52 protein-coding genes (2 of these 52 cut by a window edge) are annotated in these 57,149 nt (G+C 74.0%); 27 read left to right on the top strand and 25 right to left on the bottom strand.

The annotated features are described in order from the left end of the window. From CLT75_RS15810 to CLT75_RS15825, 4 genes are all read left to right on the top strand, one after another. A protein-coding gene (locus CLT75_RS15810) for a sensor histidine kinase (RefSeq protein WP_135241334.1) crosses the window boundary here: on the top strand, nt 1-1,070 show its 3' portion. The gene continues 625 nt to the left of window position 1, outside the view; 1,070 of the gene's 1,695 nt are visible here — the last part of the coding sequence; the start codon falls outside the window, past its left edge; its stop codon occupies nt 1,068-1,070. A gap of 7 nt (nt 1,071-1,077) precedes the next feature. Further along, entirely contained in the window at nt 1,078-1,746 is a 669-nt protein-coding gene (locus CLT75_RS15815) for a response regulator transcription factor (RefSeq protein WP_013287678.1), read from the top strand. Between the two features lie 195 nt (nt 1,747-1,941). After that, nucleotides 1,942-2,754, top strand: a complete 813-nt coding sequence (locus tag CLT75_RS15820; RefSeq protein ID WP_135244033.1) for an SAM-dependent methyltransferase — start codon at nt 1,942-1,944, stop codon at nt 2,752-2,754. A gap of 76 nt (nt 2,755-2,830) precedes the next feature. Beyond that, nucleotides 2,831-4,507: a putative bifunctional diguanylate cyclase/phosphodiesterase gene (locus CLT75_RS15825; protein WP_486485350.1), complete on the top strand. Its 1,677-nt coding sequence runs from the start codon at nt 2,831-2,833 to the stop codon at nt 4,505-4,507. Between the two features lie 71 nt (nt 4,508-4,578). Here the strand turns inward: CLT75_RS15825 and CLT75_RS15830 are convergent, their stop codons facing one another. The 4 genes from CLT75_RS15830 to CLT75_RS15845 all read right to left on the bottom strand — a co-directional run bounded on the left by CLT75_RS15830 (nt 4,579) and on the right by CLT75_RS15845 (nt 9,035). Further along, the gene (locus tag CLT75_RS15830; protein WP_135241336.1) at nt 4,579-5,703 is read right to left on the bottom strand and encodes a glycosyltransferase family 4 protein; all 1,125 of its coding nucleotides are present in this window, start codon (nt 5,701-5,703) and stop codon (nt 4,579-4,581) included. Then, a complete protein-coding gene (locus CLT75_RS15835) occupies nt 5,700-6,959 on the bottom strand; it encodes a M48 family metallopeptidase (RefSeq protein WP_135241337.1) in 1,260 nt (419 codons plus the stop codon). Before CLT75_RS15835 ends, CLT75_RS15830 begins: the two co-directional genes overlap by 4 nt. A gap of 232 nt (nt 6,960-7,191) precedes the next feature. Beyond that, nucleotides 7,192-7,413 carry a hypothetical protein gene (locus CLT75_RS15840; protein ID WP_135241338.1) on the bottom strand — a complete coding sequence of 74 codons (222 nt, stop codon included), beginning with the start codon at nt 7,411-7,413 and terminating at the stop codon, nt 7,192-7,194. A gap of 224 nt (nt 7,414-7,637) precedes the next feature. Next, entirely contained in the window at nt 7,638-9,035 is a 1,398-nt protein-coding gene (locus CLT75_RS15845) for an NYN domain-containing protein (RefSeq protein ID WP_135241339.1), read from the bottom strand. A gap of 127 nt (nt 9,036-9,162) precedes the next feature. Here CLT75_RS15845 and CLT75_RS15850 point away from each other — a divergent pair, with 127 nt between their 5' ends. The 5 genes from CLT75_RS15850 (at nt 9,163) to CLT75_RS15870 (ending at nt 14,613) form a co-directional block, all read left to right on the top strand. Continuing rightward, nucleotides 9,163-10,917 (top strand): DEDD exonuclease domain-containing protein, encoded by a 1,755-nt coding sequence (locus tag CLT75_RS15850; RefSeq protein ID WP_135241340.1) that lies wholly within the window; start codon nt 9,163-9,165, stop codon nt 10,915-10,917. Nucleotides 10,918-11,046: 129 nt separating this feature from the next. Continuing rightward, on the top strand, nt 11,047-12,834 hold the full coding sequence (locus CLT75_RS15855) for an HD domain-containing protein (protein WP_135244034.1): 1,788 nt from the start codon (nt 11,047-11,049) through the stop codon (nt 12,832-12,834). 39 nt (nt 12,835-12,873) lie between these two features. Then, a complete protein-coding gene (locus CLT75_RS15860; RefSeq protein ID WP_013287687.1) occupies nt 12,874-13,401 on the top strand; it encodes an NUDIX hydrolase in 528 nt (175 codons plus the stop codon). Beyond that, nucleotides 13,398-14,273 (top strand): NTP transferase domain-containing protein, encoded by an 876-nt coding sequence (locus CLT75_RS15865; RefSeq protein WP_135241341.1) that lies wholly within the window; start codon nt 13,398-13,400, stop codon nt 14,271-14,273. Before CLT75_RS15860 ends, CLT75_RS15865 begins: the two co-directional genes overlap by 4 nt. Nucleotides 14,274-14,325: 52 nt before the next feature. Continuing rightward, on the top strand, nt 14,326-14,613 hold the full coding sequence (locus tag CLT75_RS15870) for an Lrp/AsnC family transcriptional regulator (protein ID WP_088999172.1): 288 nt from the start codon (nt 14,326-14,328) through the stop codon (nt 14,611-14,613). Nucleotides 14,614-14,674: 61 nt separating this feature from the next. On the opposite strand, the gene CLT75_RS15875 is transcribed toward CLT75_RS15870, so the two are convergent. The 5 genes from CLT75_RS15875 to ctaE all read right to left on the bottom strand — a co-directional run bounded on the left by CLT75_RS15875 (nt 14,675) and on the right by ctaE (nt 19,843). After that, nucleotides 14,675-15,343, bottom strand: coding sequence for a DUF4142 domain-containing protein (locus tag CLT75_RS15875; RefSeq protein ID WP_013287690.1), 669 nt, complete (start codon nt 15,341-15,343; stop codon nt 14,675-14,677). 210 nt (nt 15,344-15,553) lie between these two features. Next, a complete protein-coding gene (qcrB, locus tag CLT75_RS15880; protein WP_135241342.1) occupies nt 15,554-17,185 on the bottom strand; it encodes a cytochrome bc1 complex cytochrome b subunit in 1,632 nt (543 codons plus the stop codon). Next, nucleotides 17,182-18,270, bottom strand: a complete 1,089-nt coding sequence (qcrA, locus tag CLT75_RS15885; RefSeq protein WP_135241343.1) for a cytochrome bc1 complex Rieske iron-sulfur subunit — start codon at nt 18,268-18,270, stop codon at nt 17,182-17,184. The genes qcrB and qcrA overlap by 4 nt, the downstream gene beginning before the upstream one ends. Nucleotides 18,271-18,337: 67 nt before the next feature. Next, nucleotides 18,338-19,171, bottom strand: a complete 834-nt coding sequence (gene qcrC, locus CLT75_RS15890; protein WP_091421029.1) for a cytochrome bc1 complex diheme cytochrome c subunit — start codon at nt 19,169-19,171, stop codon at nt 18,338-18,340. 72 nt (nt 19,172-19,243) lie between these two features. Continuing rightward, nucleotides 19,244-19,843, bottom strand: a complete 600-nt coding sequence (gene ctaE, locus CLT75_RS15895; RefSeq protein ID WP_120568759.1) for an aa3-type cytochrome oxidase subunit III — start codon at nt 19,841-19,843, stop codon at nt 19,244-19,246. A gap of 108 nt (nt 19,844-19,951) precedes the next feature. Here ctaE and CLT75_RS15900 point away from each other — a divergent pair, with 108 nt between their 5' ends. The 4 genes from CLT75_RS15900 to CLT75_RS15915 all read left to right on the top strand — a co-directional run bounded on the left by CLT75_RS15900 (nt 19,952) and on the right by CLT75_RS15915 (nt 22,894). After that, complete coding sequence (locus tag CLT75_RS15900; protein WP_135241344.1) at nt 19,952-20,905, top strand: cytochrome c oxidase assembly protein; 954 nt, start codon at nt 19,952-19,954, stop codon at nt 20,903-20,905. A 105-nt stretch (nt 20,906-21,010) separates the two neighbouring features. Continuing rightward, the gene (locus CLT75_RS15905; protein ID WP_135241345.1) at nt 21,011-21,409 is read left to right on the top strand and encodes a hypothetical protein; all 399 of its coding nucleotides are present in this window, start codon (nt 21,011-21,013) and stop codon (nt 21,407-21,409) included. Between the two features lie 81 nt (nt 21,410-21,490). Next, complete coding sequence (trpD, locus tag CLT75_RS15910) at nt 21,491-22,537, top strand: anthranilate phosphoribosyltransferase (protein WP_135241346.1); 1,047 nt, start codon at nt 21,491-21,493, stop codon at nt 22,535-22,537. Nucleotides 22,538-22,684: 147 nt separating this feature from the next. Further along, nucleotides 22,685-22,894 carry a hypothetical protein gene (locus CLT75_RS15915; RefSeq protein ID WP_135241347.1) on the top strand — a complete coding sequence of 70 codons (210 nt, stop codon included), beginning with the start codon at nt 22,685-22,687 and terminating at the stop codon, nt 22,892-22,894. A gap of 781 nt (nt 22,895-23,675) precedes the next feature. Here the strand turns inward: CLT75_RS15915 and CLT75_RS15920 are convergent. Further along, a complete protein-coding gene (locus tag CLT75_RS15920) occupies nt 23,676-24,104 on the bottom strand; it encodes a cytochrome c oxidase subunit 4 (protein WP_091421051.1) in 429 nt (142 codons plus the stop codon). A 10-nt stretch (nt 24,105-24,114) separates the two neighbouring features. Then, nucleotides 24,115-25,086, bottom strand: coding sequence for an aa3-type cytochrome oxidase subunit II (gene ctaC / locus CLT75_RS15925; protein WP_135241348.1), 972 nt, complete (start codon nt 25,084-25,086; stop codon nt 24,115-24,117). Nucleotides 25,087-25,257: 171 nt separating this feature from the next. On the opposite strand from ctaC, the gene CLT75_RS15930 reads away from it, so the two are divergent. Together CLT75_RS15930 and CLT75_RS15935 are read left to right on the top strand one after the other, a co-directional pair. After that, nucleotides 25,258-26,409: an aminotransferase class V-fold PLP-dependent enzyme gene (locus tag CLT75_RS15930; RefSeq protein ID WP_135241349.1), complete on the top strand. Its 1,152-nt coding sequence runs from the start codon at nt 25,258-25,260 to the stop codon at nt 26,407-26,409. Then, complete coding sequence (locus CLT75_RS15935; protein ID WP_135241350.1) at nt 26,406-26,639, top strand: sulfurtransferase TusA family protein; 234 nt, start codon at nt 26,406-26,408, stop codon at nt 26,637-26,639. The genes CLT75_RS15930 and CLT75_RS15935 overlap by 4 nt, the downstream gene beginning before the upstream one ends. Here CLT75_RS15935 and CLT75_RS15940 read toward each other — a convergent pair. From CLT75_RS15940 to CLT75_RS15955, 4 genes are all read right to left on the bottom strand, one after another. Continuing rightward, nucleotides 26,636-27,178, bottom strand: a complete 543-nt coding sequence (locus CLT75_RS15940) for a P-loop nucleotide/nucleoside kinase family protein (protein WP_135241351.1) — start codon at nt 27,176-27,178, stop codon at nt 26,636-26,638. The two genes, CLT75_RS15935 and CLT75_RS15940, sit on opposite strands and share 4 nt — an antisense overlap. Further along, nucleotides 27,175-28,149 carry a carbohydrate kinase family protein gene (locus tag CLT75_RS15945; protein ID WP_135241352.1) on the bottom strand — a complete coding sequence of 325 codons (975 nt, stop codon included), beginning with the start codon at nt 28,147-28,149 and terminating at the stop codon, nt 27,175-27,177. Before CLT75_RS15945 ends, CLT75_RS15940 begins: the two co-directional genes overlap by 4 nt. 179 nt (nt 28,150-28,328) lie before the next feature. Beyond that, on the bottom strand, nt 28,329-28,697 hold the full coding sequence (gene erpA, locus CLT75_RS15950) for an iron-sulfur cluster insertion protein ErpA (RefSeq protein WP_013287705.1): 369 nt from the start codon (nt 28,695-28,697) through the stop codon (nt 28,329-28,331). 140 nt (nt 28,698-28,837) lie between these two features. Further along, a complete protein-coding gene (locus CLT75_RS15955; protein ID WP_209310334.1) occupies nt 28,838-29,998 on the bottom strand; it encodes a glycerate kinase family protein in 1,161 nt (386 codons plus the stop codon). 43 nt (nt 29,999-30,041) lie between these two features. Here CLT75_RS15955 and nadA point away from each other — a divergent pair, with 43 nt between their 5' ends. The 3 genes from nadA (at nt 30,042) to CLT75_RS15970 (ending at nt 33,472) form a co-directional block, all read left to right on the top strand. Beyond that, the gene (gene nadA, locus CLT75_RS15960) at nt 30,042-31,217 is read left to right on the top strand and encodes a quinolinate synthase NadA (protein ID WP_209310335.1); all 1,176 of its coding nucleotides are present in this window, start codon (nt 30,042-30,044) and stop codon (nt 31,215-31,217) included. A 214-nt stretch (nt 31,218-31,431) separates the two neighbouring features. After that, entirely contained in the window at nt 31,432-32,787 is a 1,356-nt protein-coding gene (murA, locus tag CLT75_RS15965; RefSeq protein ID WP_135241354.1) for a UDP-N-acetylglucosamine 1-carboxyvinyltransferase, read from the top strand. 79 nt (nt 32,788-32,866) lie between these two features. After that, the gene (locus tag CLT75_RS15970; protein ID WP_135241355.1) at nt 32,867-33,472 is read left to right on the top strand and encodes a DUF3043 domain-containing protein; all 606 of its coding nucleotides are present in this window, start codon (nt 32,867-32,869) and stop codon (nt 33,470-33,472) included. 68 nt (nt 33,473-33,540) lie between these two features. On the opposite strand, the gene CLT75_RS15975 is transcribed toward CLT75_RS15970, so the two are convergent. Both CLT75_RS15975 and CLT75_RS15980 read right to left on the bottom strand, forming a co-directional pair. Further along, nucleotides 33,541-33,849 carry an AzlD domain-containing protein gene (locus tag CLT75_RS15975; RefSeq protein WP_135241356.1) on the bottom strand — a complete coding sequence of 103 codons (309 nt, stop codon included), beginning with the start codon at nt 33,847-33,849 and terminating at the stop codon, nt 33,541-33,543. After that, nucleotides 33,843-34,631, bottom strand: coding sequence for an AzlC family ABC transporter permease (locus CLT75_RS15980; RefSeq protein ID WP_135241357.1), 789 nt, complete (start codon nt 34,629-34,631; stop codon nt 33,843-33,845). Before CLT75_RS15980 ends, CLT75_RS15975 begins: the two co-directional genes overlap by 7 nt. Nucleotides 34,632-34,697: 66 nt before the next feature. On the opposite strand from CLT75_RS15980, the gene CLT75_RS15985 reads away from it, so the two are divergent. Next, on the top strand, nt 34,698-35,258 hold the full coding sequence (locus tag CLT75_RS15985) for a helix-turn-helix domain-containing protein (RefSeq protein WP_013287712.1): 561 nt from the start codon (nt 34,698-34,700) through the stop codon (nt 35,256-35,258). On the opposite strand, the gene CLT75_RS15990 is transcribed toward CLT75_RS15985, so the two are convergent. From CLT75_RS15990 to CLT75_RS16005, 4 genes are all read right to left on the bottom strand, one after another. Then, a complete protein-coding gene (locus CLT75_RS15990) occupies nt 35,242-36,219 on the bottom strand; it encodes an ABC transporter ATP-binding protein (RefSeq protein WP_091331090.1) in 978 nt (325 codons plus the stop codon). The two genes, CLT75_RS15985 and CLT75_RS15990, sit on opposite strands and share 17 nt — an antisense overlap. Further along, nucleotides 36,216-37,016 carry an ABC transporter permease gene (locus CLT75_RS15995; RefSeq protein WP_135244036.1) on the bottom strand — a complete coding sequence of 267 codons (801 nt, stop codon included), beginning with the start codon at nt 37,014-37,016 and terminating at the stop codon, nt 36,216-36,218. Before CLT75_RS15995 ends, CLT75_RS15990 begins: the two co-directional genes overlap by 4 nt. 55 nt (nt 37,017-37,071) lie before the next feature. Beyond that, nucleotides 37,072-37,923: an ABC-2 family transporter protein gene (locus CLT75_RS16000; protein ID WP_135241358.1), complete on the bottom strand. Its 852-nt coding sequence runs from the start codon at nt 37,921-37,923 to the stop codon at nt 37,072-37,074. 1,266 nt (nt 37,924-39,189) lie between these two features. After that, the gene (locus CLT75_RS16005; protein ID WP_135241359.1) at nt 39,190-39,693 is read right to left on the bottom strand and encodes a hypothetical protein; all 504 of its coding nucleotides are present in this window, start codon (nt 39,691-39,693) and stop codon (nt 39,190-39,192) included. Between the two features lie 2,511 nt (nt 39,694-42,204). Here CLT75_RS16005 and CLT75_RS16015 point away from each other — a divergent pair. After that, nucleotides 42,205-44,454 carry a WG repeat-containing protein gene (locus CLT75_RS16015; RefSeq protein ID WP_486485187.1) on the top strand — a complete coding sequence of 750 codons (2,250 nt, stop codon included), beginning with the start codon at nt 42,205-42,207 and terminating at the stop codon, nt 44,452-44,454. Between the two features lie 25 nt (nt 44,455-44,479). Beyond that, entirely contained in the window at nt 44,480-45,478 is a 999-nt protein-coding gene (locus CLT75_RS16020) for an aldo/keto reductase family protein (protein WP_135241361.1), read from the top strand. Nucleotides 45,479-45,530: 52 nt separating this feature from the next. Here CLT75_RS16020 and CLT75_RS16025 read toward each other — a convergent pair whose 3' ends face one another. Continuing rightward, nucleotides 45,531-46,325, bottom strand: a complete 795-nt coding sequence (locus CLT75_RS16025) for a site-2 protease family protein (RefSeq protein WP_135241362.1) — start codon at nt 46,323-46,325, stop codon at nt 45,531-45,533. Further along, complete coding sequence (locus CLT75_RS16030; protein WP_135241363.1) at nt 46,322-46,522, bottom strand: hypothetical protein; 201 nt, start codon at nt 46,520-46,522, stop codon at nt 46,322-46,324. The genes CLT75_RS16025 and CLT75_RS16030 overlap by 4 nt, the downstream gene beginning before the upstream one ends. 280 nt (nt 46,523-46,802) lie before the next feature. Here CLT75_RS16030 and CLT75_RS16035 point away from each other — a divergent pair, with 280 nt between their 5' ends. The 3 genes from CLT75_RS16035 (at nt 46,803) to CLT75_RS16045 (ending at nt 51,042) form a co-directional block, all read left to right on the top strand. Continuing rightward, nucleotides 46,803-48,926 carry a bifunctional adenosylcobinamide kinase/adenosylcobinamide-phosphate guanylyltransferase gene (locus CLT75_RS16035; RefSeq protein WP_135241364.1) on the top strand — a complete coding sequence of 708 codons (2,124 nt, stop codon included), beginning with the start codon at nt 46,803-46,805 and terminating at the stop codon, nt 48,924-48,926. After that, on the top strand, nt 48,916-49,689 hold the full coding sequence (gene cobS / locus CLT75_RS16040; protein ID WP_135241365.1) for an adenosylcobinamide-GDP ribazoletransferase: 774 nt from the start codon (nt 48,916-48,918) through the stop codon (nt 49,687-49,689). The genes CLT75_RS16035 and cobS overlap by 11 nt, the downstream gene beginning before the upstream one ends. 63 nt (nt 49,690-49,752) lie before the next feature. Then, the gene (locus CLT75_RS16045) at nt 49,753-51,042 is read left to right on the top strand and encodes a DUF2314 domain-containing protein (RefSeq protein ID WP_135241366.1); all 1,290 of its coding nucleotides are present in this window, start codon (nt 49,753-49,755) and stop codon (nt 51,040-51,042) included. 10 nt (nt 51,043-51,052) lie between these two features. Here CLT75_RS16045 and gcvT read toward each other — a convergent pair whose 3' ends face one another. Next, complete coding sequence (gene gcvT / locus CLT75_RS16050) at nt 51,053-52,177, bottom strand: glycine cleavage system aminomethyltransferase GcvT (protein WP_135241367.1); 1,125 nt, start codon at nt 52,175-52,177, stop codon at nt 51,053-51,055. Between the two features lie 166 nt (nt 52,178-52,343). Here gcvT and CLT75_RS16055 point away from each other — a divergent pair, with 166 nt between their 5' ends. After that, entirely contained in the window at nt 52,344-53,912 is a 1,569-nt protein-coding gene (locus CLT75_RS16055) for a leucyl aminopeptidase (RefSeq protein WP_135241368.1), read from the top strand. Between the two features lie 55 nt (nt 53,913-53,967). On the opposite strand, the gene CLT75_RS16060 is transcribed toward CLT75_RS16055, so the two are convergent. Next, nucleotides 53,968-54,297, bottom strand: coding sequence for a hypothetical protein (locus CLT75_RS16060; RefSeq protein WP_013287729.1), 330 nt, complete (start codon nt 54,295-54,297; stop codon nt 53,968-53,970). Between the two features lie 178 nt (nt 54,298-54,475). Between CLT75_RS16060 and lpdA the strand changes: the two genes are divergently transcribed. Beyond that, nucleotides 54,476-55,867, top strand: a complete 1,392-nt coding sequence (gene lpdA / locus CLT75_RS16065) for a dihydrolipoyl dehydrogenase (RefSeq protein WP_135241369.1) — start codon at nt 54,476-54,478, stop codon at nt 55,865-55,867. Nucleotides 55,868-55,933: 66 nt separating this feature from the next. Further along, a protein-coding gene (sucB, locus tag CLT75_RS16070; RefSeq protein WP_135241370.1) for a 2-oxoglutarate dehydrogenase, E2 component, dihydrolipoamide succinyltransferase crosses the window boundary here: on the top strand, nt 55,934-57,149 show its 5' portion. Its footprint extends 638 nt past the window's final position; the window shows 1,216 of its 1,854 coding nt (coding positions 1-1,216); the start codon lies at nt 55,934-55,936; its stop codon lies beyond the right edge, outside the window.

Consider the following 57,149-nt stretch of genomic DNA (forward strand, 5'->3'; position numbering starts at 1 on the left):
ACCCGGGCGGCATCTCCGAGCACCTGCTGGAGGAGCTGCGGGTGGTCGCCAAGACCGACCGCGGCGCGGTGCTGTCCGCCAGCGGCGGCGGCCGGCTCGTGGTGCTCGCGCAGATCGGCGCGGACCGGGTCGACTGGGAGACCACGCTCGACGCCGACTCGGCCATCGCCGACGCCTGGGCCAGCCAGCAGCCGACCGTCTCGGCCCGCTCGCAGGCCCGGTCCCGGCACTCCGGTGAGGTCTCCGCGCTGATCGTCCCCCTGGTGGCGGGCGTACGCACTGTCGGCCTGGTGGTGATCGAGGCGGATACCGCCGCCGCGTACCCGCCGCCCGTGGTGTCCCGGGTGACGGCGCTGACCGGCCCGGCGGCGCTGCGGCTGGAGGCGGCGCTGCTCTTCGACGAGGTGCGCTCGCTGGCGACGAACGAGGAGCGGCAGAGGCTGGCCCGGGAGATCCACGACGGGGTCGCCCAGGAGTTGGTCATGGTCGGGTACGGCATCGACAACGCGCTCGCCACCGTGCACGAGGACGCCGAGGAGACCGCCGAGTCGCTGCGCACGCTGCGCCAGGAGGTCACCCGGGTGATCACCGAGCTGCGGCTGAGCCTGTTCGAGCTGCGCAGCGAGGTGGACCGGCACGGTGGCCTGGCCGCCGCCATCGCCGAGTACGCCCGCACCGTCGGCGCGTCCGGCGGCCTGCGGGTGCACCTGTCGCTGGACGAGTCCACCGCCCGGCTCCCGGCCGCCACCGAGGCCGAGTTGCTGCGCATCGCGCAGGAGGCGGTGACGAACGCGCGCAAGCACGCCGGCGCGTCGAACCTGTGGGTCACGTGCGAGGTGGATCCCCCGTACACCCGAATCGAAGTGTCGGATGACGGTCACGGCATCGGTGACCAGCGCCCGGACGGGCACTATGGCCTTGCGATCATGGCCGAGAGGGCGGAACGTATCCGAGGCCGGTTGGAGATCAGGCCGCGGCAGCCGAGTGGGACGACTGTGGCGGTGGTGCTCGGTTCGTCGCCCCGGCGCGATAAGGTGCGCGGCAGCGCCGCAGCAGCAGAAGGGGAGTAACCCGAGGATGACCAGCAGTCCGACACCGGCCACCCGTACCAAGGTTCTCCTGGTCGACGACCACGACCTCATCCGCAAGGGGCTGCGTCACGCGTTCGAGCGCGACCGTCAGTTCGAGGTCGTGGGCGAGGCGGCCACCGCGGCGGAGGGCGTGCGCCAGGCCGGCGCGCTCCAGCCAGACGTGGTGATCATGGACCTCCGCCTGCCCGACGGCAGCGGCCTGGAGGCCACCCGCGCCCTGCGCAAGTCCAGCGCGTCCATGGGCATCGTCGTGCTCACCATGTACGCCGGTGACGACCAGCTCTTCGGCGCCCTGGAGGCGGGTGCGAGCGCGTTCGTGCCCAAGACCGCCCCGGCCGACGAGGTGGTGGCCGCCGCCCGGCACGCCGCCTCCTCCCCCAGCGCGTTCACCGCCGCCGACCTGGCTGAGGCGATGAAGCGCCGGCTGGCGCCGTCCGGCCCGCAGCTGTCCCCCCGTGAGGGCCAGGTGCTGCGGCTGCTCGCCGACGGCATGAGCGTGGCCGGCATCGCCAAGCAGCTGTTCGTCAGCGAGTCGACCGCCAAGACGCACATCTCCAAGCTCTACGAGAAGCTGGGCGCCGCCAACCGGGCGCAGGCGCTGATGACGGCGCTGCGGCTGGGGCTGCTGGAGGCCCCGGACGCGCCGAAGTTCTGACGCGTACCGCCGAAGAGGCCCCGTCCGCCACGGACGCGGGCCTCTCGGCGTTTCCGGCCCCGGCTGGTCGCTGACGGTGAGCGGCCGGACGCGCAGTGACGGCGGTCTTTGCAGCGCGACGGCGGAGGGGCAGAATACCCGGGTGATCCGCGCGGCGGTGACGACCGCGTGTCGCCGACACCCGAGGGGCAGGACATGCAGCGGCCGGACTGGGCACCCGAGACGATCGACATCGAGCGCCCCAGCGTCGCCCGCATGTACGACTACTACCTCGGCGGCTCGCACAACTTCGCGGCCGACCGGGCGGCCGCCCGCGCGATGGTGGAGGCGGTGCCGGAGGCGCCGCTGATGGCGCAGGCCAACCGCGCGTTCCTGCGCCGGGCGGTGCAGTACCTCGCCCAGGCCGGCATCCGCCAGTTGCTCGACATCGGTTCCGGCATCCCGACCGTCGGCAACGTGCACGAGATCGCGCAGCGGATCGATCCGGAGTCGCGCGTGGTCTACGTCGACGTGGACCCGGTGGCGGTGGCGCACAGCCAGGAGATCCTGGCCGGCAACGCGCATGCCGCGGTGCTCCAGGAGGACCTGCGCAACCCGGAGGCGATCCTGGCCCACCCGGAGGTCACCCGGCTGCTGGACTTCACCCGGCCGGTCGCCGTGATGATCGTGGCGGTGCTGCACTTCATCCCGGACGCCGACCGCCCGGAGGAGATCCTGCGGACGCTGCGCGGGGCGCTGGCGCCCGGCAGCCACCTGGTGCTCTCCCAGGCCAGCGAGGACGGCCGCGCCGGCACCGGCGAACGGGCCGAGGCGGAGCGGGTCTACCGGCGCACCGACAGCCAGCTCTGGATCCGCAGCCGGGCCGAGATGACCGCGCTGTTCGACGGCTTCGAGCTGGTCGACCCGGGCGTGGTGTGGGTGCCGCAGTGGCGGCCGGACTCCCCCGACCAGGCGGAGAACGCCGAGCGGGCCGTCTTCATGGGCGGGGTCGGGCGGCTCGGTGGGTGACGACGCGGTCCGCAGCAGGCCCGGCGTGTTCGCCCGGGCCTGGGCCAAGGCGGTGTCCGGCACCAGCTACCTGCCGATGACCCAGTCGCAGCTGGAGGAGATGCTGCAACGGCTCACCGACCGGCTGGCCCAGGCGCTGCGCGCCGAACCGTTCGACCTGCGGATCGGCCAGCAGGTCGGCGCGGAGCTGGTGCAGGCGCACATCGCCTCCGCGGAAGGGCTGGGCCGCACCGTCGAGGTGATCCAGCTGCGCCTGGTCCGCGACCTCGACCTGGTCGTCGACGACGTCGAGGACCGGATGGCCCGGCTGCTCGCCACCGTCGCCACCGGGTACGCCCGCGCCCTGCGCGACCGCACGCTGGACGAGCAGGAGTCCATCCGCCGCGCCGCCATGATGGCCCGTGCGCAGGCGGAACGGGCGCTGCGCGACAGCGAGGCCCGGTTCCGGCACCAGGCCACCCACGACCCGCTCACCGGCCTGCCGAACCGCACCCTGTTCACCGAACGGCTGACCGCCGCGATCACCGCGCCGGGCCGGGGCGCCGACCGGGTCGGCGTCTGCTTCCTCGACCTGGACCGGTTCAAGGTCGTCAACGACTCCCTCGGCCACCAGGTCGGCGACTCGCTGCTGGTGACGGTGGCGCAGCGCCTGCACCTGGCGCTCGGCGAACACCTGGTCGCCCGGCTCGGCGGCGACGAGTTCGTGATCCTGGTCGAACGCACCGCCGGCACCGACGACGCGGTGAAGGTCGCCGAGGCGGCCCTTGCCGCGGTACGCGAACCGGCGCTCGTCGACGGCCACGAGCTGACCGTGTCCGCGAGCATCGGCATCGTGGAACGCCCGGTCGCGGGCACCTCGCCGATGGACCTGATGCGCGCGGCCGACAGCACGCTGCACTGGGCCAAGGCCGCCGGCGGGGCCCGCTGGTCGCTGTTCGACGCCGACCGCAACCGCCGCGACCTGGCCCGGTACGCGCTGTCCGCGGCGATCCCCGCCGCGCTGGACCGGGGCGAGTTCTACCTCGACTACCAGCCGCTGACGTCGTTGCGCGACGGGCGGGTGCTCGGCATGGAGGCGCTGGTGCGCTGGCGTCACCCGGAGCTGGGTGTGCTGCGGCCGGACAGCTTCATCCCGCTGGCCGAGGAGACCGGGCTGATCGTCCGGCTCGGCAGCTGGGTGCTTGCCGAGGCGTGCCGTGAGGCGGGCACCTGGCCGGGCACGGACGGCGACGCGCCGTTCGTCAGCGTCAACCTCGCCGTCCGGCAGTTGCACCGCACCGACCTGGTGACCGAGGTACGTGGCGTGCTCGGGCGCACCGGCCTGCCGCCGGGCCGGCTGCAACTGGAGATCACCGAGAGCACCATGATGAGCACGGTGGTCGAGCCGGTGCGCGCCCTGCGGGTGCTCGGCGACCTCGGTGTCCGGGTCGCCATCGACGACTTCGGCACCGGTTACTGCAACCTCGCGTACCTGCGGGACCTGCCGGTCGACGAGCTGAAGGTGGCGGGCGAGTTCGTGACCGGCCTGCGCGCGCCGGGCAGCGGCACCGACGAGCGGATCCTCGCCTCGCTCGTGTCGCTGGCGCACGCGCTGGACCTCACCGTCACCGCCGAGGGCGTGGAGACGGCCGACCAGGCGGACCGGCTGCGCGCGATCGGCTGCGACGCCGGGCAGGGCTGGCACTTCGGCCGTCCCGGGCCGGCCGCGCCGCACCTGGGCCGGGTGCCCGCCCACGTCGACGCGGCCTCTTGACGCGGCCGTCGCCCTGACCCGGCCTTCCTGACCCGGCCGGCACGCGGCCTCCCGGCCCGGCCGGCGCGCGGTCAGCCGGCCAGCAGGGCGGCCATCCGCTGCGCCTGCGTCTCCCAGCGCCACTCCCGCTCCACCCAGGCGCGCCCGGCGGCGCCGAACTGCCGGGCCAGATCCCGGTCGGCGAGCAGCGTGGCCACCCGGTCGGCGAGCTGGGCCACGTCCCGGCCGCCGACCACGTACCCGGTCTCCCCCTCGCGGACCGCGTCCGGCGCGCCGCCGGAGTCTCCGGCCACCACCGGCAACCCGGTCGCGCTCGCCTCCAGGTAGACGATCCCGAGGCCCTCCACGTCCAGGCCCCGGTTGCGGGTGCGGCACGGCATCGCGTACACGTCGCCGGCCGCGTAGTGGGCGGGCAGCTCGGCCGAGGGCACCGAGCCGGTGAAGACCACGTCGCGTTCCAGCCCGGTCTGCCGGGCCAGCTTCTCCAGCGTCGAGCGGTACGGGCCGCCGCCGACCACGAGCAGCGCGGCGTCCGGCACCCGGCGGCGGATCTCCGGCAGCGCGCGGATCAGCATGTCCTGGCCCTTGCGGGGCACCAGCCGCGACACGCACACCACCACCGGCCGGTCGGACAGCCCGAGCCGTGACCGGACCCGCCCGCCGTCGACGTCCGGGTGGTAGGTGTCCACGTCCACGCCGGGCGCGAGCCGCCGCAGCTCGGTCACCCCGTCCAGCACGCGGGCCAGCCGCGCCCGGGTGTACTCGCCGAGGTAGGTGGTCACGTCCACGCCCCGCCCGATCCGGCGCAGCGCCGACCGGGCGCCTGGGAGCGCCGCCCAGCCGACCTCGTGGCCGTGGGTCAGCGCCACCGCCCGGCGGATCCCGGCCCGTCGCCGCAGGCCCGCGGCGAGCAGCCCCAGCGGGGCCGCCGCGCCGAACCAGACGGTGTCGCAGTCGTACGCGCGCGCCAGCCGCGCCGCCCGCCGGGCGATCAGCGGGGTGGGCAGCAGCACCCGGGTCCGCTCCCGGACCACCTCGAACGGCTGGTCGGCGTCGAACTTCTCCGCGCCGCGCCAGCTCGACGCGTACACCACCACCGAGCCGGGCTGCTGGCGCACGGCGAGGTTGTGGACGAACGACTGGATGCCGCCGGGGCGCGGCGGGAAGTCGTTGGTGATCAGCAAGGTGCGGCTCATCGGCCGGACTCCCTGGCGTAGGCGCGGGCGGCGGCCATCCGCTCCACGGTGGACGGGTGGGTCGCCGACCAGAGGCGCTCCCAGCGCGGCGGGTCCGGGTCGGCCATGTTGACCCCGGCCAGTCGTCGCTGCATCGCCTCGAACGTCGCCGGGTCGCCGGTGAGGGCCAGCGCGTGGGCGTCGGCGCGGGCCTCGATCCGGCGCGAGACGAGCGCCTGCGCCGGGGTGGCGAGCAGCCCGGCGACCGTGACCAGCGCGATCAGCAGCGGGAACGCCCGCGGCTGGGCGATCGAGTCGACGCCGGCGAGCCGCAGCAGCGGCGTCCACGAACCGATCAGGTAGAGCGCCACCACCGCGGCGGCGGCGCCGAGCGCGCCGAGCACCGTGCCGGTCCACACGTCCCGGTCCTTGGCGTGCCCCAGCTCGTGGGCGACCACGCTGGTCACCTCGGCCGGTTCCGCCTCCCGCAGCAGCGTGTCGTAGACGACCACCCGCCGGGTCGGGCCGAGCCCGGAGACGTACGCGTTCACCGCTGTGGTGCGCCGGGACGCGTCGGCGACGAGCACGTCGCGCACCGGTACGCCGTCGCGGGCGGCCATCGCGGTCAGCTCGGTGCGCAGCGGACCCGGCTCCATCGGGGTGAACCGGTTGAACACCGGCTCGACCAGCACCGGCAGCACGAACGACAGCACCACCACCAGGGCCGCCGCGCCGGCCGCGCCGAACGCCCACCACCAGCGCGGGGCGAGCCGAACCACCGTGTAGAAGCCGAGCAGGACCAGCGCGCCGATCACCGCGCTGACCGCGTACGACTTGAGCAGGTCGACGGCCCAGCCGCCCCAGCTCTGGGTGCTCAGCCCGTAGCGGACCAGCACGGTGCGGCGCCAGGCCGCGAATGGCAGCGTGAGCAGGTCGGCGAGGAACATGACGGCGAGCCCGCCGAGCACGGCCTGCGCGATCCAGTGCCCGCCGAAGGGCCGGCCGACCAGTTCGACCAGGCGCCCGCCCAGCGGGGTCAGCCCGAGCAGCAGCGCCACCACCAGCCCTACCGCCAGCGCCGACCAGGCCGCCGGGCGCAGCGCACCGTGGAAGGCCCGGCCCCGGGTCACCTGCTCGGCCGGGAGGTCACGCAGTGCCGCGAGCTGGTCGGCGCGGGGCGCCGGCGGGCGGCTCCACGGCACAAGCAGCGCCACCGCCACGAGCAGCGCGACCACCAGGCCGCCCAGGGTCAGCAGCGCCCAGGCGCGCGGGGTCACCGACCCACCCCGCCGTCGTGCCGCGTCCGCGTCATGCCGCTCCCCTCCCGCCGTGACCGCCCATCCTATTGCCCGGCCCTCGATCGGGACCGCCGTGCCCGACGCGCGACCCGGCATCAGTCGGGCAAGGCTCAGGCACGGCACGGCACGGCACGGCACGGCACCGGGACCGGGCAGCAGACGGTCGACAGGGCTCAGGGCCGACACAGCCCGGGCAGGCAGGCAGGCAGCGTCAGGCGATCCGGCGACGGCCGCCACGGCGGGGCGCCGGCGCCCGTGTCGCAGCCGATGGGGACGGCAGCACCTCCACGTCGAATCCGGCCCGCGCGAACACCTCGATCGCCCGGTGCTCGGCCGGGCCGAGGTCGGCCGGGCCGGAGTCGAACAGGGCGGTCACCAGGCAGCCGGAGCAGCCGGCGCCACGGTTGCCGCAGGTGTCGCAGTCGATCAGCATCAACGCCTCCTGACGGGTCGCCGGTGGCGGCCGGGGAAGGAGCCACCACCGTCGGTCACCACGACGCTAACGCTCGGGTACGACAGAACCGGACATCGAGGCAGCAGCCGCCGCGAAAACGAACCAGTACGCCGAAGTGGCGCGATCAGCACGCGCGCGACCCCGCCACGTCCCCGAACTGGAGTCGATCAAGCGGCAGGAAGCAAGCGGCCGGAAGAACGGGCTCAGGACCGCGCCAGGCGCCGCAGCAGCGAGTCGGCGCCCAGCGGGTACGCGCCGTGCCGGCGTACCCCGTCGGCGACCTCGCGGTCGGAGGAGACCACGACCACCGGTCGCCCGGCCGGCTCGGCGCGGACCAGCCGGCGGATCAGCTCGTCGGCGGTCTCGCCCTTGCGGGAGAACAGCACCCGCACGCCACGCGGCGCCGGGGGCAGGCCGTGGATCCGCTCGGCGCCGTCGAAGACGACGGTGACCTCGTCCCCGGTCTGCGCCGCGATCCCGCCCAGCCCGGTGATCAGCCGCTTGCGCTGCTGCTCCAGCGACATCTCGCCGAAGCCGCGCTTCGTCACGTTGTAGCCGTCCACCACGAGGTGCGCCCGCGGCAGCGCGAGCAACTGGTCGAGGCGGGCCGGGTCGTCGGTGTCGCGGGCCCGCGTCGACGGGCCGGCCTGCGCGGCGCCCGGCTGCTCGGCGAACGCGTCGGCGACGAAGTCGGCCGGGAGCTTGTCCACCGGGTCGAGCGCCAGCTCGCGGCGCAGCCCCACGGCGGCCTGGCCGATCGTCTCCAGCAGCAGCCACAGCCGCGCGTCGTCGACCGAGCGGGCCTCCTTGGCGCTGGCCCGGGCCACACCGGCGGCGGCCTCCGCCTCGGCCAGCCGGGCCCGGGCGCGGCGCAGTTCGGCGTCCGCGTCGGCGGCGGCGCGGGCCGCACGTCCCCGCTCGGTGGCGAGCATCTCGGTGGCCTTGCGCTCGCGGGCCTGGGTCTCCCGCAGGGTACGGGTCAGCTGGCGGGCCTCCTCGCGGAGCTGACCCAGTTCCTCCCGGACCCGGGCCAGCTCGTCGCGCAGCTTCTCCGCCTCGACCCGGGCCACCGCCCGGTCGTGCTCGGCGCGGGCGGCCCGCTGTTCGGCCTCGCGGACCAGCTCGGCCACGACCGCGCTGTCCGCCTCGGCGCGTACCGCCTCGCCGCTGGCGTCGATGAGTTCCCGCCAGCCGCGGGGCCGGGCCAGGTAGGCCAGGGCGGCCACCTCGACCGGGTCGGCGGCGGCCGGCGCGGTGCCGTCGACCACCGCCGCGCCGAGGTCGCCGGCGTCGGCGAGCACCCGGGCGGTGATCCGCTGCCGGAACAGCGGGTCGGCGGTGAGCTGGGCGGCGATCGCGGGCGCGCCGAGGCGGGCGCGACGGTTGGGGGCGAACTTCGCGACCCGCCGCAGCGGCACCGGCACCTCGTCGGCGGGCAGGCCGGGCAGCACGGCGGCGGTCAGCGTGACGATCCGCTGGCGGACCGGCTCGGGCAGCACGGGCTCGGGCTCGATCGCGGGCGGCGCGTCCTCATCGGCGGGCACGCCGACCACCGGCTCCTCCACGGAGGAGTGGTCGTCGTACGGCTCGCTGAGGGGCATGAGGCAAGTCTCCCACCCCGAACGGGCCCACCGCCCGGTGAGTGAGCCGATCTCTCATCGTACCCCCGTGGTATCTCCTGGGGCCGCAGTGACGGGAGTGTCGGACCGTGCCGCTAGCGTCCCGCGGGTGACACGAGCGGAGTACGTCCAGGAGTCGCTGGCCGGCCTGGACCCGGCGGGCAGCGGCGTCGACCCGGCGCTGCCGCTCTACGCGACCACCTTCGTGGTGGTCGACCTGGAGACCACCGGCGGCGCTCCCGACGGCGGCGGGATCACCGAGATCGGCGCGGTGAAGGTGCGCGGCGGCGAGGAGCTGGGCGTGCTCGCCACGCTCGTCAACCCGGGCGTGCCGATCCCGCCGTTCATCACCGTGCTCACCGGCATCACCCAGGCCATGCTGCTGCCCGCCCCGCCGATCGAGCAGGTGCTGCCGAGCTTCCTGGAGTTCGTCAGCGACGCCGTGCTCGTCGCCCACAACGCGCCGTACGACGTGGGTTTCCTCAAGGCGGCCTGCGCGAAGCACGGCTACCGCTGGCCCAACCCCCGCGTGCTGGACACGGCCGCGCTGGCCCGGCGGGTGCTCACCCGCGACGAGGTGCCCAACCGCAAGCTGGGCACGCTGGCCGCCTACTTCCGCACCGCGACCCAGCCCACCCACCGGGCGCTCGACGACGCCAAGGCCACCGTCGACGTGCTGCACGGGCTGATCGGCCGCCTCGGCGGGCACCGGGTCGGCACGGTCGGCGAGGCGATCGAGTTCGCCCGCGCGGTCACCCCCACCCAGCGCCGCAAGCGGCACCTCGCCGACGGGCTGCCCAAGGTGCCGGGCGTCTACATCTTCCGGGCCGCCGACGACCGGCCGCTCTACGTCGGCACCTCCGGCGACATCGCCACCCGGGTCCGCAGCTACTTCACCGCCGCGGAGAAGCGGGCCCGGATCTCCGAGATGCTCGCCGCCGCCGAGCGGGTGGAGGCGGTCGAGTGCGCCCACTCGCTGGAGGCGGAGGTCCGCGAGCTGCGGCTGATCGCGGCGCACGCGCCGCCGTACAACCGCAGGTCGAAGTATCCGGAGCGCCAGGTGTGGCTGAAGCTCACCGACGAGGCGTACCCCCGGTTGTCGATCGTGCGCGACATCGCGCCCACCGACACGGCCTACCTGGGGCCGTTCCGGTCCCGGCAGGCGGCGGAGCTGGCCGCCGCCGGCTTCCACGACGCGGTGCCGCTGCGGCAGTGCACGCACCGGCTCTCCCGGCGCACCACCATGCCGGCCTGCGCGCTGGCCGAGCTGGGTCGCTGCCCGGCGCCCTGCGAGCACCGGATCACCCCCGAGGAGTACGACGACGCAGCGGCGACCCCGTTCCGCACCGCCACCAGCAACGACCCCGGTGTGGTGGTGGACGCGCTGCTCGCCCGCATCGAGGTGCTGTCGGCCGCCCGGCGGTACGAGGAGGCGGCGGTGGTGCGCGGCCGGCTCGTGGCGGTGCTACGCGCGACGGTCCGGATGCAGCGGCTGGCCGCGTTGACCGGCATCGCCGAGCTGGCCGCCGCCCGCCCGGCGGCCCGGGGCGGCTGGGAGCTGGCGCTGGTGCGGCACGGCCGGCTCGCCGGGGCCGGGGTGTCCCCGCCGGGTGTCCACCCGCGACCCACGATCGCGGCGATCCGGGCCACCGCCGAGACGGTGCTGCCCGGGCACGGCCCGGTGCCGGCCGCCACCGCCGAGGAGACCGAGCGGATCCTGTCCTGGTTGGAACGACCGGAGACCCGGCTGGTCGAGACGACAGACGGGTGGGCCTCCCCGGTGGCCGGCGCGGGGCGTTTCCGCGACCTGCTGACGAAGGCGGAGAACGGCGGATCCGCCAAACTCTCGACCGAACGCTCATGACCAACTGACCGATCGGACTACCTCGGCTCCCTTAGTCTGTTAAAGGAGTGCAGACCTGCCCGATTCGCGGGCTCTGCTCCCGGTCGCCGGTTCCCGGTGGCCGAGGGCCGGGGTGAGGAGGTGTCCCAGGTGGACGTCGACGCCGGACACGGCGCCGCCCTGGGTGGCGCGCTCCCGACCCAGGGCGAACTACCGCTCACCCGCCGCCTGCGTTCCCTGCTCACCTGGCCCACTGCCGACGGCGACCCGGTCACCACACTGGTCCGCGCCCATCGCGGCATCCACGCGAGCGCCGACGCCTCGGTGCTGCGCCGGGCCTACACGATCGCCGAGAACATGCACCGCGGCCAGTTCCGCAAGAGCGGCGAGCCGTACATCACCCATCCGCTGGCGGTGGCGCAGATCTGCGCCGACCTCGGCATGGACACCATCACGCTGGTCGCCGCGCTGCTGCACGACACGGTGGAGGACACCCGCTACACGCTCCAGGCGCTCCAGGAGGACTTCGGCCGTGAGGTCGCCCACCTGGTCGACGGCGTGACCAAGTTCGACAAGGCGTTCTACGGCAAGGCCGCCGAGGCGGAGACCGTCCGCAAGATGATCGTGGCAGCCGGCAAGGACGTCCGGGTGCTGGTGATCAAGCTGGCCGACCGGCTGCACAACATGCGGACGCTCGGCGTCCGCTCGGCCGCCTCCCGGGAGCGGATCGCCCGCAAGACCCAGGAGGTGCTGGTCCCGCTCTGCGACCGGCTCGGCATCCAGACGCTCAAACGCGAACTGGACGACGTGGTGCTGCTGCACCTGCGGCCGGAGGAGCACGCGCGGATCGCCCGGTTCGTGCACGACCGGCCCGGCTGGGACGCCTACCTGACCGACGTGGTGGCCCGCACCCGGGCGGCGTTGCGCCGCAACCGGGTCGACGCCGACGTCTCCCCCCGCCCCCGGCACCTCTACTCGATCTGGAAGGACACCGTCGCCGGCGACCACGCCGCCCCGTTCGACCTGCCCCGCATCGCGATCGTGGTGGACGGTCCGGCGACCGACTGTTACGCCGCGCTGGGCGCCGTGCACGGGCTGTGGCGACCGGTGCCGGGCCGGTTCAAGGACTTCATCGCCTCCCCGAAGAACAACCTCTACCGGTCCCTGCACACGAGCGTCTGCGGTCCGCAGGACCGCACCGTCGAGGTGCTGATCCGCACCACCGAGATGCACCGCTCCGCGGAGTACGGCGTGGCCGCCCACTACCGGTTCCCCCGGGCCGCGGGCCGGGGCGCCGACCGGGCGGACGAGCTGGCCTGGCTGCGCCGGGTGCTCGACTGGGAGCAGGAGACCGTCGACCCGGCCCAGTTCATGGAGTCGCTGCGCTGTGACCTGTCCGAGGCGCAGATCCAGGTGGTGGCCGACGGACGGCAGGTCGTGCTGCCGGCCGGGGCGACCCCTGTCGACCTCGCGTACGAGCTGGGCACCGAGCGCGGCGACCACTGCCTGGCCGCCCGGATCAACGGCCGGCTCGCGCCGCTCTCCTCCGAACTGGAGGAGGGCGACGTGGTGGAGATCTTCACCGAGAACGACGCGGAGAGCGGCTTCGAGGCGGACGTGGCCCCGCGCGGTCCGCGCCGGGAGTGGCTGGGCTTCGTGAAGTCCCCGCACGCCCAGATGCAGATCAACCGCTGGTTCGCCGAGCACACCGAGCCGGGCATCTCGATCGCCGACAAGGTCCGGCTCGGCCGGGCCTCGATCGGCCTGGCGTTGCGCAAGCACAACCGGGGCCTGGCCAGCGACCTGCCGCTGCTGCGGCTGTCCGAGGAACTGGGCTACCCCGACCTGGAGACACTGCTGGTGGCGGTCTTCGACCGCACCGTCGAGCCGGACACGGTGGTCCAGCAGTTGATCGATCTGGTCGACCACAGGCAGTAGACGGAGCCGGTCCGCGCCGGGACCACTAGCCTGGACGACATGATCCCCCGCGCGCGTGCCACCGGACGGGCCCTCGGCTACCAGATCTTCTACCGGCTTCCGGTCCCGCTGCGGCGGCGGCTGGTCCGGCTGGCCGTACCGAAGTACATCGTCGGCGCGGTCACGCTGGTCAAGGACACGGAGGCCACCGGCGCGGGCCGGATCCTGCTGCTGCGCCAGCCGCCCGGCTACAGCTGGACGCTGCCGGCCGGGCTGCTGCAACGCGGCGAGGCCCCGGTGGTCGGCGCCGCCCGCGAGCTGTACGAGGAGTCCGGCGTCCGCCTGTCCCCCGACGCGCTGCGCCCGGCGGTGCCGAACGCGGTGGTGCACGCCAAGGGCTGGGTCGACGTGGTCTTCGAGGCCGAGGTGCCGGCGTCGACCACCGAGCTGAAGGTGGACGGCGCGGAGGTGTTCGAGGCCGCCTTCCACCCGCTCGACGACCTGCCCCGGCTCAGCCGCGCCACCGCCAACCTGCTCGGGTACTACGGCATCGGCCCGCGCGCCGGCGAGCACCCACCGGCCGCGTGAGCACCCCGTACGCGGGCACCGCGGCACCCGGGGTCGAGGTGTGCGCGGTGGTGCTTGCCGCGGGCGAGGGCACCCGGCTGCGCCCGCTCACCGAGCGGGTACCCAAGGCGCTCTGCCCGGTCGGGAACGTCCCGCTGCTGGACCGGGCGCTGGCCCGGCTGGCCGGGCTCGGCCTCACCGGCCCGGAGCGGGTCGCGGTGAACGCCTGTTACCTGGGCGACCAGGTGGTCGCGCGGGTCGGCGGCCGGGCCCACCTGTCGGTCGAGCCGGACGCTCCACTGGGCACCGCCGGGGGCGTGGGCCGGCTGCGGGACTGGATCGACGGCCGGGGCGTGCTGGTCGGCAACGCCGACGCGTACCTGGCCGACCCGCAGGCCCCGCCCGGGCCGGACATCGCCGCGCTGCTGGACGGGTGGGACGGGCACGGCGTACGCCTGCTCGGCCGGCCCGCCGACGACCCGCACGCCCCCGGGACCTTCGACGGCCACGAGTTCGTGGGTTTCTCGCTGCTGCCGTGGCGGCTGGTCCGCGACCTGCCGGCCACGTTCGGCGACCTGGTCCGGACGGTGTGGCGGCCCGCGGAGGCCGCCGGGGCGCTCACCGTCGTGCCCTACCGGGGCACGTTCTACGACACCGGCACCCCGGCCGACTACCTGGCCGCCAACCTGCACGCGGCCGGACCGGACGGGCTGGTGGACCCGGCGGCTACGGTGACCGGCCGGGTCACCGGCTCGGTGGTCGGCGCCGGGGCGCTGGTGCACGGCGACGTGGACCGGTCGGTGGTGTGGCCTGGCGCGAGCGTCGCGGCCGGGGAACGCCTGCGCGAGATGATCCGGGCCGGGGGCGACCTGACCGTCCCGGCGGCGCGGTGAGGGGCGCGGGCTCTAGCATGGGCCTCGTCGCCGACGAACGGAGAACCGTCCCGTGATCACCGCGATCGTGCTGATCGACTGCGCCACCGACTCCATCCCCGAGGTGGCCGAGAACCTGGCCAACCTGCCCGGCGTCAGCGAGGTCTACTCGGTGGCCGGGCACGTCGACCTGATCGCCATGGTCCGGGTCCGGGAGTTCGAGCAGATCGCCCAGGTCATCGCCGGCAGCATCTCGAAGGTGCCGGGCGTGCTCAACACCGAGTCGCACATCGCGTTCCGCGCCTACTCGCAGCACGACCTGGAGGAGGCGTTCGCGATCGGGCTGGCGAACGCCGACTGACACGAGCCGGTGACCGGCCTGCCCTCGCGGGCGGACCGGCCACCGTCGACCGTGCGGTACGTCAGCTCTGGCTGGGCACCGGGGTCTCCGTGGTGCCCGGAGCAGGCTCCTCGGTCTCGGTGCCGCCCGGAGCCGGCGACTCGGTGCCACCCGGGGACGTGGTGCCGCCCGGGCTGGGCGTGCCGCTGGCGCTGGTCTGCGGAACCGGGACGCCCAGGGTCTGGGCCAGGGCCACGAGCGCGTCGTAGTGCGCCTGGAGGACCGGTAGCGCGTCCTGCGCGATCTGCACCACCGACTGCTCCGAGCCCTGCGAGATCTCGGTCTGGGTGGCCTGGATCGCCTGGACGTGGCCGGCGAGCTGCGCGGTCACCCACGCCTTGTCGAACTCGGCCCCGCTGAGGTTGTTCAGCTTGTCCAGGACCTTCTGCTGGTCGGCGGTCGGGTCGGCCGGCAACTGCACGTTGAGCTGCTGCGCGGTCGACTGCACCGTCTGGTCCAGCTGGGTGTGGTCCGTCACGAACATCTTGCCCAGGTCCTTGACCTGCTGGTTCTGACCCTTCTGCTGGGCCAGGTTACCGGCGGTGATCTCGAACAGGTTGACCTGGTGCACCGCCTGCAGGTACTGCGTGTCCTGCGTCGACGGCTGTGCCGCCGCCTGCGCCGCGGCGGCGGGCGCCAGCCCCACGACCACCAGCGCGGCCAGCAGGCCCAGGCGTTTGATTCCCAACATTCGTTCCTCCCCCATGAGACGTCGGACCGCACGGATACCCGGCTGACCGGGGTTATTCCTGCGATTCCACCCGTCCGTGTCGGGGGCGACGGCCGTCGGCGCACCGGCCTCCGAGCGTGCGCGGGAGGGAACGGGACGACCGGGGCGGAAACGGCAGTGGCGCCCGCCGGATGATCCGGCGGGCGCCACTGTCAGTCGTACCGGGGAGGGTCAGCGACGGCTCTCTCCGCTGCCGATCTCCTCCCGCTCCGGCCGGGCCTCGACCGGCGGGTGCCCCGGCGAGACCGGCGCCTCGGCCGGCTTCTCGATCGGGTAGAAGAAGCCCCGGATCGCCGGGCCGAGGGCACCGAGCCGGTTCATCTTCTTCGGCACCACCCAGCCGACGTAGTCCAGCGCCGGCGGGTGACCGTCGTGGCCGTCGGCCGAGGTGAGCGGCTGGTGGACCTCGACGAACCGGCCGTCGGGCAGCCGCTTGATGATGCCGGTCTCCACGCCGTGGGCCAGCACCTCCCGGTCGTGCTGCTGCAGACCCAGGCAGATCCGATACGTGATGTAGTACGCGATCGGCGGCAGGATCAGCAGGCCGATCCGGCCGGCCCAGGTCATCGCGTTCAGGCTGATGTGGAACTTGTCCGCGATGACGTCGTTGGCGCCAGAGAGGGTCAGCACGATGTAGAAGGCGAGCGCCATGGCGCCCACGGCGGTCCGGGCCGGAACGTCCCGGGGCCGCTGGAGCAGGTTGTGGTGCTTGTAGTCCTTGAGGCGGCGCGCCTCCAGGAACGGATACATCGTGGACAGGCCGACCAGGATTCCGGGTAGCACCACGGTCGGCCAGAACAACGGTGGGATGACGTACCCGTTGCCGATCGGGATGTGGATCTCCCAGCCCGGCATGAGCCGGGTCGAGCCGTCGAGGAACATGACGTACCAGTCGGGCTGGCTGGCGGCCGAGACCACCCACGCCTCGTACGGGCCGAACAGCCAGATCGGGTTGATCTGGAACAGGCCACCCATCAGCGCGATCACGCCGAAGACGACCATGAAGAAGCCGCCCTGCTTGAGCGCGTAGCGCGGGAACATCCGCTCGCCGACCACGTTCTCGTTGGTCCGGCCGGGGCCGGGCCACTGGGTGTGCTTCTGCTTGAACACCAGGCCGAGGTGCACGCTGATCAGCGCCACCAGCAGGCCCGGGACGAGCAGCACGTGGGCGATGAAGAAGCGGCTGATGATGATGGTGCCGGGGAACTCCCCGCCGAAGATCGACGAGCTGACCCAGGAACCGATCACCGGGATCGACAGGATGATCGCGGAGGCGATCCGCAGACCGGTGCCGGACAGGCCGTCGTCCGGCAGCGAGTAGCCGGTGAAGCCGGCCAGGAAGCCGACCCAGAACAGCAGCGAGCCGATGATCCAGTTGGTCTCACGCGGCTTGCGGAACGCGCCGGTGAAGAAGACCCGCAGCATGTGGACCACGATCGCGGCCATGAACAGCAGGGCCGACCAGTGGTGCATCTGCCGCATGATCAGACCACCCCGGACATCGAACGAGATGTCCAGGCTGGAGGCGTAGGCGGCCGACATCGGGGTGCCCCGCAGCGGCGCGTAGCTGCCGTTGTAGATGACCTCGGTCATCGCCGGCTCGAAGAAGAACGTCAGGAAGACGCCGGTGAGCAGCAGGACGATGAACGAGAACAGCGCGATCTCGCCGAGCAGGAACGACCAGTGGTCGGGGAAGACCTTGTTCAGCAGCTTGCGCAGGGGCGTGGCCACCTGGAAGCGGTCGTCCACCGCCCGCGCGCTCTTGGCCGGCAGCGCGGCCGCATCAAACTTTCGGCGCTTCATGGCCGCTCCCAGAAGTCGGGACCGATGGTCTCGGTGTAGTCGGACTTCGCCACGAAGAAGCCCTCCTCGTCCACCTCGATCGGCAGCTGCGGCAGCGGCCGGTTCGCCGGGCCGAAGATCGGCTTGGCGTTGTCGGTGATGAGGAACTGCGACTGGTGGCAGGGGCAGAGCAGGCGGTTGGTCTGCTGCTCGTAGAGGCTGGCCGGGCAGCCCGCGTGCGTGCAGATCTTGGAGAACGCGACGTAGTTGCCCCACATGTAGTCGCCGTGGCCCTTGCGCTCGTTCGCGGCGCGCGACTTCTGCGCGTCGTCCTCCCGCAGGTGGATGAGCAGGGTGGGCGAGTCGGCGTGCAGGTTGCTGACGCCGCCGTCGATGCCCGGGAACACGGTGAGCTGGCCGCCGACGCTGACGTCGGCCGGGCGGATCGGGCGGCCGTCCTCACGGATCAGCCGGATCTTCTTGCCGCCCTCGGCCGGCTGGAAGCCGGTGGTGAACATCTGGTTGTTCTTGTGCGGCTGCTCGATCAGGCCACCGATCAGCGGGGCCGCGGCCACCGCGCCCACCGGCGCGAGGCCGGCCAGCAGCGAGATGCCCAGCAGCGGCCGGCGGCGTACGCCCATCTCGTCGGCCAGGTAGAGCATGGTCTCGCCGGTGATCTTGCGACCCTCCGGGTCGTCGGCCTGGTCGTGCCGGTCCTGGATCGAGACCTCCTTGGGCAGCAGCTTCTTGCCCCAGGTCAGGATGCCGAAGCCGATGCCCAGCAGCGCGAGGCCCAGCGTCACGCCGAGCAGCGGCGTGTAGAGCTTGTCGCCGCCGGTACCCGGCTCCCACTGCCACGGCCACCAGATGTAGACCACCAGGAAGGCGGTCGCGAAGACGCCGGTCAGCAGGAACATCAGGGCGACCGTGCGGGTCAGCCGGCGCTCGGCCTTGCTGCCCGGGACCACCTGCGGCTCGTAGTGGACGATCTCGATGTCGTCCCGCCGCGCGCCCTCCTGGACGATGTCGAACCGGGAGAGCCGGGGGTCGTTCACGTCGAGCGGCTCCGGGCCCTGCGGGGCCTGGTGCTCGGTGTGGGTGCTCATGCCGTCACCTCGCTACGGGTGACGCCGGGGGCCGGCGCCACAGCACTGGAAGCATTGATCCGTCCGGTCACGACTTGCCCGCGATCCACAGGCTCGCGAAGACCAGCGCGACGATGCCGACCAGGAAGATCGCGAGACCCTCGGTCGACGGGCCGTAGCGGCCCAGGTTGAAGCCGCCCGGGTCGCCGTCGTGCTTCAGCGTCTCCTGGATGTAGGCGATGATGTCCGCCTTCTCCTCGGGCGTGATCTGGTTGTCGCCGAACACCGGCATGTTCTGCGGGCCGCTCAGCATCGCGGCGTAGATCTGCCGGTCGCTGGCCGGTGCCAGGCTCGGCGCGTACTTGCCGGAGGACAGCGCGCCGCCGCCGCCGCTGAAGGCGTGGCACTGCGAGCAGTTGATCCGGAACAGCTCACCACCGGTGGACAGGTTGGCGCCCTCACGCAGGTCCCCGTTGGGCACCTCCGGGCCGCCGCCGAGCTCCTGGATGTACTGCCCGAGCTGGCGCACCTGCTCGTCGGTGAACTGCGGCGGCTTGCGCATGGCCTGGGCCTCCTGCCGGGCCATCGGCATGCGACCGCTGCTGACCTGGAACTCGACCGAGGCCGCTCCGACGCCGATCAGGCTCGGACCGCGGCCCTCGACGCCCTGGGCGTTGCGACCGTGACAGGTCACACAGCTCACGTCGAACAGCGCCTTGCCCTCGTTGCCTGCGGCGGTCAACGGAGGGTTGTCCTGCGCCTGCACGCCGGGGGCGAAGACGGTGTAGGCACCGCCGGCCAGCATCAGCGCGGCGAACAGCCGGACCGCGGCGCCCAGCCGGCGGCGGCCCCTGCTGCGCACTACGGGCCGCCCGCGCAGCCGCGCGAGCAGACCGCGTCGGCGGTCGTTGTCAGAAGTCATGACCTGTGTCCTTAACCGGTTGGACCTTGTCTCAGGGGACGGAGCAGCGGCGCGGTTCGTGACGCGCCAAGATCACTGGAGCCAGTAGATCATGGCGTAGAGCGCGATCCACACGACGTCCACGAAGTGCCAGTAGTAGGACACGACGATCGCCGAGGTCGCCTGGGCGGGGGTGAACCGGCCCATCGTGGTACGGATCATGAAGATCACGAAGGCGATGAGGCCGCCGGTCACGTGCAGACCGTGGAAGCCGGTGGTGAGGTAGAACATCGACCCGTAACCGTCTTCGTTGATCTTCACACCCTCGTGCACCAGGGTCCGGTACTCGTTCAGCTGACCGAGCACGAAGATCAGACCCATCACGAAGGTGATCGTGAACCACCGGCGCAGAGCGTGGACGTCACCGCGCTCGGCCGCGAACACGCCGATCTGGCAGGTGATCGAGGAGAGCACCAGGATCACCGTGAACGTGGTCGCGTACGGGATGTTCAGCACCTCGGTGTGCTTCTCCCACTGCTCCGGCGCAGCCGCGCGGATGGAGAAGTACATCGCGAACAGCGCCGCGAAGAACATGAGTTCGCTGGAGAGCCACACGATCGTCCCGACGCTGACCATGTTGGGTCGGGTCAGGGAGTGGATCCGGCTCTTGTCAATGGCTGGGGCCGCAGTCACGCGGTCATTATTGCCCCTGACCGGGACCGACGATCAGCGGGGTGCCAAACCGGTCCCTTCCGTGGCCCGATAGTGGAGGTCCGCTTCGCCTGACCTACCCTGAAAAGCGTGCTGCACGTCGATCAGATCCGCGCCGTCACCTCGGCTGTTCCGGCGACGCTGGCGGCGGGAGGCGAGGGCGCCCCGCCGCCGTTCACCGTGACCCGGGTCCTCACCGAGACCCGGCTGGACAGCTGGCTCACGCTGGGCATCGTCCTGGCCGCCGGCCTCTACCTCTACGGGGTGCACCGGCTGCGGCTGCGGGGCGACCGCTGGCCGGTCATCCGTACCGTGTCGTTCCTCGGCCCCGGCCTCGGCGGCATCGCCCTGGTCACGCTCACCGGCCTCGGCGCGTACGACACCGCCCTGCTCTCGGTGCACATGGTCCAGCACATGGTGCTGTCCATGATCGCGCCGATCTTCCTGGCGCTCGGCGCGCCGGTGACGCTGGCGCTGCGCACGCTGCCGGTACGGCCCCGCAAGCGGCTGCTCGCGATCGTGCACAGCAAGGTGATCCGGATCTACAGCTTCCCGCTTGTGGCGTTCGCCATCTTCGTGGTGAACCCGTTCGCGCTGTACTTCACCGACCTCTACGAGTTCACCCTGCGCCACGAGTGGGCGCACGAGCTGGTCCACGCGCACTTCATCGCCACCGGCTGCGTCTTCTTCTGGCCGCTGCTCGGCCTGGACCCGCTGCCCGGCCGCTGGCCGTACCCCGGCCGTGCGCTGCTCATGCTGCTCTCGGTGCCGTTCCACACGGTCCTCGGCCTGACCATCATGCAGAGCACCACGCTGTTCGGCGGCGACTGGTACCCGTCGCTCAACCTGTCCTGGTCCAACCCCTGGAACGACCAGGTGGTCGCGGGCGGCATCCTGTGGGCCGGCGGCGAGTTCGTCAGCGTCACCATGCTCGCCGTCCTGGTCGTCCAGTGGGTCAAGCAGTCCGAGCGCGAGGCCCGGCGGCTCGACCGCGAGCTGGACCGCCAGGAGGCCCGCCAGCGCGCCGCGGAGACCAGCGCCTGACGGCCCGTTCCGGGGTACGCGCCGAGCGCGCCCGGGCGGGGCGACAGCCCGGATGTGACGACCGCTACGATCAGCGGGCAGCTACGAGGTGGGAGCCACGTCACGATGAGCGATCGTCTTTGCACCGTCCTGCTCTACAGCGACGACCCGAAGGTCCGCGACCGGATGCGGCTCGCCGTGGGCACCCGGCCGGCGCCCGGGCTCGAGATCGAGTTCGTCGAGGCCGACGAGTACAACGCCTGCATCCGGCTGGTCGACGACTACGAGATCGACCTGATGCTGCTCGACGGCGAGGCGAGCCCCGGCGGCGGCATCGGCATCGCCCGCCAGATCAAGGACGACCGGGACGACGCGCCCCCGACCTGCGTGGTGCTCGCCCGCGCCGCCGACCGCTGGCTGGCCGCGTACGCCGAGGTCGACGCCACGCTGACCCACCCGCTGGACCCGATGGTCGCCGGCAGCACCGTGGCGGAGCTGCTGCGCCGCACGCACGCCGCGGCCTGACCCCTCCGGTCTTCGCGCGCCACGGCGACGCGGCCGTGGCGCGCCCCAACCGCAATCCTCACGCCGCTCGGGAGGCCCGCCATGGGCGAACGGACCTGGCCGCTTCTGCTCAACGCGCTGCTGCGCGGCGAGGAGCTCTCCACCGCCGACACCGCGTGGGCGATGGGCGAGATCATGGCCGGCTCGGCCACCCCGGCGCAGATCGCCGGGTTCGCCGTGGCGCTGCGCACCAAGGGTGAGACCCCCGCCGAGCTGGGCGGCCTGGTCGAGGCCATGCTGACCCGCGCGGTGCCGGTGCACCTGCCCGAGGACGTACGCGCGAGCGCGCTGGACGTGGTCGGCACCGGCGGCGACCTCGCGCACACGGTGAACATCTCCACCATGGCGGCGCTGGTGGTCGCCGGGGCCGGGGTCCGCGTGGTCAAGCACGGCAACCGGGCCGCCTCCTCCTCCTGCGGCACCGCCGACGTGCTGGAGCAACTCGGCGTACCCCTCGACCTGGCGCCCGAGCAGGTGGCCCGCTGCGTCACCGAGGCCGGCATCGGCTTCTGCTTCGCCGCCCGCTTCCACCCCGGCATGCGCCACACCGGCCCGGTCCGGCGCGAGATCGGCGTACCCACCGCGTTCAACTTCCTCGGCCCGCTGACCAACCCGGCGCGGCCCCGCGCGGGCGCGGTGGGCTGCTTCGACAAGCGGATGGCCCCGGTGATGGCCGCCGTCTTCGCGGCCCGTGGTGACTCCGCGATCGTGGTACGCGGCGAGGACGGCCTGGACGAGTTCAGCACCGGCGCACCCACCCGGGTCTGGGTGGCGCAGCAGGGCACCGTCACGGAGGCCGTGCTGGACGCGACGGACCTCGGCGTGCCCCGGGCCACCCTGGCCGACCTGCGCGGCGGGGACGCGGTCTACAACGCCGACGTGGTCCGCCGCCTGCTCGCCGGCGAGACCGGCCCGGTACGGGACGCGGTGCTGGTCAACGCCGCCGTCGCGCTTGCCACCCAGGGGCCGCTCGACGGTGACCTGCACGAGGTGCTGCGGGCCAACCTGAACCGGGCCGCCGAGGCGGTCGACTCCGGTGCCGCGGCGGCAGCGCTGGAGCGCTGGCTCGAGGTGGCGCGCACCGCCTGACGGCGGCCTGGCGCGGGTGTTGTCGTACCCGCGTGCCAAACTACACGGGAGTTATTTTCCGTTTTCGGTCTATCCGTTTTCGGTCTTCGGTCCACCGGTCGGCGGCTTCTTCGCCCCGGCCGGTGCCCGGAGCGAGAGGAGCCACCCGTGTCTGACCGCGAGCTGCACTGTGACACCTGCGAGGGCGTCGTGCTGTTCGAGGCGCCGCCGTGCGGCGACGGGCACGGCGGCGACTGCCCGGAGCTGATCTGCACCGGTTGCGGTTCGGCAGTGGTGATCGCCACGTTCACGTTCCGCGAGACCCGCCTGGCGAACCGCCGCGCTCCCCGCCGACCGTCCCACCCCCAGGCCGCCTGACCCCCGCCTCTCTCTGGTTCCTCCTGGCCGTCCGCCCGGCCCCTCGGGCCGTTGATCAAGGAGTTTGTGTCCTCCGGCGAGATCCGCTCCGCCACAAACTCCTTGATCACCGCTGGTCAGCGTGAGGTGGGGTGGGCGCGCGGTGCTGAGCGGGCCTCGGTGGGCGGGGCAGGTCGGGTGAGGTGCGCTGGGCCGGCCGCCGCTGCCGGATGACCAGGCGGCGTCGAACGTGGAGCCCGGCTGAACCGCTCCGCGACCACAACGAGCATGACTGGCCGCGTCTGGCGAGACCGGACCAAGCCGACCTGCCCCCCCCCTAGCGGCCCCGCCCCGCCCCCACTCCCCCAACCAAGGGTTGATCAAGGAGTTTGTGTCACCAGGGGCGGGTCGAGATGACACAAACTCCTTGATCAACGAGGTGGACTCGGATGGGGCCCCACAAGCGGCCGCGGATCATGGGAGCCGGTGCGGAAGCCGGGCCACGAGACCGGCCGGCCGGCCGATCGCCCCACCCGACCCGCTCACCGCGCTGCCGCCCTCCGAAGGCGCTGGACAGTCCTCGCCCGGAGCGCACCAAGGTCCAAGATCCCGGCCACGCGGGCGTCGATCATGAAGTTGACGGGGACAAAAGGGACCGCCAATGCCGCTAACTTCATGATCGACGGAGAGAGACCCGGGGGTGAGAACCCGGAGCGGGCGCAGGGACGATCGAGCGCGAGGGGTGGGACGCGACAGGCCCGCGGCCCCGGGGACGGGGCGCGGGCCTGTGGCGGTGGGTCTGTCAGTGCTCGGCGGTGCGGCGGGTGCCCGAGTAGTACTCGAACAGCAGCCCGCAGGTGGCGAACACGACCGCCACCAGGCCCAGTCCCAGCAGCCAGAACTGCCAGAACACCAGGCCGAGACCGGCGATCGCGGCGGCCAGCGCCAGCCCGAACGGCCAGTAGCTGCCCGGGCTGAAGAAGCCGACCTCACCGGCGCCGTCGGCGATCTCGCCGTCCGGCCGGTCCTCGGGACGCAGGTCGATACGGCGGGAGACGAACCAGAAGAAGCCGCCACACATGGCGCAGAGCAGGAAGGACAGCAGCAGCGCCACCGTGCCGATCCACTCGACGTGGCCGCCGCTGTCGGCGTACGTCCAGGCGCCGTAGAGGATCGTCGCGCCGAGGAGGAACGTGGCGATGGTCAGGAAGATCTTCCACTCGGTCTTCATGCCGAACCCCTCAGCTTCCCGCGCCGGCCGACGCGTCGGACGGGTTGAAGTTGTTCACGTCACGCCGGGTGTCGAACGGCTTCGTCTCGGTGGCGTACTCCGGCTCACCGATTGCGCCGAGCGCCTCCTGGGTCGACTTGCCGGCCTTCTTGGCCGCCAGGAACTGGTCGTACTTCTCCGGCGAGACGACCCGCAGCTCGAAGTTCATGAAGGCGTGGTAGCTGCCGCACAGCTCGGCGCAGCGGCCGACGAACGCGCCCTCCTGGTCGATGCTGGAGACCTCGAACGTGTTGCGCACGTTGCCCGGCATGACGTCCCGCTTGAACAGCAGCTCCGGCACCCAGAACGAGTGGATGACGTCGCGGCTGGTCTCCTCGAAGCGGATCGAGCGGCCGCTGGGCAGCACCAGCACCGGGATGACCTCGCTGGTGCCGAGCACCGAGGCGACGGTGTTGGCCTCGGGGCCCTGGCCGTCGCGGTAGTTGAACTGCCAGTTCCACTTGAACGCGACGACCTCGACGGTGACGTCCGGGTTCTTCGACTGCTTGTTCACGTCGGTCTGCACGACCGCCGTGTAGTAGAAGAGCACGGAGACCACGAGGATCGGCGCGATGGTGTAGAGGAACTCCATCGGCAGGTTGTAGCGGGTCTGCACCGGCAGCTCGTTGCCGCGCTTGCGGTAGCGGACCACGCACCAGAAGATCAGGCCCCACACGAACACGCCGACGGCGAGCGCCGCGATGCAGGACGCGATCCACAGGTCGTACATGCGGTGCGACTCGGGCGTGATGCCGCCCTGCGGCCAGCCGAACCCGCCGAACGTCTTACCGACGTCACAGCCGGTGAGCGAGACCAGCAGCGCCGCCGCGCCGAGACCGAGCCCGGCGATTCGACCAGCACCACGCCGCCGGCGTCCACCGGCCCCCGGGGAAGCGCTGTGCCGTACGGCCGAGCGCCGTACCTCCGAACTCCTTGCGACCACCTGGTCCTGCCTCCCTAGCGCGCCGCGGCGGTTGTTCTCCTTGACACCGACGGCAAAGGCGTCACCGACGGTCGCAGATTACTCGACCATGACCGGCCAGGCCGTCTTGGGGTCGCTGTCCACCCCCATCGGGGGGATCTTGGGCGTAACCGGGCGATAGCGTGGAACCCCATGAGCGCCTCCCCGGTCTACCTGGACGCCGCCACCGCGGCGCCGCTACATCCGGTCGCGCGGCAGGCGATGCTGGCCGCCCTGGACGACGGCTGGGCCGACCCGGCCCGGCTCTACTCGGCGGCCCGCCGGGCCCGTCAGCTCCTCGACGCCGCGCGGGAGGCCGCCGCGCAGACGCTCGGCGTCCGCGCCGACGAGCTGTCCTTCACCCCCAGCGGTACGGCGGCAGCGCACGCCGCAGTACTCGGCGGCCTGGCCGGGCGGCGGCGGGCGGGGGCGACGCTGGTGCACTCGGCGATCGAGCACTCGGCGGTGCTGCACGCCGCCCAGCGGCACACGGCGGCCGGCGGCGCGGCGGTGTCCGTACCCGTGGACCGGTCGGGCCGGCTGGACCTGGACGCCTGGGCGGCGGCGGTGGCCGCGCCCGGCGTGGCCCTCGCGGCGCTGATCGGGGCCAGTCACGAGGTGGGCACGGTGCAGCCGGTGCCCGCGGCGGCGGAGCTGTGCGCCGAGGCGGGCGTGCCGCTGTACGTGGACGCGGCGCAGCTGGCCGGCCGGGCGCCGCTGCCGGCGGGCTGGTCGGTGCTGAGCGCCAGCGCACACAAGTGGGGCGGGCCGCCCGGCGTCGGGCTGCTCGTGGTGCGCAAGGGCACCCGCTGGGAGTCGCCGTACCCGGCCGACGAGCGGGAGTCGGGGCGTACCCCCGGGGTGGTGAACCTGCCGGCGGTGGTGGCGGCGGCGGCGAGCCTGCGCGCGGCGGCGGCCGACGCGGCGGCCGAGGCGGCCCGGCTGGGCCCGCTGGTGGACCGGATCCGGGCGCGGGTGGCGGCCGAGGTGCCGGACGTGGAGGTGGTCGGCGACCCGGTGGACCGGTTGCCGCACCTGGTGACGTTCTCCTGCCTGTACGTGGACGGCGAGGCGTTGCTGCACGCGCTGGACCGGCGCGGGTTCGCGGTGTCCTCCGGCTCGTCGTGCACCTCGTCGACGGTGCGCCCGTCACACGTGCTGGAGGCGATGGGGGTGTTGTCGCACGGCAACGTCCGGGTGTCGCTGCACCGGGAGACGACCGAGGCGGACGTGGAGCGGTTCCTGGCCGAGCTGCCCGGGATCGTGGCGGACCTGCGGGCGGAGGCGGGGGTGACGGACCTGTGAACGCGAGGAGCGAGCCGGACGAGGTGCTGGACTGCCGGGGTCAGCGCTGCCCGCTGCCGGTGATCAATCTCGCCCGGCTGGTGCCCGGCCTGCCGGCCGGCGCGGTGGTGCGGGTGCTGGCCGACGACCCGGCGGCGGCTGTCGACATCCCGGCGTGGTGCCGGATGCGCGGCCACGAGTTCCTCGCCGCGCACCCGGGGCCCGCCTACGACGTCCGGGTGAGCGGCTAGCGCAGGTACGCGAGGATGCCCGGCAGCGGGTCGGCCGCCACGGCGGTGTCGACCACCAGGCGCGGGCCGATCAGCGGCTCGTACTCGGCCCGGCGGCGCAGCGTCTGCTCCCAGGTGCCGTGCTCCTCGGGCGGGCGGGCCTCGACGCGGCGGCGGTGCTCCTCCTCGTCGCCGCAGTGCACCTCGATCACCCGCAGCGGCACGCCGGCCCGTTCGGCCACGTCGTGCCAGAGCCCCCGGGCGCTGGCGACCGGGTTCACCGCGTCGACCACCACGCTGAGCCCCAGGCCGAGCTGCACCTCGGCCAGCCCGGCGACCGCGCCGTAGGCGGCCATCCCGGGTACGTCGCCGGTGAGGCCGTAGCGGTGCAGGGCCCGCTCGACCGGGTCGACCGGCAGGACCGGGGCGCGCAGGGCGGCGCCGACGCGGGCGGCCAGGGTGGTCTTGCCCACACCCGGCAGCCCGGCGAACGCGACGAGGACCGGGCCGCCGGTGCCGGGGCGGACCTCCGGGTCCACCCCGCCGGCCGGGCCGGTCACAGCAGGTGCGGCCGGACGTCCTCGGCGGCCGCGTCACCGTACGACTCGGCGAGTCGCTTCACGAACAGGTCGCGGCGGACCTCGTACTCCTGGCCGCCGAAGTTCTCCAGCACGAGCGTGGCCAGCAGGCAGCCGACCTGGGCCGCGCGCTCCAGCCCGACGCCCCAGTCGAGCGCGGCGAAGAAACCGGCCCGGAAGCCGTCGCCGACACCGGTCGGGTCGACCGCCTGGATCTCCCGCGCGATCGGCACCCGGATCGTGCCGATCTCCCGGCCGGCGATCTCCACACCCTGCTTGCCCAGCGTGGTGACCCGCACCTTGACCCGGTCCAGCAACTGCTCGTCGGTGAGGCCGGCCTTGCTCTGCAGCAGCGACTTCTCGTACTCGTTGGTCATCAGGTAGTCGGCGCCCTCGACCAGGCCGAGCACGTCCGCCCCGTCCATCCGGGCGAGCTGCTGCGACGGGTCGGCGACGAAGGCGTAGCCGCGGTCCCGGCACTCGCCGGAGTGCCGGATCATCGCGGCGGGGTCGTTGGCGCTGACCAGCACCAGGTCCAGCCCGCCGAGGCGCTGCGCCACCGGGGCCAGCTCGATGTTGCGGGCCTCGCTCATCGCCCCGGCGTAGAAGGAGGCGATCTGGCACATGTCGGTGTCGGTGGTGCAGACGAAGCGTGCCGTGTGCGCGATCTCGCTGACGTGCACCGAGTCGCAGTCGACGCCGTGGCGCTCCAGCCAGGAGCGGTAGTCGGCGAAGTCGGCGCCGACCGCGCCGAGCAGCACCGGGCGCAGGCCGAGCTGGGCCATGCCGAAGGCGATGTTCGCCGCGGTGCCGCCACGCCGGAGCACCAGTTCGTCGACGAGGAAGGACAGCGAGACCTTGTCGAGCTGGTCGGCGATGAGCTGGTCGGCGAAGCGGCCGGGGAAGCTCATCAGGTGGTCGGTCGCGATCGAGCCGGTCACGGCGATCTTCATGTCAACCCTCGGGGTCGGGAGCACGGCGCGGTCAGCCTACCGGCCCCCGGACCGGCCGGACGGCGGTCGGTCGCCAACCGGTCGATCGGCGCACATCCGGGCGTCACACCCCGGGGGTACGACGAAGCGGCGGGCCGCCCCACTCGGGGCGACCCGCCGCTTCCGGTCGGTCCGCCGACTCAGCTGAAGGAGTCGCCGCAGGCGCAGGAGTTGCCCGCGTTCGGGTTGTCGATGGTGAAGCCCTGGGCGTCGATCCGGTCGGCGAAGTCGATGGTGGCGCCGGCCAGGTAGGGGGCGCTCATCCGGTCGACGACGACCTCGACACCGTCGAAGTCGGTGACGACGTCACCGTCGAGCGAGCGCTCGTCGAAGAACAGCTGGTACCGCAGGCCGGAGCAGCCACCCGGCTGCACGGCGACCCGGAGCCGCAGGTCGTCGCGGCCCTCCTGCTCGATCAGGGCCTTGACCTTCTGCGCCGCGACGTCGGTGAGGACGACGGTGCTGGGGGCCTTGGCCTCGGTCGACTCGGTCTGCGCTGGCGTGGTCACGTGGAAGTCTCCCTGCGCGGTATGAGGTCCGGACGTCCTGGCCAACGCCGCACGTCCGCCAGTGATTCCCGGTGTGGTCCGTCTTTCGATCGTACGCCGCCTCCGGCGCCGCCACCCGGCGGCGTGACCAGCGGAACCGGTCAGCGGCTCCACTGCCGGGCGAGGCGGGCGCCGAGCGCGCGCAGCCCTTCGGCCGGACGGGTCATCGCCGCGTCCACTCCCCCGCGCTCCTCGCCGCCGAAGTGCTCGACCAGGCTGTACGCCTCGGTGACGCCGGCCGCCGCGGCCTCCCGTCGTCCGGTGCTCACCCGTCCCGCCAGCACCACGCAGGGCACGCCCCGGTCCCGGGCGGCCCCGGCCACACCGGCGACCACCTTGCCGCGCAGCGACTGGTGGTCGAACGAGCCCTCGCCGGTGATCACCAGGTCGGCGGCGTCGAGCGCGGCGTCCAGTTTCACCGCGCGGGTGACCAGGCCGATGCCCGATTCGCACCGGCCGCCGAGCGCCAGCACCGCCGCGCCGAGGCCGCCCGCGGCGCCGCCGCCGGGCAGCGCTCCCAGCCCGGACGGGCAGCCGGGCAGCCGCTGCGTCAGCACCTCCGCCCAGCGGGTCAGCGCGGCGTCCAGCAGCAGCACGTCGGCCCGGTCGGCACCCTTCTGCGGGCCGAACACGCTGCTCGCGCCGTGCAGCCCGAGCAGCGGGTTGTCTACGTCGGTGGCGGCGACGAGCGTGGCGCCGCGCAGCCGGGGCTCCCCGTCGAGCGCGGCCACCTCGGCCAGCGCCGCGCCGCCGTACGGCAGGGCCCGCCCGGCGCCGTCCAGCGGCGTGACGCCCAGCGGGACGAGCATCCCGGCGCCGCCGTCGTTGGTGGCCGAGCCGCCCAGCCCCACCACCACGGTGCGCGCGCCCGCCTCGACCGCGGCGGCGACGAGCAGCCCCAGCCCGTACGAGGTGGTGGCCTTCGGGTCGCGTTCGGCGGCGGTGAGCAGGTGCAGTCCGCACGCCTGCGCGCTCTCCAGGTACGCCGTGCCGTCGTCGGTGAGCAGGATCTCACCGGCGGCCGGGCGGCCCAGCGGGTCGACCGTGGGCACCGGCACCCGGCGCCCGCCGAGCGCCCCGGCGAGCACGTCGACGAACCCCGGCCCGCCGTCGGCGAGTGGCCGGGCCAGCAGGTCGTCGCCGGGGGCGACGTCACGCCAGCCGTCGGCCACCGCGGCGGCCACGTCGGGGGCCGGCAGCGTGCCGGCGAACTTGTCCGGACAGAGCAGCACGCGCATGCGCAGCAGTGTGGCAGGCCACATCGGGGACGGCTGCGCGGTGGTCGCGCTGTGGGACCATGGGGTCGTGACTTCGACCTGGGTTGAGCCGTCCAACACCGCCACGGCGCTGCTGCTCCTCGGCCGCGGCAGCGACCCCGCCACCGAACGTGGCGTGGAGTGTCCGGGTGATCTCCCCGCGCCGAGCGACCCCGACCTGGTGGCCCGCGCCGCCGCCGCGAAGGCCGCGCTCGGCACGAAGGTGTTCGTCCTGGGCCACCACTACCAGCGCGACGAGGTGATCCAGTTCGCCGACGTGACGGGCGACTCGTTCAAGCTGGCCCGGGAGGCCGCGGCCCGCCCGGACGCGGAGTACATCGTCTTCTGCGGCGTGCACTTCATGGCGGAGAGCGCGGACATCCTCACCTCGGACGCGCAGAAGGTGATCCTGCCCGACCTCGCCGCCGGCTGCTCGATGGCCGACATGGCGGTGCTGTCGCAGGTCGAGGCCGCGTGGGACACGCTCACCGACCTGGGCATCGCGGCCGAGACCGTGCCGGTGACCTACATGAACTCCTCGGCGGACATCAAGGGCTTCGTCGGCCGCAACGGCGGCGTGGTCTGCACCTCGTCGAACGCCAAGCGAGCCCTGGACTGGGCCTTCGAGCAGGGCCGCAAGGTGCTGTTCCTGCCCGACCAGCACCTCGGCCGCAACACCGCGGTGCTGGAGATGGGCTTCTCGCTCGACGACTGCGTGCTCTACGACCCGCACAAGCCGAACGGCGGGCTGACCCCGGAGCAGCTGCGGGACGCGAAGATGATTTTGTGGCGCGGTCACTGCTCGGTGCACGGCCGGTTCACGCTCGACAGCGTCAACGACGTCCGCGAGCGGGTGCCCGGCGTGAACGTGCTGGTGCACCCGGAGTGCCGCCACGAGGTGGTGAACGCCGCCGATCTGGTCGGCTCGACCGAGTTCATCATCAAGACCATCGAGGCGGCTCCGGCCGGCTCGGCGTGGGCGGTCGGCACCGAGCTGAACCTGGTGCGCCGGCTCGCCCTGGCCCACCCGGACAAGCAGATCATGTTCCTCGACCGGGCGGTCTGCTACTGCTCGACGATGAACCGGATCGACCTGCCGCACCTGGTCTGGGCGCTGGAGGAGCTGGTCGCCGGGCGCGTGGTCAACCAGATCACGGTGGACCCGGAAACCGCCCGACACGCCCGGTCGGCGCTGGACCAGATGCTCGCCCTTCCGGGAGCCTGATCACCGTCGGTGACCCCGCTGGCACGGAAACGCACCGGACACCCCGGTTCGTGCCCTCGCTGGCGATGTGACCGATTCCATTCCCGTCACGGAGGGCTATGCTGCCGGGGCGACGACACACGCGGCCCGTTTTCCCATGACCGCGTTCCGGGTAGCGATGAACTTCGTGCACCCATCACTAGACACGGCAGCACCCAACGCGCTGGAGGTTGCGTTGACCGACGACGTCCTGGTCGTACACGGAGGCACTCCGCTTGAAGGGCGGATCCGCGTGCGCGGCGCGAAGAACCTGGTGTCCAAGGCGATGGTGGCCGCCCTGCTGGGCGACACACCGAGCCGGCTGTTCGACGTGCCGCGTATCCGTGACGTCGAGGTGGTGCGCGGTCTGCTCGGCCTGCACGGCGTCAAGGTCAGCGACGGCGTGGAGGAGGGCGAACTCGTCTTCGACCCCTCGAACGTCGAGAGCGCCAGCACCGACCAGATCAACGTGCACGCCGGGTCCAGCCGGATCCCGATCCTGTTCTGCGGCCCGCTGCTGCACCGGCTCGGCCACGCCTTCATCCCCGACCTGGGCGGCTGCCACATCGGCCCGCGCCCGATCGACTTCCACCTCCAGGCGCTGCGCGAGTTCGGCGCCACCGTCGAGAAGACGCCGGAGGGCCTGCACCTGTCCGCGCCCAACGGGCTGCACGGCACGAAGTTCGCGCTGCCGTACCCGAGCGTGGGCGCCACCGAGCAGGTGCTGCTCACCGCGGTGATGGCCGAGGGCGTCACCGAGCTGCGCAACGCGGCGGTCGAGCCGGAGATCATCGACCTCATCTGCGTGCTGCAGAAGATGGGCGCGATCATCAAGGTCCACACCGACCGGGTGATCGAGATCCAGGGCGTCAAGAAGCTGCACGGCTACACCCACCGGCCGATCCCGGACCGGATCGAGGCGGCCAGCTGGGCGGCGGCGGCGCTCGCCACCCGCGGTCACGTCGAGGTGCTGGGTGCCCAGCAGGCCGACATGATGACCTTCCTGAACATCTTCCGGTCGGTCGGCGGCGAGTACGAGGTCACCGACCTGCGCCCGCCGCGCGGCGGCAGCCCGGGCCAGGAGGGCGGCATCCGGTTCTGGCACCCGGGCGGCGAGCTGAACGCGGTGGCGCTGGAGACCGACGTACACCCCGGTTTCATGACCGACTGGCAGCAGCCGCTGGTGGTCGCGCTCACCCAGGCCCGGGGCCTGTCGATCGTCCACGAGACGGTCTACGAGCAGCGGCTCGGCTACACCGAGGCGCTGAACACGATGGGCGCCAACATCCAGGTCTACCGGGACTGCCTCGGCGGCACCCCGTGCCGCTTCGGCCGGCGCAACTTCAAGCACTCCGCGGTGATCGCCGGACCGAGCAAGCTGCACGCCGCCGACCTGGTCATCCCGGACCTGCGTGCCGGGTTCAGCCACCTGATCGCGGCGCTGGCCGCCGAGGGCACCTCCCGGGTGTACGGCGTGGACCTGATCAACCGCGGCTACGAGGACTTCGAGGCCAAGCTGGCCGACCTCGGCGCGCACGTCGAGCGTCCCTGACCGTCCCGTTCATTCCCCCGGCCGCGCCCGGTGCACCCGTGATGTGCACCGGGCGCGGCCGGTTGGCTACCCTTGCCGCGTGCCGTCGCTGTTTCGCCGCAAGCCCGCCGACCTCGTCGAGGAGTCCGTCACCACGGTGACGACCGACGAGGAGTCCGCCGACCGCCCCCGGGGCTACACGCCCAGCAAGAAGGAACTCGGGCTGGTCACGCCGAAGCGCCCGGTCGCCGGTCGCCGGCCGACCGCGCCGGCGAAGCCGCTGACCAAGGAGGAGGCCCGCGCGCAGCGTCGCGCCGCCCGCGCCGAGGCCGCCGCCGAGTTCCGCCGCGAGGGCGGCCCGCGTGACCGGGGCCCCGAGCGGCTGCTGGCCCGTAACGTGGTCGACTCCCGCCGTACGATCGGCACCTGGTTCTTCGGCGGCGCGCTGATCGTGCTGTTCGGCTCCAACCAGGCCATGCCGCCGATCGTGCGGCTGCTGTCGAACGTGCTCTGGGGCGCGCTGGCGCTCGGCGTGCTGATCGACTCGATCCTGATCTCCCGGAAGATCAAGCGGCTGGTCCGCGAGCGCTTCCCGAAGAGCACCGAGAAGCTCGGCTCGCTCTACTTCTACGCGATCATGCGGTCGATCACGTTCCGCCGGATGCGCGCTCCCGCGCCCCGGGTGAACATCGGCGACAAGGTCTGACCGGACCGGCCCCGGCTCGGCCCCTCCCGCCCCGGCGGTGAGGGGCCGTTCTCGTGCGAGGACCGGCCTCAGTCCACCCCGAGCAGGCGCAGCACCGCTGTGGTGGCCGCCGCCGCGACCACGACCAGCACGAACGGCGCCCGGCGCCAGGCGAGCAGCAGGCCGACGAGCACCCCGGCGGGCCGGGCGTAGCCGGCGAAGCCTCCGGCCTCGGTGAGCGCCGCGGTGGCGGCGAGCGCGGCGAGCAGCGTGGCGGCGCCGACCGGCAGCAGGTGCCGGGCCCATTCGGGCAGGTCGAGCCGGTCCCGCAGCAGCACCCCGGCGACCCGGAACCCGTAGGTGCCGGCGGCCAGCGCGAGGATCACGGCGATCAGCACGAGACCTCCCCGGCCCGTACGCTCCGGCCATCAGCCGCCTCGTCAGCGGTCCCGTCCGGCGCGGCGTTCGGATCGGGCGACGCGGCCGTCACATCGGACGGCGCGGCGGGTAGCCGGCGGCGGGCCAGCAGCGGCAGGGCCAGCGCAGCGAGCGCGAGCAGCACCGGCAGTCCGGCCGGCAGCAGTGGGGTGGCCAGCACGGCGAGGCCGGCGCCGAGGAGCGCCACCCGGCGGGTCTCCCGGTCGCGCAGGCTGGGCAGCAGCAGGGCGGCCAGCCCGGCGGGGAACGCGGCGTCGAGTCCCAGCGTTGCCGGGTCGCCCGCGGCGCCGCCGGCGAGCACACCGAGCGCGGTGCCGGCGTTCCAGGCCAGGAACAGCAGCACCCCGGCGAGCCAGAACGCCCGGCGCCGCTGCGGACCGGCCGGGCGGGCCAGCGCGAACGCGGTCGCCTCGTCGGTCATCAGGTGGCTGCCGAGCAGCCGCTGCCAGCGCCGGGCGCCGAGCGCAGCGCCGAGGGCCAGGCCGAACGGCAGGTGCCGGGCGTTGAGGAGCAGGCCGGCGAAGACCGCCGCGAGCGGGCTGCCGACCGCGACGAGGCCCACTGCCATGAACTGGGCGCCACCGGCGTAGACGACCGCGGACATGGCGAGCGTGGCCCAGACGGGCAGGCCGGCGGCCACCGCCACGGCACCGAACGACGCGCCCACGGCGAGCATCGCCGCGCCGATGGCGGCGACGTCGCGGAGCACCCGGGCGTCGCCCGTTCGGTATGCCGTACGCATGTCCATTATCCTGAACGGAGCACGCTGGTTCGTCAAACCGAACAAAACGACCGATGGAGCGAACATATGGCGATCGACCCCGCTCCCCCGCTCGCCACCATCGCCGCCGCGCTGCGCCGCGAGCGCGAACGGGCGGGCCTGTCGCTCACCGAGCTGGCCCGCCGCGCCGGGATCGCCAAGTCCACCCTGTCCCAGTTGGAGTCCGGGTCCGGCAACCCCAGCGTGGAGACGCTCTGGGCGCTCGGCGTGGCGCTGGACGTACCGTTCAGCCGCCTGGTCGAACCGCCCACCGCCGCGGTCCGGGTGGTCCGGGCCGGGCAGGGGCCCCGGATCCGGTCCGAGCACGCCGACTTCTCGGCCACCCTGCTCGCCGCCGGGGCGCCGCACGCCCGGCGCGACGTCTACGTGATGGAGCTGGAACCCGGCGCGGTCCGGCTCGCCGAGGCGCACACCCCGCGCAGCGTCGAACACGTCGTGGTGGCCGCCGGACGGATGCGCGTCGGCCCCGAGACCGACCTGGTCGAGCTGGAGCCGGGCGACTACGCCACCTTCCCGGGCGACACCCCGCACCGGTACGAGGCGCTGGCCCCCGGCACCTTCGCCGTACTCGTCATGGAGCACCCGTGACCGCGGACGGCGCCCGGTAGAGCCGGGTCACCACCTCCTCGATGTCCGGCTCCACGATTGAGATGTCCCGCAGCGTGGTCAGGCCGGCCAGCCCGGCCACCACCTCGGCGACGCTCGCCCGTTCCAGCGCGAAGACCAGCCGCCGCCCGTCCGCCTCCACCCGCTGCACCGGCGCGCCGGGCAGCACCGGCGGCTCGGGCAGCGCCGCGTCCAGCTCGGCGACCACCATCCGGCGCGAGCCGTACCGGCGGTGCAGCTCGGCGATCGACCCGTCGTGCACCACCCGCCCGTGGTCGATCACCACGAGCCGCCGGCACAGCCGCTCGATGTCGGCCAGGTCGTGCGTGGTCAGCACGAGCGTGGTGTCCCCGGCCCGGCCCAGCTCGGCCAGGAAACCGCGTACCGCCTGCTTGCTCACCACGTCCAGGCCGATCGTCGGCTCGTCCAGGAACAGCACCTCCGGGCCGTGCAGCAGCGCCGCGGTCAGCTCGCCGCGCATCCGCTGACCCAGCGAGAGCTGCCGGACCGGGGTGTCCAGGAACCCGTCCAGGTCGAGCAGCTCCCGGCAGCGCGCCAGCCGGGACGCGTGCTCGCCGGCCGGCACCCGGTAGACGTGCCGCAGCAGGTCGAACGAGTCCCGCAGCGGCAGGTCCCACCAGAGCTGCGAGCGCTGCCCGAACACCACCCCGATGCGCAGCGCCAGCCGGGTCCGGTCGGCCACCGGGCGCAGCCCGCACACCCGGGCCCGCCCCGCCGACGGCGTCAGCACGCCGGTGAGCATCTTCAGCGTGGTCGACTTCCCGGCGCCGTTCGGGCCGATGTAGCCGAGCATCTCGCCGCGCTCCACCCGCAGGTCGACCCCGTCGACGGCGGTCACCGTCCGCTTCTCGCGCCGCAGCGGACCGGCCTTCACCCGGACCGTGAACTCCTTGCGCAGACCGTCCATCTCGATGACGCTCATGACCCCGTACTCCGGTAGTGACGGACCCCGACGCGCCAGGCCAGGGCGGCCAGCGCCGCGGCGACCACCGCGACGCCCGGCGCGGCCCAGCCCGTCCAGGGCGGCAGGCCGAGCGGGTCGGCGCGGCCCAGCAGCGCCAGCGCCGGGTGGTAGCTGACGAAGGCGAACCCCATCCCGTACGCGAACAGCGCGCGGAACCACCCGCCGTACACGGTGATCGGGTACGAGGTGAAGTCGCGCCCGCCGTAGGTGACCGCGTTCGCCAGCTCGCCCGAGTCGACCCAGTAGAACGACACGGTCGCGGTCAGCACGAAGACCGAGCCGAAGAAGACCACGGCGGCCAGCGGGGCGACCACCGCCAGCGCGACCCGCCCCGGTGTCCAGTCGATGCCGGCCGAGACGAGCGCGAACAGCAGCACTGCCAGCCCGAACACGGCCCGGGACAGCTTGCGCAGCGGCAGGTCCATCAGCAGCAGTTGCGGCAGCGCCCCGAGCGGGCGGACCAGCACGGCGTCGAAGAGACCGGTGCGCACGTACCGGGGAAGCCGTTCGATGTTGCCGACCAGCAGGTCGGCGGTGGCGAAGCCGCACGACGACAGGCCGACCACGACGAGCGTCTCGCGCAGCGTGAAGCCGCCCAGCTCCCGCGTCACGCCGAAGATCACCAGGACGGTGACCACGTCGAACACCGTCGCGCCCACGTTGCCGACCAGGTCCACCACGAACGACGTGCGGTACGCCGCCTGCGAGCGCGCCTGCGCACCCAGCAGCGCCCGGTACGCGCGCAGTTCAGCCAGGTCAACCACCCTGGGCGCGCTGCCGCGCTCAGCCACCCTGGGCGCGCTGCCGCCCTCAGCCACCCTGGACCACCAGGCGGCGCTCGGCGCGGCGCTGCACCAGCCGGCACAGCGCCAGCAGCAGCACCGCCCAGCCGGCCTGCACCGCGACCAGGGTGAGACCGGTGGCCATCGGCTCCCGCTCGACGAGCACGTCCAGCGGCACCTGGAGGATGCTGGGGAACGGCGTGGCGTACCGCAGGACCGCTTCCAGCGGGCCGGGCAGGAAGCCCAGCGGGAAGTAGAGCCCGGCCAGCACGCCCGAACCGAGCGTCCACAGGATCATCGGCCCCCGGACGTCCTGCAGCCAGTACGCGGTCGCGTTGACCAGGTAGCGGCAGCCGAAGCAGACCACCACCGCGAGCAGCGCGGAGAGCAGGAACAGCGGCACCGTGGCCCAGTGCCGGGGCACGTACACCGCGAAGAAGAACGGGCCGATCACCAGCGGCGGCACCAGCCGGGCCAGCGACGCGAACCCGGCCCGGCCCAGGTCGGTGGCGAGGTAGCTGGTCACCGGATGCACCGGCCGCAGCAGGTCGGCGGCGACCTCGCCGGTACGGATCCGGTCGGCCAGGTCGGTCCAGCCCCAGATCGCGATCACCGCCAGCAGACCCTGGCCGGCCCAGACGAACGTGGCGAGCTGCGCCCTGTCGTAGCCGGCCGCCGTGCCCGCCGCACCCGTCGCCGCGAGGAAGATGTAGCACCGCAGGAAGCCGAACACGGTGTTGGTGCACAGCCCTGCCACAGCGGCCTGACGGTAGGTCGCGTGCCGCCGGAACCCGGCCGCCGCGATCGCGCCGAATGTCCGAAACCATGGGGTAACGTGTGCGCCGGTGGGTGGTGCCACAGTGGCGGTGACCGAGCCCACGCCGTTACCCTCCTTCCGCAGCCACGACGTGCTGGACCGGGCGACTGTACCGGCACGTCCGGCGCCCCAGCGCGAGAATTTCCAATGAGGTGACACCGCCGTGAGCGAGCGACGCGAGCCGGCCCCGGGGCCGTCCCGCGCGAGCGGCCGGAGGGGTTGCCGATGAGCGGCTGGGGCAGCTGGCGCGAGCCGGCCGAACCGGCCTGGGCCGCCGAGCCCACCCACGAGTGGCAGCCGCAGTTCCCCGGGCAGCGCTACCCGGGTGACATCGGCATCGAGAACCTGACGCCGCGTCCGCGCGCCGTGGTCGGCCGCGCCGAGGTACGCCCGGTCAGTCCCGCGCCGGACGAGGACACGTACCCGGTGAGCCCCGCCGGCCCTCGGCCCACGGGGCACGAGGGCGGGCGCCCGGTGAGCCCGGCCGGTGGTTATCCGGTCAGCCCGGCCGGCGGTTACCCGGTCAGTCCCGCCGGCCCGCGCGGCGGTGAGCCCGTCAGTCCCGCCGGTCCGCGCGGCACGTACCCCGTCAGTCCGGCCGGTCCACGCGATAGTGAGCGCGTCGGTCCGCGCGGCGGTGAGCGGGTCGGTCCGGTCGGTCCGCGCGGCGGTGAGCCGGTCAGCCCCGCCGGTCCGCGCGGCGCATACCCCGTCGGTGCCGGTCCGCGCGATGCGCCTCCGACCGGTCCCGCTCGTCCACGGTGGGCGGACCCGGTCAGCCCGGCCGGCCCGCGCGACGCGCACCGCGCCGGCCCGGACGCGTACCCGGTCAGTCCGGCCGGTCCGCGCGGCGCGTACCCGACCAGCCCGGCAGGACCGCGCGGCGGGCATTCAGACGGGGCGGCGGGACCACGCGGCACGTACCTGGACGGGCCGGGTGCCTCGCGCGGGGCGTACCCGATCGGTTCCGCCGGTCCCGGCGGGCAGCGCCCCGCCGGGCCGGACGAGCGGCGCGGGCATCCGGACGGCCCCGGCGCGGACGGCCGCCGGCCCCACCACCCCGGTCCGCCGCCGGAGCGGCTCGACCAACGCTGGGTACACCCCGACGGCCCACCCCGTCGGGCCGCCCAGCCGGGCTGGATGCCGGAGCCGAACGAGGCTCCGCACCGGGCCGATCGCCCGGCGGACGGCAGGCGCGCCCCGGCCGACAGCCGTCCGGCGGCTTCCGGCGACAGGTGGGACGCGGCACCCGACGCTCGGCGTGACCACTCCCCCGCCGCACGTCGTGACCCCCTGCCCGACGGACGTCGCGGCCCCTTCCCGGAGCCGTCACAGGTCGATCCCGCCCGGGGTCGGCGCGGTCCCGGCGTCGACGGGCGTGACGAGGCCGTGCCGCCGTCGGAGCGGAGCGCTGCCGGCCGGGTCGAGCCGGGCCGGCGTGAGCCAGGCTGGGCCGATCCGGCTCGCGACGGCCGGCGCGAAGCAGGCTGGAACGAGCCGGGCCACGGCGGCCCCGGTTGGGGCGGTTCGGGCCACGACGGCCGGCGTGAGCCCGCGCGTGACGGCTGGCGCGAGCCCGGCCCACGTCCCCCGGCGGACCGGCGCGACCCGGCCGGTGGCCGGTGGGACGACCGTGCGCCGGGCCGCGAGGCCGCCGCGTACCCGGAGACCCAGCGCCGGGCACCCGAGAACGGGCGGCCCGCGCCGCAGAGCGAGCCCGACCGGTACGGCGCGCAGGGACACCGTCCGGCTGACCCGCAAGCGTCCGCCCCGGCGCGGCCGGGCGCCGACCAGCGTTGGCAGCGCCCGCCAGCCGACCGCCCTCGCCCGCACCAGGGCGAGTGGCCCGTCATCGAGCCCCGCCCCCGGCCGGAGTCCGATGCGTACCGGCCGGACGAGCGGCACCGCCCACCCGCGGAGCGGCCGGTACCGCCCCGGCACCCGATGCCGCCCGCCGACGGTCCACGCCCCGACGCGCGCCGTCCCGAGCAGGGCGGTCCCGTCCGTCCGGACCCCCGCGACGCTCGGCCTGCCGGTGCGGGCGCCCAGCCCGACGGCACCGGTCCGCGCACCCACGCCACCCGGCCGCCCACCGCCCCGACGCGCCCCGAGACCGGCCGGTCGCAGCCGGAGCAGGACCGTCGCCGGCCGGACGAGGCCGCCGCGCGTCCCGAGTCCCGGCCGCAGCAGTGGCCGGTACGGCCCGACGAGCGCCGTCCGGACACCCCGGACCAGGCGGCCGCGCGCTCCGACGCCTCGCGGACAGCACCGCCGGATCAGACGGCCCTGCGCTCCGACACCTCCCGGACGGCATCGCCGGATCAGGTGGCCGCACGCCCGGACAAGCCCCAGACGGCATCGCGCGATCAGGCGCCCGCACGCCTGGACGTCTCTCGGACGGCGTCACCGGATCAGGTGGCCGCACGCCCGGACGAGCCTCGGACGACCTCGCCGGATCAGGCGGGCGCGCGTTCCGACGAATCCCGGACGGCGCGGCCGGACGAGCGCCGGACGCCGCGGGACGCACCGGGGACGGCGCGGCCTGGGCAATGGCCCGATGCTCATCCGGTCCGAGGCGCCGACGGCCGGAGCGCAGCCGCAGCCGGGCCGACCGGACACCCGCACGCCGACGACCGTTCCCGCCCTGCCCCGGCGGTACCGGATCCGCTGTCGTCACCGCGCACGCCCGCGCGCCCCGGCGACGGCTCGCCGTCCACCGGCCAGGCCCCGCTGCGGCCCGTGCCACCAGCCGGTACGGACGAGCAGCACCAGACACCGACGCCGGGCCGGTACGACGCGACCCGTCCGCCGGTGCCCGAGCCCGACCGGCACGTGGCCGACGGCGGTTCCGCACCGGCCGTCCCCGTCCGCGACGAGCCCTCGCCCGCCGTGCCCTCGGGCCACAGGTCGGACGCGCCCTCGGCCCCGACGTCGGACAGGCCTTCCGGTCCCGCGCCCCGCGTGCCCTCCGGCCCCACGCCCGGCGCGCCCGCTTCCGCGGGTCCGGGGTCGAGCGCACCGGTTTCCGGCTGGGTCGCTCCCGCCGCGCCGGTTGTCGGCACGCCCGGCGGCGATGCACCGGCTCCGACCGGCACCGGACGAGCGGAGCGAAGCGCGGAGGCCGTCCGCCCCACGCCGCCCCAGGACCGGACCGAGGAACGTCAGGGACTTCCTCCGGCCGGTCCCGTCCAGCCGACCCAGGCCGCGCCGGCTCGTCCCGCGCCGCCCACCTATCCGGGCCCTGCCCCGGCCCGGCCGACCACGCCACCACCGGTCGTCCCGGCGACGCGCCCCGCCGACCCGGAAGCACAGGCGGCTCGGCCCACGGCAGGCACGGGCGCCCGTCCCGTTCCGCACACGGACGCCAACCGCCCCGAAGCCGACGCCGGAGCGACGCCCCGAGCGGGCACCCGACCCGAGCCGGCCACGGGCACTGGCACTGGCACTGGCACTGGCACTGGCACTGGCACTGGCACCAACGGTCCCGTGTCCGGCGCGTACTCCGGAGCGACGCCCGACACGAACGCCCGCGCGGTCCCGGACAGGGAGATCGATCGCCCGGTAGCCGACCCGCATCTCCGAACCATGCCCGGCACCCCGACTACGCCTGGCACAGATGCCGACCGTCGAGCGGTCGACGCGCACGCCGAGACGACGCCGCCCCGGACGGTCACCCAGGCCACGCCGACCACGGGCACCGGCCAGCCCGAGACCGGTGTGCACGCCCCAGTGAAGGAGGGCAACCGGGGAGCCGGTGCAGGCACCCGGCCCGAGTCCCGCTCGGACGGAAGCCGGCCCGATGCCGAAGCGGACGTGGAAGCCACGTCCACTACGGACATCGTCCCTCCGGAAGCTGACGCGGACACCCGGCCCGTACAGGGCGCGGACCGCCTCGGAGCCGACGCGTCCTCTGACCGGAGCGACACGCCGTCGGCGAACGGCCGACCGGCGGAGAAGACACCTTCGCCGTCCCCCGGCGCCGAGGCATGGTTCCGCCCGAACCAGTCCGCCGAAGCCCCGAAACCGCCGGAGATCTTGGACGATTTCGGCCCCTCTGGGGGCCCTTTCGTACCAAGATCTCTGCCCGGCCAGGACTCGATCGCGCCGCTGGGTGGCGAGCGCGGTGGGGTGCCGTCTGCCGAGACGTCGGCGGCATCGCTCGGCGGGCCAGCGCTGGGCACGCACCCGACCGTTGACGACGAGTCCCCGGCTGTGGCGAGGGCCTCGGAAACGGCGGCGAAGGGGCCGGAAGCCGCAACGGCCGCAGCGGAGACGAACGCAGCGGACGCGAGGAAGAATCCGGAACTCGATGCCGTGGTGCCGGCAGGCGCTGCCGTGCTCACCATGCCCGATTCGAGCGCCGGTCCAGCACCGGCGTCCACTGCCGACGCGCCCGCGCCCACCAGCACCAGCACCGGCACCGGCACCGGCACCGGCACCAGCACCAGCACCAGCACCAGCACCAGCACCAGCACCAGCGAACCCGCGGGCACCCTCGACGCACCACCGGCACCCGAACTGGCACCCGCACCCGCGCCTGAACCGGCGCCGGCCCCCGCACCCGCACCCGCACCGGTCGTCACCGCGTCCGGCGTGGACGACGCCGATGCCCGCCGTGCCCGGTCCGGAGGAGCTGTCGCGTCAACTGCCGGCGCACCGGCCGATGCCGCGACGACCACCGGTTCACCGGCCGCACCCGTGGATACGCCGCTCACCCCGGCGGCCGAGCCTACGACGGCGGACACCAGCGTCCCCGCACCCGCCGGCCCGCCCGCCGAACCCGAGCCCGAGCCGCACAACGCGATGACTGCCGCACCCGAGCGGTCCAGTCCCGCGCCGGAGCGCACTCCGAACGATGTCGCCACCTCCGGCACCACCGAGACCCGGCAGGACGGCGCGGCACCGGAGACCACCGCCGACGAGACGACGCGCGAGACCGTCGCCGACGGCACAGCCCAGGAACCAGCGGCGGCCGACGGCACCGGCCGCTCCGCGCTCACACCGTCCACCCCGGAGCCGGTCGACACGTTCGCCGATGCGGACGCCGGCGCTGCCGCGCCCCCGCAACTGGCGCAAGCACAGGCCGAGGACGCCGAACCGACCCCGACCGGCACCGAGCACGACGCCGAACACGCCGGCAGCGCCGGCAGCGCCGAGCACACCGACAGCACCGACCACACCGACGACGACGCGCCGGATCGGCGTACCCCCGAAGTCGGAACCCACGACGGCGCCGCGCCGGCGACGGACACCGAACCTGCGGCGGACGCCGAGCCGCCGCCTCCTGTCGACCCGGAGCAGGCCCTCGCCGCGGTCGGCTGGGAACTGGATCCGCTGACGCTGCGCGAGCGGGCCCCCGACCCGGCGCAGCTGCGGGTGATCCGGGACGGGCTGACCGGCAAGCTGGACACCACGCTCGACAACCGCAGCCGGGCCCGGCTGCTGAGCCTGCGCGCGGTGGCGTCGCGGATCCTCGGTGACCTGAACGACGCGCTCGGGGACGCGCGGCTGGCCGTCACGTACGCGGAGGCCACCGGCGAGTTCCGGCGGACCGCGCTGGCCCGCGCGCGCCTCGCCGAGGCGCTGCGGTGGCGGGGTGACCACGCCGAGGCGGACCGGCTCTTCGCCGAGGCGAACTCGCCGGAGCTGCCGGACCGGCTGCGTGCGCTGCTGCACGAGCACGCCGGGCGGTGCTGCTTCGACCAGGGCCGGCTGACCGAGGCGTGCCTGCACTTCGAGCGGGCGCTGGACCTGCGTCACGGCGAGGACGCGCAGCTCAACGCCCGGGTCGAGGTCGCGCTGGACGCGGTCGCGGAGCGGGCCGCCGCCGATGGCTTCGGGCCCGCGCCGCGCCGGCCCGAGGAGGTGCTCGGCACGCCGCGTCCGCCGATGCCGACGTTCGACGAGGAGCATCAGCTCTGGGGGTACGCGGACGCCGACGGCGAGATGGTCATCGCGCACCGGTACGCCGAGGCGCAGCCGTTCCACGAGGGACTGGCCTGGGTACGGCGGCCGGAGGCGTCCCGGTGGGCGCTGATCGACACGTCCGGCGCGGCGCTGATCGAGGCGAACAACGGCTACCGGGCGGTGGTGCCCTTCTCGGAAGGGCTGTCCTGGGTGTCGATGGACGGCAAGAGCCGGTGGATGGCCGTCGACCGGATGAACATCGTGAAGATCCCGCCCGGGTACGAGGAGGCCAGGCCGTTCCGCAACGGCCTGGCGGCGGTACGGCAGAACGGCGGCTGGGGCGCGGTGGACCTGACCGGCGAGGTGGTGGTGCCGACCCGGTACCACCGCCTCGGCACGCCGCTGGTGGACGGGCGCGAGGTCGACGGGTTCACCGCCGACGGACTGGCGGTGGTCGAGCTGGCCGGCCGCCGGGGCGTGGTGGACCGGGCCGGCCGGGTGGTGGTGCCACCGGCGTACCCGACGGTGGTGGTGCACCCGGTGGCGTTCCTGGTCGCCGCCGAGTCGGGCCGGTGGGGCGCGCTGGACCGGCGCGGCGAGCCGCTCATCGACCCGGTGCACCCGGGCCGCGCGGCGGTGGTCGCGGAGATCGACCGGCTGCTCGCCGACGCCAGCCCGGTGCTCTGACCCGGGCGGGTCTAGGGTCGGGAGCATGGAATTCCGTCACCTGGGCCGCTCCGGCCTGATGGTCAGCGAGATCTCGTACGGCAACTGGATCACCCACGGCTCGCAGGTCGAGGAGGACGCGGCGGTCGCGTGCGTCCGCGCCGCGATCGACAGCGGCATCACCACCTTCGACACCGCCGACGTGTACGCGGGCACCCGCGCCGAGTCGGTGCTCGGCCGCGCGCTCAAGGGCGAGCGTCGCGAAGGGCTGGAGATCTTCACCAAGGTCTACTGGCCGACCGGTCCCGGCCGCAACGACAGGGGTCTGTCCCGCAAGCACATCATGGAGTCGATCGACGGCTCGCTGCGCCGCCTCCAGACCGACCACGTGGACCTCTACCAGGCCCACCGCTACGACTACAGCACTCCGCTGGAGGAGACGATGGAGGCCTTCGCCGACGTCGTCCGCTCCGGCAAGGCGCACTACATCGGCGTCTCCGAGTGGAAGGCGTCCCAGCTGCGTGAGGCGCACGCGCTGGCCCGTGAGCTGCGCATCCCGCTGATCTCGAACCAGCCGCAGTACTCGATGCTGTGGCGGGTCATCGAGACCGAGGTGGTCCCCACCAGCGAGGAGCTGGGCATCGGCCAGATCGTCTGGTCGCCGATGGCCCAGGGTGTGCTGTCCGGCAAGTACCTGCCGGGCCAGCCGCCGCCCGCCGGCTCCCGCGCGACCGATGAGAAGTCCGGTGCCGGGTTCATCGCCCGGTTCATGACCGACGACGTGCTCACCCGGGTGCAGCGGCTCAAGCCGCTGGCCGAGCAGGCCGGGCTGACCATGCCGCAGCTCGCCGTCGCCTGGGTGCTGCAGAACCCGAACGTCTCGTCGGCGATCATCGGCGCGTCCCGGCCGGAGCAGGTGCACGACAACGTGAAGGCGGCGGGCGTGAAGCTCGACGCCGACCTGCTCAAGGCGATCGACGAGATCGTCGAGCCGGTCACCGAGCGGGACCCGGCGAAGACCGAGAGCCCGGCTCAGCGCCCGTGACCTCGCGTCGTTCCCGGGCCGGCTCGCACCGGCCCGGGAACGGCCGGGCCGGCTACTCCCAGAAGCGGATCAGGGCGTAGCCGATCTGGTACAGCTCGCGCGGCAGGCCGAGCGCGTCGCCGACGGCGAAGACCGCGCCGAAGAACGCCCGGTTGATCTGCGGGCTCCACAGCAGCGCGAAGAGCAGAATGAAGCCGTACGGGGCGAACAGGTCGTACATCCGCCGGTAGGCGGGGCTGAGCCAGGGCTGGAGCATGTTGCCGCCGTCCAGGCCGGGCACCGGCAGCAGGTTGAGCACGCTGGCGGTGAGCTGGAGGAACGCGAGCAGCCCGACGCCGGCCCAGAACTCCAGCGGCCCGCCCAGTTCCGGCCCCCACGCCACCGCCGCGACCAGCACCAGCGTGAACAGCACGTTGGTGGCCGGACCGGCCAGGCTGACCAGCGTGTGCCGCAGCCGGCCGGGGATCGCGTGCCGGTCCACCCAGACCGCGCCGCCGGGCAGGCCGATGCCGCCGAGCAGCACCACGACCACCGGCAGCACGATCGACAGCAGCGGGCTGGTGTACTTCAGCGGGTTGAGCGTGAGATAGCCGCGGTGCGCGATGTCCCGGTCACCGGACCGGTACGCGACCACGGCGTGCGCGTACTCGTGCAGGCACAGCGAGACCAGCCAGCCGGACACGACGAAGAGGAACACGTCGAAGCCGACGTTGCCGTACCGGTTCCAGGTCATCACCCCGGCGGCGACGAACAGCGCCACCAGGGCCAGGAAGATCGGGCTGGGCCGGAACGCCGCCCGGGGCACGCCGAGGATCAGCGGCTCGCCCGGGCGGTCGTAGCCCGTCATTCGGCCGGGGGTTGCAGGCTCATCCGGTAGTCCACCCGGTCGTCCTCGACCAGCACGACTGTGGTGACGCCGGATGCCGCGAGCTCCCGCCAGGTCTGGCCGATCCACGACTCGGCGTCCGCCTGGCTCGGGAACGACTCGGCCGGCCCGTCGGCCGCGTCGCCGTTCGTGCCCTCGTACCGCCAGCTCCACGCCATGCCGCGTCTCCCCTCGCCGCCGTCGTCCCGTGGGACGCCAAACCTCCGCAAGCCTAGTCGGCCCCGCCGACGACGGCCCGCCACCACATGGATCATGCCGACCTGCCCCGCCCACCGCACCGTCGATCTTGCGGTTGCCGCCCCGACACAGCGGGCATTCCCGGCATCCCGGGGACCGCAAGCGCAAGATCGGCGGCGGGGAGCGGGCGGGGCGCGGGCGGGACGGCGGCGGGGAGGGGCGAGCTGCCCGGAACGCGGGCGGGCGAACTAAGGTACGGGCATGTCCGTTGACGGGTGGCACACCCTCCTGGTGCTCGGCGGTATCCGCTCCGGCAAGTCCGAGTTCGCCGAGTCACTGGTCGCCGACGCGCCCACGGTCCGGTACGTGGCCACCGCCCCGGCCGGCGATCCGGAGGACACCGAGTGGGCGACCCGCCTCGCGGCGCACCGCGCCCGCCGGCCGGGGAGCTGGAGCACCGAGGAGACCGCTGCGGACCCGGGCCGGCTGGTCGAGGTGATCGCCGCCGCCGGGCCGAACGAGACGCTGCTCGTGGACGACCTGGGCGGCTGGGTGACGGTGCTGCTCGACCCGGCCCACCAGCCCGCTGACGACACCGCGACGATCGCCGAGCTGGCCGAGGCGGTGCGGTCCAGCACCGCCCGGCTGGTGCTGGTCAGCCCCGAGGTGGGCCTGTCGCTGGTGCCCACCACGCCGCTGGGCCGGGCGTTCACCGACGCGCTGGGCGCGACCAACCGCGCGGTCGCCGACGCGTGCGACGCGGTCGCGCTCGTCGTCGCCGGTCAGACCGCCTGGCTGAAGCCGGCCACCCCGGCCCCCGCGCACGCCGTGCCGCCCGACGCCACGTCGCCCGAGGCCGAGCCCGGCCGCGCCGTCGCGCCCCAGCCCACGGCACCCCAGACCGCAGCACCCCAGACCGCAGCGGCCCAGACCGCAGCGCCCTACGCCGCAGCACCCTGGACCGCGGCACCCCAGCCCGCACCGAACCGGGCCGCACCGAACCAGACCGCACCGAACCAGACCGCGCCGGCCCAGGCCGTACCGGCCGACCTCGGTGCCGGGGACGTGACGCTGCCCGAGGTGCTCACCCCGGCCGCTGCCCCGGTGCCCGCCCCGGCCACGTCCGACGAGCCCGGTACGGGCGACTGGGCCGCACCCACCATGGCGCTGCCGATGATCGCCACCGGCCTGGTCATCCAGCCGGGCATGGAACTGCCGATGCCCGACGACTACACCGGACCGCAGGCGGTCGACCGGCTCGCCACCCTCGACATCCCCGGCGCCGGTCTCGGCGTGCTGGAGCAGGTGGTCGGCTTCGCGGCCGCCACCCAGGGCACCTCGACGCCGCGTCCGTGGGACTCGGTGCGCGTACTGCTGATCCGGGGCGACCACGAGGGCGGCGCGTCGGCCGGCGCGACGCCCGGTGAGTCGGCCCGCCGCGCCCGGCAGGCCCGGGCCGGCCGGGGCGCGCTGGCCCGGCTCGCCGCCGAGAACCGGGCCGGCCTGCAGATCGTCGAGGCGCCCGTCTCGGCGCCGATGGAGGACGGTCCGGCCCTGCCCGCCGACGAGGTCGAGGCGGCGCTGCGCTACGGCTGGCGGCTCGCCGAGCAGGCCGCCGACGCCGGGGTGCAGCTGCTGGTGCTCGCCGCGTGCGGCGCGGGCGCCGAGGCCGCCGCCGCGGCGGTGCTCGCGGCCACCGCTGGCGCGGAGCCGCCGACGGTGCTCGGCCGGGTGGTCACCGAGCAGGGCGAGATCGACGACACCGCCTGGATGATCCGCTGCGCGGCGGTGCGGGACGCGCTGCACCGCACCCGGCGCTCCGCCCGGGAGGCCAAGGACGTGCTGGCCGAGCTGGGTGGCGGCGACATCGCGCTGGCCACCGGCGTGCTGCTGGGCGTCACCGCCCGCAGGGTGCCGGTGCTGCTGGACGGGCCGGTCGGCACCGCCGCCGCCATGGTCAGCCGCGACCTGGCCGGGCAGGCCCGGCACTGGTGCCTGCTGCCCGACCACGGCGGCCGTCCGGGCGTGCGGCTCGCCGCCGACGTGCTCGGCCTGACCCCGCTGGTGGACCTGCGGCTCGACCTGGGCGAGGGGGCGACTGCGCTGGCCGCGCTGCCGCTGCTGCGCTCCGCGCTGACGCTCGCCGCCACGCTGCCGGTGCACCCGTCGCTGGGCGGCCCCGACGACAGCGACACCGACGACGCCGCCGGCGACCGCACCAGCCCCGGCACCGGCACCGGCACCGGCACCGGCAGCGACGACAGCGACGACGACCGGACCGGCGGCGGGGCCGAACCGGACTTCGCCGAGCCGGAGCCGGCCGGGCCGGGACCGACCACGATCGGGTCCGACGAGCCGGTCTCCCCCGGCCGACGTGCCGACTGAGGCGCGGCTCGCCGACGGCATCCGGCTGGCGCTCACCACGTTCACCACCCTCCCGGTACGCGCCGGGCGGGTCGACCGGTCCGCCGCCGGTACCGCGATGGCGCTCGCCCCGCTGGTCGGCGCGCTGCTCGGTGCCGTACTCGGCGGGGTGCTGCTGCTCACCGGCGCGCTCGCGCCACCGCTCGTCGCCGCGGTGGTCACCGTAGGGCTGGGCGCGCTGCTCACCCGGGGCCTGCACCTGGACGGGCTGGCCGACACCGTGGACGCGCTCGGCTCGTACCGGCGTGGTCCGGCCGCGCTGGAGATCATGAAGCAGCCGGACGTCGGCCCGTTCGGGGTGGTCGCGCTGGTGGTCGTACTCCTGCTCCAGAGCGCGGTGCTCGCGGAGCTGGCCGGCCGGGACGCGCTCGCCGCGTTCGCCGCCGTGGTCGCGGCCACCGCGGCCGGGCGGCTCGCCGTCGGCCTGGCCTGCCGGCGCGGCGTGCCGGCGGCCCGGCCGGAGGGCCTGGGCGCGCTCGTCGCCGGCACTGTCGGTTGGGGCGCGCTGGCGCTCGGCGCGGTCGCCGTCGCGCTGGCGGCCGTGCCTGCGGTGCCGGACCGTCCGTGGCAGGGGCCGCTCGCCGTGCTCGGCGCGCTCGCCGTCGCGGCCGGGCTGCTGCGGCACCTGGTACGCCGCTTCGGCGGCATCACCGGCGACGTGCTCGGAGCGCTCGTGGAGATCGTCACCACGCTGTCCTACCTGGGACTGGTGCTGACCGGCTGAGCGTCACCGGTCCGGGCGGGTAGCGTTCGGGGCGAGTGCACCGGCGCGGTCGAGGGGGACGGCATGCTCATCACGGACGACTTCCTGCCGGTACCGGTGCCCGAGTCGCTCGACGCGACGTACCTGGTACCGATCACCGGGCTGCCCAAGGTGAGCCCGAAGACCGCTGTGGAAGGGCTGGCCGGCCGGCTCGCCGAACCGGTCCACGGGCTGGCCCGGCAGATGCTCGACAGCCCGCTGATGACGGTGGACACCCGCACCGTCGACGAGTTCCCCGAGCTGCCGCCGGACCTGCTCACCGCGTTCGGCGCCACCGAGGAGCAGCTGGCCCGGCTGGCCGCCGCCACCCACCTCGTGGTGGTGCAGGCCGAGTACCGGCCGGGCTGGCCGCCCGCGCACGAGTGGGCCGCCCGCGCGGTCGCCGCCGCGGTCGCCGAGACGGTCGGCGGGGACGTGGTGGACGTCTTCGGGCTCCAGTTCCTCGACCCGGCGGCGGCGCTGCGCTCGCTGCCCGACGAGCAGGGCCGGATCCGGCTTGTCGACTGGGTGCTGGTGCCCTACTCCTCGGACTCCGACGGGCTGTGGTTCACCACGAAAGGGCTGCGCCGGTTCGGGCTGCTGGAGTTGCAGGCGCAGGGCGTACCGGACCACCTGACCCGGGCGTGGGGCGCGGTGATGACCGGCGCGGCCCGGCGGCTGCTGCGGGACTGGACCGACGGGCTGGCCGGTGAGGAGGTGCCGGCGTTCGTGCAGCTTCCCGTGCTGGCCACGGTGACCGGGCACGACATCGCGGTGGCGTACGGCAATCCGGAGCAGCACGGCGCGACCGCGCCGGTGCTGCTGCGGCTGGAGCTGGACCCGGCCACCGACCCGGACGCCGACTCGTTCCTCAGCCTGAACCCGCCGCCCGGGCATCCGGGTCCGCCCGGCCGCTACTTCGCCGCCGCCTGCGCGACGCTGTTCAACGGCATCCAGCCGGACGTGCGCTACACCCGCACCGGGGACGCGATGAGCCGCGCGGTGGAGACCGCCCGGGAGGCGCTCGGCGACATCCGGGCCCGGTTCCTGGCCGGGCGGCTGCCCGAGGAGAGCCAGCTCGTGGTCAAGTACGGCCTGCCCGGCGACGACGGCCCCGAGTACGTCTGGGCCGGGGTGACCTCGTGGGACACCCCGGAACGGATCGTCGGCGCGAGCGCCAGCGACGCCAACACCGACCCGAGCGTGCGGATCGGCTCGCCGGTGGTGGTGGAGGCGTCGGACGTGGTCGACTGGGCCGTGCTGGACGGCACCGGCGTGCTGGAGGGCGGCTGGACGCAGGCAGTCCTCGACGCCGGGGAGCGCGGCGAGGACTGACCCGCGCGGCTCAGCGCACCGAGGGCTTGACGAACGGCGGCCTGGTCAGGCGCATCCGGGCGCGGCGGCCCCGGATGTCCACCTCCAGCTCGTCGCCGTCGGCCAGCCTCGGGTTGGTGTCGACGAGCGCCAGCGCGACGCCGTGCTTGAGCGTCGGGCTGAACGTGCCGCTGGTGACGGTGCCGACCTGGCGGTCGCCCGCGTACACGGCCATGCCGGGGCGCGGGATGGCCCGGTCGACGGCGGTGAGGCCGCGCAGCGTACGGGCCGGGCCGGCGGCCTTCTCGGCGCGCAGCGCGTCGCGGCCCCAGAACGCCGGCTTGTCCCAGCCCACCGCCCAGCCGGAGCGGCCCTGCACCGGGGTGATCTCCGGGGACAGGTCCTGCCCGTGCAGCGGGTAGCCCATCTCGGTGCGCAGCGTGTCCCGGGCGGCCAGGCCGCAGGCGCGTACGTCGTCGGCGGCGGCGAAGAGCGCGTCCCAGACGGCGACCGCGTGCTCGGCCGGGACGACCAGCTCGTAGCCCAGCTCGCCGGTGTAGCCGGTGCGGCACACGGTCAGCTCCACCCCGTCGAGCGTGGCGGTGGAGAAACTCATGTAGTCGTGCCCGGTGGGCAGGCCGAGCGCGCCCAGCAGGTCCGCCGAGCGCGGTCCCTGGACGGCGAGCACCGCGTACGCCTCGTGCTCGTCGGTGACGGTGACGCCCGCGGGCGCGGCGGCGCGCAGCCGGCGGGCCACCTCGGCGGTGTTCGCGGCGTTGGGGATCAGGAAGACGTGGTCGTCGGCATGCAGGTAGGCGATGATGTCGTCCACCACGCCGCCGGTGGCGTCGTCGCAGCAGAGCGTGTACTGCGCCTGACCGGGGGCGATCCGCCCGAGGTCGTTGGTGAGGCAGGCGTTGACGAAGTCCGCCGCGCCCGGCCCGGTGACCCGGATCTTGCCCAGGTGCGAGACGTCGAACACGCCGACGCCCTCGCGGACGGCCGTGTGCTCCTTGAGCACGCCGCCACCGGCGTATTCGAGGGGCATCTGCCAGCCCCCGAAGGGGGCGAACTTCGCGCCGAGCGCGGTGTGCCGCTCGTGCAGCGGGGAGCGGCGCAGCCGGGTCTCGGCGGCGTCGGAGGTCACCTCGGTCATGGGTGGCAACTTACCGGCCCGGACCGCTGTGGTTAGCATCGGCGGGATCCCGTCGGCACGCATCGGCGGGACAGCCACGCCTCCCGGCGGGTAGGTTGCCGCCGGAGACACCTTCATCGCCGGTACGCGACGACGCGGCCGGCCCGGCCCGCCCGGAGTAGCTTTCGTGACATCGCCCCGCACCACCCTCAGCCTGGTCGACACCGACCCCGCCGAACTCGCCGTCGACGCGATCGTGATCGGCGTGCACAGCCAGACCACCGAGCCGGGCAGCGGCGCATCCGCCCACGCCCTGCTGCTGGCGACCGGCGGGGAGAGCATCGCCGCCGCGTTCGACGGAAAGCTGACCGAGACGCTGGCCCTGCTCGGCGCGACAGGTGGCCCGGGCGAGGTGATCAAGCTAGCCACGCTGGGCACCGTGACCGCCCCGCTGGTCGTGGCCGTCGGCCTCGGCCCGGAGCCCTCGGGCGCCGCCCCGGCCCCGGAGTCGCTGCGCCGGGCCGCCGGTGCCGCGGTGCGGGCGCTGGCCGGCGCCCCGCGCGTCGCGCTGGCCCTGCCGCTGCCCGACGACGCCGACGCCCCGGCCGCGCTGCGCGCGGTCGCCGAGGGCGCGCTGCTGGGCGGCTACCGGTTCGCCGGCTACAAGACCAAGCCGCAGCCGGCCCGGCGTGAGCCGGTGGCCGAGGTGCTGGTGGCGGTGCCGGACGCGGCCGACGCGACCGCCCAGGCCGAGATCGCGCGGGCGCAGGCCGTGGCCGGCGCGGTGCGGACCAGCCGGGACTGGGTGAACACCGCCCCGAACGAGCTGCGTCCCCCGGCGTTCGCCGACGTCGTCTCCGCCGCCGCCCGCGAGGCGGGGCTGGAGGTCGAGGTGCTGGACGAGGCGGCGCTGAAGGCCGGCGGCTACGGCGGCATCCTCGCCGTCGGCCAGGGCTCCGAGGCCCCGCCGCGGCTGGTGAAGCTCACCTACACGCCCGAGGGCGGCGGCAACGGCAAGCGGGTCGCGCTGGTCGGCAAGGGCATCACGTTCGACACCGGCGGCATCTCGATCAAGCCGGCGCAGGGCATGTGGGAGATGAAGTCGGACATGGCGGGCGCGGCGGCGGTCGGCGCGGCCATGCTGGCGGTCGCGGCGCTCAAGCCGTCGGTGACCGTCACCGGCTACCTGCCGATGGCGGAGAACATGCCGTCGGGCACCAGCTACCGGCCGGGCGACGTGATCAGCATGTTCAACGGCAAGAAGGTGGAGGTGCTCAACACCGACGCCGAGGGCCGGATGGTGCTGGCCGACGCGATGGCGCGGGCCTGCGCGGACGGCGCGGACTACCTGTTCGAGACCTCCACGCTGACCGGCGGCCAGGTGATCGCGCTGGGCAAGCGGATCGCCGGTGTGATGGGCACCCCGGAGCTGTGCGAGCGGGTGCGGGTGGCCGGTGACGCGACCGGCGAGCCGGCCTGGCCGATGCCGCTGCCGGACGACGTGCGCAAGGGCATGGAGTCGGACGTCGCGGACATCTCGCAGGTCAACGCCGGGATGGACCGGGCCGGGCACATGCTGCAGGGCGGCGTGTTCCTGCGCGAGTTCGTCACCGACGACGTGGCGTGGGCGCACATCGACATCGCCGGTCCGGGCTACCACTCGGGTGAGGCGACCGGCTACTGGACCAAGGGCGGCACCGGCGTGCCGGTGCGTACGCTCGTGCACCTGGTCGAGGACGTCGCCACCAACGGCTGACCGACGCGTACGACGAGGGGCCTCCGGCGACGCCGGGGGCCCCTTTCGCGTGGTCTCAGAACAGCTCGGGGCGGCGCTTGCGGCGCTCGTTGTAGTCGCGCATCCGCTGCGGATAGCCCATCAGCCGCACGTCGTAGATCGGAATGGCGATCCGGTGCGCCCAGCGGCGGGCCTCGTCCGGCCCGCCGACACGCCGCCGGGTCCACTCGCCGTCGTCGGCGATCAGCATGATCGTGGTCTCGGTGACCGTCGTACGGGGCTCGATGTACGCCTCGACGCCCTTGCGGGTCCGGACGAAGTTCTCCAGATGGTCCAGATCGGCGCGGTCGGCGGCGCGGTCGCGGCTCGCCGGGGCCGCCCGCTTGCGTCGTCGGAACAGCCCCACCGAATCCACTCCTCCCCCAAGCCGTCATCGAAGACGGTGCCAAGGGTACGTGTCACCGACGTGTCGTTGGGCACCTCGGTACGCGCCCGGTCCGTGGTGGTGACAAGATGACCGAGGTGGGGTGTGCCTGTTACTCCGCCGTAACCCCCGATGCAGTGACGCGACCTGGGAGTTGGATGTGAGCGAGCCGAACGACACGACCTTCGACATCGTCATCCTCGGAGGTGGTAGCGGCGGCTACGCGGCGGCGCTGCGTGCCGCCCAGCTGGACCTCTCCGTCGCCCTCATCGAGAAGAGCAAGCTGGGCGGGACCTGCCTGCACAACGGGTGCATCCCGACCAAGGCGCTGCTGCACGCCGCCGAGATCGCCGACCAGACCCGCGAGTCCGAGCAGTTCGGCGTGAAGGCCGAGCTGGTCGGCATCGACATGAAGGCGGTCAACTCGTACAAGGACGGCGTGATCTCCCGCCTGTACAAGGGCCTCCAGGGCCTGGTGGGCAGCAGCAAGAAGATCACCTTCGTGGCCGGCGCGGGCAAGCTGGTCGGCAAGAACGTCGTCGAGGTGGACGGCAAGCGCTACACCGGCCGCAACGTCGTGCTGGCCTCCGGCTCGTACGCGAAGAGCCTGCCCGGCCTGGACGTCGACGGTGAGCGGATCATCACCAGCGACCACGCCCTGACCCTGGACCGCGTCCCGTCGTCGGCGATCGTCCTCGGCGGCGGCGTGATCGGCGTCGAGTTCGCCAGCGTCTGGAAGTCCTTCGGCGTGGACGTGACCATCGTCGAGGCGCTGCCCCGCCTGGTCGCCGCCGAGGACGAGGAGTCGTCGAAGGCGCTGGAGCGGGCGTTCCGCAAGCGGAAGATCAACTTCAAGGTCGGCAAGCCGTTCGAGAAGGTCGAGAAGACCGACAAGGGCGTGAAGCTGACCATCTCCGGCGGCGACACGGTCGAGGCCGAGCTGCTGCTGGTCGCCGTGGGCCGCGGCCCGAACACCGCCGGCCTCGGCTACGAGGAGCAGGGCGTCAAGATGGACCGCGGCTACGTGCTGACCGACGAGCGGCTGCGCACCAGCGTGCCGAACGTCTACGCGGTCGGCGACATCGTGCCCGGCCTGCAGCTCGCGCACCGCGGCTTCCAGCAGGGCATCTTCGTCGCCGAGGAGATCGCCGGGAAGAACCCGGCCGTGATCGACGAGGCCGGCATCCCGCGCGTCACCTACTGCGACCCGGAGCTTGCGTCGGTCGGCCTGACCGAGGCGAAGGCCAAGGAGCAGTACGGCGCCGACAAGATCAAGACCTACAACTACAACCTGGGCGGCAACGGCAAGAGCCAGATCCTCAAGACCGCCGGCCACGTGAAGCTGGTCCGGGTGGACGACGGCCCGGTGGTCGGCGTGCACATGGTCGGCGCCCGGGTCGGTGAGCTGATCGGCGAGGCGCAGCTCATCTACAACTGGGAGGCGTACCCGGCCGAGGTGGCGCAGCTCGTGCACGCCCACCCGACGCAGAACGAGGCTCTGGGCGAGGCGCACCTGGCCCTGGCCGGCAAGCCGCTGCACGCGCACGCCTGACACGACAACCGCGGCGTCCGGCGACGGGCGATGATCCCACCAGGGGAATGAAGGAGTCTGGAGAACATGCCGGTATCGGTCACCATGCCCCGGCTCGGCGAGAGCGTCACCGAGGGCACCGTCACGCGCTGGCTCAAGCAGGAGGGTGACACCGTCGAGGTCGACGAGCCCCTGCTCGAGGTGTCGACCGACAAGGTCGACACCGAGATCCCGTCCCCCGCGGCGGGCGTGCTGAGCCGGATCGTGGTCGGCGAGGACGAGACCGCCGAGGTCGGCAGCGAGCTGGCGGTCATCGCTGGCGAGGGCGAGGACGCGGGCGCGGCTCCCACCGAGGAGGCCGAGCCGGCCACCGAGCCGACGGCCGCCGCCGAGGGCACCGGCCCCGAGCCGGAGCAGGCCGAGGAGGCCGCCGCCGAGCCGGGCGCCGAAGCCGAGCAGCCGGCCGTCGAGGAGCCGGCCGAGCCCGCCGCGCCGTCGGGCGAGGGCACGCCGGTGACCATGCCGGCCCTGGGTGAGAGCGTCACCGAGGGCACCGTCACCCGCTGGCTCAAGCAGGTCGGCGAGACCGTCGAGGTGGACGAGCCGCTGCTGGAGGTCTCCACCGACAAGGTCGACACCGAGATCCCGTCGCCGGTCGCCGGCACGCTGCAGGAGATCAAGGTCGCCGAGGACGAGACCGCCGACGTCGGCGCCGTGCTGGCGATCGTCGGGGTGGCCGGCGCCGCGCCCGCGCCCGCGAAGGCGGAGGCGAAGCCCGAGCCCAAGCCGGAGCCGAAGGCCGAGGCGAAGCCCGAGCCCAAGCCGGAGCCGAAGCCGGAGCCCAAGGTCGAGGAGCCCACGCCGGGCGCGTCCTACAACGAGCCGGCCGCCGAGGCGGAGCAGGCCGCGCAGCCGGCCAAGGCCGAGGCGGCGGCCCAGCCGGCCGCGCCGGCCGCCGCGCAGCGCCCGAGCGTTCCGGCCGAGTACGGCGAGGACGCCGCCGGGTACGTGACGCCGCTGGTGCGCAAGCTCGCCGCCGAGCACGGCGTGGACCTGGGCTCGATCAAGGGCACCGGCGTGGGTGGCCGCATCCGTAAGCAGGACGTGCTGGAGGCGGCCGAGAAGGCGAAGGCCGCCAAGCCGGAGCCGGCCGCCGCCGCACCGGCCGCCAAGGCCGAGGCCCCGGCCAAGCCGGCCGCCAAGCCGGAGCCGAGCGCCAAGCGGGGCACCACGGAGAAGCTGCCGCGGATCCGCGCCACCATCGCCAAGCGGATGCAGCAGTCGCTGCACGAGACGGCGCAGC

The sequence above is a fragment of the Micromonospora sp. CNZ285 genome, from assembly GCF_004637285.1.

What these genes read in the sequence shown, in the direction of transcription:
- CLT75_RS15980 (WP_135241357.1), bottom strand. Translation starts at nt 34,631, where the DNA reads ATGCGTACGGCATACCGAACGGGCGACGCCCGGGTGCTCCGCGACGTC.
- CLT75_RS15905 (WP_135241345.1), top strand. Translation starts at nt 21,011, where the DNA reads ATGAGCGATCGTCTTTGCACCGTCCTGCTCTACAGCGACGACCCGAAG.
- CLT75_RS15845 (WP_135241339.1), bottom strand. Translation starts at nt 9,035, where the DNA reads ATGCCCCTCAGCGAGCCGTACGACGACCACTCCTCCGTGGAGGAGCCG.
- CLT75_RS15825 (WP_486485350.1), top strand. Translation starts at nt 2,831, where the DNA reads ATGACCCAGTCGCAGCTGGAGGAGATGCTGCAACGGCTCACCGACCGG.
- CLT75_RS15815 (WP_013287678.1), top strand. Translation starts at nt 1,078, where the DNA reads ATGACCAGCAGTCCGACACCGGCCACCCGTACCAAGGTTCTCCTGGTC.
- CLT75_RS15820 (WP_135244033.1), top strand. Translation starts at nt 1,942, where the DNA reads ATGCAGCGGCCGGACTGGGCACCCGAGACGATCGACATCGAGCGCCCC.
- CLT75_RS16025 (WP_135241362.1), bottom strand. Translation starts at nt 46,325, where the DNA reads ATGACGGGCTACGACCGCCCGGGCGAGCCGCTGATCCTCGGCGTGCCC.
- qcrC (WP_091421029.1), bottom strand. Translation starts at nt 19,171, where the DNA reads ATGACTTCTGACAACGACCGCCGACGCGGTCTGCTCGCGCGGCTGCGC.
- CLT75_RS15920 (WP_091421051.1), bottom strand. Translation starts at nt 24,104, where the DNA reads ATGAAGACCGAGTGGAAGATCTTCCTGACCATCGCCACGTTCCTCCTC.
- CLT75_RS15955 (WP_209310334.1), bottom strand. Translation starts at nt 29,998, where the DNA reads ATGTGGCCTGCCACACTGCTGCGCATGCGCGTGCTGCTCTGTCCGGAC.
- CLT75_RS16030 (WP_135241363.1), bottom strand. Translation starts at nt 46,522, where the DNA reads ATGGCGTGGAGCTGGCGGTACGAGGGCACGAACGGCGACGCGGCCGAC.
- gcvT (WP_135241367.1), bottom strand. Translation starts at nt 52,177, where the DNA reads ATGACCGAGGTGACCTCCGACGCCGCCGAGACCCGGCTGCGCCGCTCC.
- CLT75_RS15875 (WP_013287690.1), bottom strand. Translation starts at nt 15,343, where the DNA reads ATGTTGGGAATCAAACGCCTGGGCCTGCTGGCCGCGCTGGTGGTCGTG.
- CLT75_RS16035 (WP_135241364.1), top strand. Translation starts at nt 46,803, where the DNA reads ATGTCCGTTGACGGGTGGCACACCCTCCTGGTGCTCGGCGGTATCCGC.
- CLT75_RS15990 (WP_091331090.1), bottom strand. Translation starts at nt 36,219, where the DNA reads ATGAGCGTCATCGAGATGGACGGTCTGCGCAAGGAGTTCACGGTCCGG.
- trpD (WP_135241346.1), top strand. Translation starts at nt 21,491, where the DNA reads ATGGGCGAACGGACCTGGCCGCTTCTGCTCAACGCGCTGCTGCGCGGC.
- CLT75_RS16045 (WP_135241366.1), top strand. Translation starts at nt 49,753, where the DNA reads ATGCTCATCACGGACGACTTCCTGCCGGTACCGGTGCCCGAGTCGCTC.
- CLT75_RS16020 (WP_135241361.1), top strand. Translation starts at nt 44,480, where the DNA reads ATGGAATTCCGTCACCTGGGCCGCTCCGGCCTGATGGTCAGCGAGATC.
- CLT75_RS16015 (WP_486485187.1), top strand. Translation starts at nt 42,205, where the DNA reads ATGCCCGATTCGAGCGCCGGTCCAGCACCGGCGTCCACTGCCGACGCG.
- qcrA (WP_135241343.1), bottom strand. Translation starts at nt 18,270, where the DNA reads ATGAGCACCCACACCGAGCACCAGGCCCCGCAGGGCCCGGAGCCGCTC.
- CLT75_RS15860 (WP_013287687.1), top strand. Translation starts at nt 12,874, where the DNA reads ATGATCCCCCGCGCGCGTGCCACCGGACGGGCCCTCGGCTACCAGATC.
- qcrB (WP_135241342.1), bottom strand. Translation starts at nt 17,185, where the DNA reads ATGAAGCGCCGAAAGTTTGATGCGGCCGCGCTGCCGGCCAAGAGCGCG.
- CLT75_RS15985 (WP_013287712.1), top strand. Translation starts at nt 34,698, where the DNA reads ATGGCGATCGACCCCGCTCCCCCGCTCGCCACCATCGCCGCCGCGCTG.
- CLT75_RS15945 (WP_135241352.1), bottom strand. Translation starts at nt 28,149, where the DNA reads ATGAAGATCGCCGTGACCGGCTCGATCGCGACCGACCACCTGATGAGC.
- CLT75_RS15930 (WP_135241349.1), top strand. Translation starts at nt 25,258, where the DNA reads ATGAGCGCCTCCCCGGTCTACCTGGACGCCGCCACCGCGGCGCCGCTA.
- CLT75_RS15840 (WP_135241338.1), bottom strand. Translation starts at nt 7,413, where the DNA reads ATGCTGATCGACTGCGACACCTGCGGCAACCGTGGCGCCGGCTGCTCC.
- CLT75_RS15830 (WP_135241336.1), bottom strand. Translation starts at nt 5,703, where the DNA reads ATGAGCCGCACCTTGCTGATCACCAACGACTTCCCGCCGCGCCCCGGC.